General features: G+C 68.1%; 55 protein-coding genes and 2 pseudogenes (1 of these 57 running past the window's edge). 27 read left to right on the forward strand and 30 right to left on the reverse strand.

The genetic code is table 11. From position 1 onward, the window contains the following. Together ABZ909_RS29030 and ABZ909_RS29035 are read right to left on the reverse strand one after the other, a co-directional pair. Positions 1-397: sigma-70 family RNA polymerase sigma factor (locus ABZ909_RS29030; RefSeq protein ID WP_357005579.1), on the reverse strand; the 397-nt coding region annotated here is incomplete at its 3' end. Between the two features lie 442 nt (positions 398-839). Then, positions 840-1112 carry a MerR family transcriptional regulator gene (locus ABZ909_RS29035; protein WP_357005581.1) on the reverse strand — a complete coding sequence of 91 codons (273 nt, stop codon included), beginning with the start codon at positions 1110-1112 and terminating at the stop codon, positions 840-842. 130 nt (positions 1113-1242) lie between these two features. Between ABZ909_RS29035 and ABZ909_RS29040 the strand changes: the two genes are divergently transcribed. The 4 genes from ABZ909_RS29040 (at position 1243) to ABZ909_RS29055 (ending at position 4055) form a co-directional block, all read left to right on the forward strand. Continuing rightward, positions 1243-1584, forward strand: a complete 342-nt coding sequence (locus tag ABZ909_RS29040) for a PadR family transcriptional regulator (RefSeq protein WP_357005583.1) — start codon at positions 1243-1245, stop codon at positions 1582-1584. Further along, entirely contained in the window at positions 1581-1937 is a 357-nt protein-coding gene (locus ABZ909_RS29045; protein ID WP_357005586.1) for a DUF1048 domain-containing protein, read from the forward strand. Before ABZ909_RS29040 ends, ABZ909_RS29045 begins: the two co-directional genes overlap by 4 nt. A gap of 1 nt (position 1938) precedes the next feature. Next, the gene (locus ABZ909_RS29050) at positions 1939-2265 is read left to right on the forward strand and encodes a DUF1048 domain-containing protein (RefSeq protein WP_357005588.1); all 327 of its coding nucleotides are present in this window, start codon (positions 1939-1941) and stop codon (positions 2263-2265) included. A 353-nt stretch (positions 2266-2618) separates the two neighbouring features. After that, positions 2619-4055, forward strand: a complete 1437-nt coding sequence (locus ABZ909_RS29055; protein ID WP_357005590.1) for a sulfatase — start codon at positions 2619-2621, stop codon at positions 4053-4055. Between the two features lie 118 nt (positions 4056-4173). Here ABZ909_RS29055 and ABZ909_RS29060 read toward each other — a convergent pair. Continuing rightward, a pseudogene (locus tag ABZ909_RS29060) lies at positions 4174-4308 on the reverse strand (transposase); the annotation flags it as partial. On the opposite strand from ABZ909_RS29060, the gene ABZ909_RS29065 reads away from it, so the two are divergent. Together ABZ909_RS29065 and ABZ909_RS29070 are read left to right on the forward strand one after the other, a co-directional pair. Next, positions 4255-4548, forward strand: coding sequence for an agmatine deiminase family protein (locus ABZ909_RS29065; RefSeq protein WP_357005975.1), 294 nt, complete (start codon positions 4255-4257; stop codon positions 4546-4548). The pseudogene ABZ909_RS29060 and the gene ABZ909_RS29065 overlap by 54 nt on opposite strands. Before the next feature lie 146 nt (positions 4549-4694). Beyond that, positions 4695-6059, forward strand: coding sequence for an NAD(P)/FAD-dependent oxidoreductase (locus tag ABZ909_RS29070; RefSeq protein ID WP_357005592.1), 1365 nt, complete (start codon positions 4695-4697; stop codon positions 6057-6059). Between the two features lie 227 nt (positions 6060-6286). Here the strand turns inward: ABZ909_RS29070 and ABZ909_RS29075 are convergent, their stop codons facing one another. The 5 genes from ABZ909_RS29075 to ABZ909_RS29095 all read right to left on the reverse strand — a co-directional run bounded on the left by ABZ909_RS29075 (position 6287) and on the right by ABZ909_RS29095 (position 10939). After that, positions 6287-6649 (reverse strand): thiocyanate hydrolase, encoded by a 363-nt coding sequence (locus ABZ909_RS29075; RefSeq protein ID WP_357005594.1) that lies wholly within the window; start codon positions 6647-6649, stop codon positions 6287-6289. Between the two features lie 17 nt (positions 6650-6666). Further along, the gene (gene scnC / locus ABZ909_RS29080; protein ID WP_357005596.1) at positions 6667-7386 is read right to left on the reverse strand and encodes a thiocyanate hydrolase subunit gamma; all 720 of its coding nucleotides are present in this window, start codon (positions 7384-7386) and stop codon (positions 6667-6669) included. Then, complete coding sequence (locus tag ABZ909_RS29085) at positions 7383-8225, reverse strand: SH3-like domain-containing protein (protein ID WP_357005978.1); 843 nt, start codon at positions 8223-8225, stop codon at positions 7383-7385. Before ABZ909_RS29085 ends, scnC begins: the two co-directional genes overlap by 4 nt. A 156-nt stretch (positions 8226-8381) precedes the next feature. Continuing rightward, a complete protein-coding gene (locus tag ABZ909_RS29090) occupies positions 8382-9464 on the reverse strand; it encodes an NmrA family NAD(P)-binding protein (RefSeq protein WP_357005598.1) in 1083 nt (360 codons plus the stop codon). Positions 9465-10420: 956 nt separating this feature from the next. Beyond that, the gene (locus ABZ909_RS29095) at positions 10421-10939 is read right to left on the reverse strand and encodes a hypothetical protein (RefSeq protein WP_357005600.1); all 519 of its coding nucleotides are present in this window, start codon (positions 10937-10939) and stop codon (positions 10421-10423) included. Positions 10940-11201: 262 nt separating this feature from the next. On the opposite strand from ABZ909_RS29095, the gene ABZ909_RS29100 reads away from it, so the two are divergent. Then, positions 11202-11897: a TetR/AcrR family transcriptional regulator gene (locus ABZ909_RS29100; RefSeq protein WP_357005603.1), complete on the forward strand. Its 696-nt coding sequence runs from the start codon at positions 11202-11204 to the stop codon at positions 11895-11897. 45 nt (positions 11898-11942) lie between these two features. Here ABZ909_RS29100 and ABZ909_RS29105 read toward each other — a convergent pair whose 3' ends face one another. After that, complete coding sequence (locus ABZ909_RS29105; RefSeq protein ID WP_357005604.1) at positions 11943-12701, reverse strand: class I SAM-dependent methyltransferase; 759 nt, start codon at positions 12699-12701, stop codon at positions 11943-11945. Positions 12702-13375: 674 nt separating this feature from the next. Here ABZ909_RS29105 and ABZ909_RS29110 point away from each other — a divergent pair. After that, a complete protein-coding gene (locus tag ABZ909_RS29110) occupies positions 13376-14044 on the forward strand; it encodes a hypothetical protein (protein ID WP_357005607.1) in 669 nt (222 codons plus the stop codon). Between the two features lie 317 nt (positions 14045-14361). Here the strand turns inward: ABZ909_RS29110 and ABZ909_RS29115 are convergent, their stop codons facing one another. The 5 genes from ABZ909_RS29115 to ABZ909_RS29135 form a co-directional block, all read right to left on the reverse strand. Beyond that, positions 14362-15999 carry an FAD-binding oxidoreductase gene (locus ABZ909_RS29115; protein ID WP_357005609.1) on the reverse strand — a complete coding sequence of 546 codons (1638 nt, stop codon included), beginning with the start codon at positions 15997-15999 and terminating at the stop codon, positions 14362-14364. Between the two features lie 115 nt (positions 16000-16114). Beyond that, a complete protein-coding gene (locus tag ABZ909_RS29120; protein ID WP_357005612.1) occupies positions 16115-16708 on the reverse strand; it encodes a TetR/AcrR family transcriptional regulator in 594 nt (197 codons plus the stop codon). Between the two features lie 24 nt (positions 16709-16732). Further along, positions 16733-17323 (reverse strand): TetR/AcrR family transcriptional regulator, encoded by a 591-nt coding sequence (locus ABZ909_RS29125; RefSeq protein ID WP_357005614.1) that lies wholly within the window; start codon positions 17321-17323, stop codon positions 16733-16735. 385 nt (positions 17324-17708) lie between these two features. Beyond that, positions 17709-18734, reverse strand: coding sequence for a dihydrodipicolinate reductase (locus ABZ909_RS29130; protein ID WP_357005981.1), 1026 nt, complete (start codon positions 18732-18734; stop codon positions 17709-17711). 59 nt (positions 18735-18793) lie between these two features. Beyond that, positions 18794-19612 (reverse strand): SDR family oxidoreductase, encoded by an 819-nt coding sequence (locus tag ABZ909_RS29135; protein WP_357005617.1) that lies wholly within the window; start codon positions 19610-19612, stop codon positions 18794-18796. Between the two features lie 95 nt (positions 19613-19707). Between ABZ909_RS29135 and ABZ909_RS29140 the strand changes: the two genes are divergently transcribed. From ABZ909_RS29140 to ABZ909_RS29160, 5 genes are all read left to right on the forward strand, one after another. Then, a complete protein-coding gene (locus ABZ909_RS29140) occupies positions 19708-20289 on the forward strand; it encodes a TetR/AcrR family transcriptional regulator (RefSeq protein ID WP_357005620.1) in 582 nt (193 codons plus the stop codon). A 185-nt stretch (positions 20290-20474) separates the two neighbouring features. Next, positions 20475-21857 (forward strand): SPFH domain-containing protein, encoded by a 1383-nt coding sequence (locus ABZ909_RS29145; RefSeq protein WP_357005623.1) that lies wholly within the window; start codon positions 20475-20477, stop codon positions 21855-21857. An 82-nt stretch (positions 21858-21939) separates the two neighbouring features. Further along, positions 21940-23742 carry a fatty acid--CoA ligase FadD11 gene (gene fadD11 / locus ABZ909_RS29150; protein WP_357005626.1) on the forward strand — a complete coding sequence of 601 codons (1803 nt, stop codon included), beginning with the start codon at positions 21940-21942 and terminating at the stop codon, positions 23740-23742. A gap of 403 nt (positions 23743-24145) precedes the next feature. Continuing rightward, a complete protein-coding gene (locus tag ABZ909_RS29155) occupies positions 24146-24757 on the forward strand; it encodes a helix-turn-helix domain-containing protein (protein ID WP_357005629.1) in 612 nt (203 codons plus the stop codon). 14 nt (positions 24758-24771) lie between these two features. Further along, a complete protein-coding gene (locus ABZ909_RS29160; RefSeq protein WP_357005632.1) occupies positions 24772-25425 on the forward strand; it encodes an enoyl-CoA hydratase-related protein in 654 nt (217 codons plus the stop codon). 61 nt (positions 25426-25486) lie between these two features. On the opposite strand, the gene ABZ909_RS29165 is transcribed toward ABZ909_RS29160, so the two are convergent. The 3 genes and pseudogenes from ABZ909_RS29165 to ABZ909_RS29175 all read right to left on the reverse strand — a co-directional run. Beyond that, entirely contained in the window at positions 25487-26395 is a 909-nt protein-coding gene (locus ABZ909_RS29165) for an alpha/beta hydrolase (protein WP_357005635.1), read from the reverse strand. Between the two features lie 132 nt (positions 26396-26527). Beyond that, positions 26528-27280: a crotonase/enoyl-CoA hydratase family protein gene (locus ABZ909_RS29170; protein WP_357005984.1), complete on the reverse strand. Its 753-nt coding sequence runs from the start codon at positions 27278-27280 to the stop codon at positions 26528-26530. A 261-nt stretch (positions 27281-27541) separates the two neighbouring features. Continuing rightward, a pseudogene (locus ABZ909_RS29175) lies at positions 27542-29758 on the reverse strand (SRPBCC family protein); the annotation flags it as partial. 113 nt (positions 29759-29871) lie between these two features. Between ABZ909_RS29175 and ABZ909_RS29180 the strand changes: the two are divergent. Further along, the gene (locus ABZ909_RS29180) at positions 29872-30207 is read left to right on the forward strand and encodes a metalloregulator ArsR/SmtB family transcription factor (RefSeq protein WP_357005638.1); all 336 of its coding nucleotides are present in this window, start codon (positions 29872-29874) and stop codon (positions 30205-30207) included. Beyond that, on the forward strand, positions 30204-30677 hold the full coding sequence (locus ABZ909_RS29185; protein WP_357005641.1) for an SRPBCC family protein: 474 nt from the start codon (positions 30204-30206) through the stop codon (positions 30675-30677). Before ABZ909_RS29180 ends, ABZ909_RS29185 begins: the two co-directional genes overlap by 4 nt. A gap of 10 nt (positions 30678-30687) precedes the next feature. Here ABZ909_RS29185 and ABZ909_RS29190 read toward each other — a convergent pair whose 3' ends face one another. From ABZ909_RS29190 to ABZ909_RS29215, 6 genes are all read right to left on the reverse strand, one after another. Next, positions 30688-31569: a GNAT family N-acetyltransferase gene (locus tag ABZ909_RS29190; RefSeq protein ID WP_357005644.1), complete on the reverse strand. Its 882-nt coding sequence runs from the start codon at positions 31567-31569 to the stop codon at positions 30688-30690. Positions 31570-31752: 183 nt separating this feature from the next. Next, positions 31753-32991: a cysteine--1-D-myo-inosityl 2-amino-2-deoxy-alpha-D-glucopyranoside ligase gene (gene mshC, locus ABZ909_RS29195; RefSeq protein WP_357005647.1), complete on the reverse strand. Its 1239-nt coding sequence runs from the start codon at positions 32989-32991 to the stop codon at positions 31753-31755. 170 nt (positions 32992-33161) lie between these two features. Beyond that, complete coding sequence (locus ABZ909_RS29200; RefSeq protein ID WP_357005650.1) at positions 33162-33959, reverse strand: SCO1664 family protein; 798 nt, start codon at positions 33957-33959, stop codon at positions 33162-33164. After that, entirely contained in the window at positions 33943-34527 is a 585-nt protein-coding gene (locus ABZ909_RS29205; protein WP_357005653.1) for a DUF3090 domain-containing protein, read from the reverse strand. Before ABZ909_RS29205 ends, ABZ909_RS29200 begins: the two co-directional genes overlap by 17 nt. A 26-nt stretch (positions 34528-34553) precedes the next feature. Beyond that, positions 34554-35288 (reverse strand): histidine phosphatase family protein, encoded by a 735-nt coding sequence (locus ABZ909_RS29210; RefSeq protein ID WP_357005656.1) that lies wholly within the window; start codon positions 35286-35288, stop codon positions 34554-34556. 16 nt (positions 35289-35304) lie between these two features. After that, positions 35305-36402 (reverse strand): undecaprenyl-diphosphate phosphatase, encoded by a 1098-nt coding sequence (locus ABZ909_RS29215; RefSeq protein ID WP_357005659.1) that lies wholly within the window; start codon positions 36400-36402, stop codon positions 35305-35307. Positions 36403-36529: 127 nt separating this feature from the next. On the opposite strand from ABZ909_RS29215, the gene ABZ909_RS29220 reads away from it, so the two are divergent. The 4 genes from ABZ909_RS29220 to ABZ909_RS29235 are packed head-to-tail and all read left to right on the forward strand — an operon-like array spanning position 36530 to position 40540. Beyond that, on the forward strand, positions 36530-37489 hold the full coding sequence (locus tag ABZ909_RS29220; RefSeq protein ID WP_357005662.1) for an aldo/keto reductase: 960 nt from the start codon (positions 36530-36532) through the stop codon (positions 37487-37489). A 20-nt stretch (positions 37490-37509) separates the two neighbouring features. Next, positions 37510-38547: an ABC transporter substrate-binding protein gene (locus tag ABZ909_RS29225; RefSeq protein ID WP_357005665.1), complete on the forward strand. Its 1038-nt coding sequence runs from the start codon at positions 37510-37512 to the stop codon at positions 38545-38547. Then, positions 38544-39701 (forward strand): iron ABC transporter permease, encoded by a 1158-nt coding sequence (locus tag ABZ909_RS29230; protein WP_357005668.1) that lies wholly within the window; start codon positions 38544-38546, stop codon positions 39699-39701. Before ABZ909_RS29225 ends, ABZ909_RS29230 begins: the two co-directional genes overlap by 4 nt. Then, positions 39698-40540, forward strand: coding sequence for a heme ABC transporter ATP-binding protein (locus tag ABZ909_RS29235; protein ID WP_357005671.1), 843 nt, complete (start codon positions 39698-39700; stop codon positions 40538-40540). The genes ABZ909_RS29230 and ABZ909_RS29235 overlap by 4 nt, the downstream gene beginning before the upstream one ends. 52 nt (positions 40541-40592) lie before the next feature. Here ABZ909_RS29235 and ABZ909_RS29240 read toward each other — a convergent pair whose 3' ends face one another. From ABZ909_RS29240 to ABZ909_RS29255, 4 genes are all read right to left on the reverse strand, one after another. Beyond that, positions 40593-40943, reverse strand: a complete 351-nt coding sequence (locus ABZ909_RS29240) for a YrdB family protein (RefSeq protein ID WP_357005674.1) — start codon at positions 40941-40943, stop codon at positions 40593-40595. Beyond that, positions 40940-43042 (reverse strand): MMPL family transporter, encoded by a 2103-nt coding sequence (locus ABZ909_RS29245; RefSeq protein ID WP_357005677.1) that lies wholly within the window; start codon positions 43040-43042, stop codon positions 40940-40942. The genes ABZ909_RS29240 and ABZ909_RS29245 overlap by 4 nt, the downstream gene beginning before the upstream one ends. Next, positions 43042-43578: a hypothetical protein gene (locus tag ABZ909_RS29250; protein WP_357005680.1), complete on the reverse strand. Its 537-nt coding sequence runs from the start codon at positions 43576-43578 to the stop codon at positions 43042-43044. The genes ABZ909_RS29245 and ABZ909_RS29250 overlap by 1 nt, the downstream gene beginning before the upstream one ends. A gap of 105 nt (positions 43579-43683) precedes the next feature. Next, the gene (locus ABZ909_RS29255) at positions 43684-44076 is read right to left on the reverse strand and encodes a hypothetical protein (RefSeq protein ID WP_357005683.1); all 393 of its coding nucleotides are present in this window, start codon (positions 44074-44076) and stop codon (positions 43684-43686) included. 181 nt (positions 44077-44257) lie between these two features. On the opposite strand from ABZ909_RS29255, the gene ABZ909_RS29260 reads away from it, so the two are divergent. From ABZ909_RS29260 to ABZ909_RS29270, 3 genes are read left to right on the forward strand one after another with little or no spacing between them, the layout of a single operon-like run. Continuing rightward, positions 44258-45283: a hypothetical protein gene (locus tag ABZ909_RS29260; RefSeq protein ID WP_357005686.1), complete on the forward strand. Its 1026-nt coding sequence runs from the start codon at positions 44258-44260 to the stop codon at positions 45281-45283. Continuing rightward, positions 45283-45546 (forward strand): DUF5703 family protein, encoded by a 264-nt coding sequence (locus tag ABZ909_RS29265; protein WP_357005688.1) that lies wholly within the window; start codon positions 45283-45285, stop codon positions 45544-45546. Before ABZ909_RS29260 ends, ABZ909_RS29265 begins: the two co-directional genes overlap by 1 nt. An 18-nt stretch (positions 45547-45564) precedes the next feature. Further along, the gene (locus ABZ909_RS29270) at positions 45565-46644 is read left to right on the forward strand and encodes a quinone-dependent dihydroorotate dehydrogenase (protein WP_357005987.1); all 1080 of its coding nucleotides are present in this window, start codon (positions 45565-45567) and stop codon (positions 46642-46644) included. 126 nt (positions 46645-46770) lie between these two features. Here the strand turns inward: ABZ909_RS29270 and ABZ909_RS29275 are convergent, their stop codons facing one another. Further along, a complete protein-coding gene (locus ABZ909_RS29275) occupies positions 46771-47157 on the reverse strand; it encodes a hypothetical protein (protein WP_357005692.1) in 387 nt (128 codons plus the stop codon). Between the two features lie 1010 nt (positions 47158-48167). Between ABZ909_RS29275 and ABZ909_RS29280 the strand changes: the two genes are divergently transcribed. The 4 genes from ABZ909_RS29280 (at position 48168) to ABZ909_RS29295 (ending at position 53541) form a co-directional block, all read left to right on the forward strand. After that, positions 48168-49661 carry a carbohydrate kinase family protein gene (locus ABZ909_RS29280; protein ID WP_357005695.1) on the forward strand — a complete coding sequence of 498 codons (1494 nt, stop codon included), beginning with the start codon at positions 48168-48170 and terminating at the stop codon, positions 49659-49661. Between the two features lie 264 nt (positions 49662-49925). After that, positions 49926-50741, forward strand: a complete 816-nt coding sequence (locus tag ABZ909_RS29285) for a GTP cyclohydrolase II (RefSeq protein WP_357005698.1) — start codon at positions 49926-49928, stop codon at positions 50739-50741. A 155-nt stretch (positions 50742-50896) separates the two neighbouring features. After that, complete coding sequence (locus tag ABZ909_RS29290) at positions 50897-51523, forward strand: GTP cyclohydrolase II (protein WP_357005701.1); 627 nt, start codon at positions 50897-50899, stop codon at positions 51521-51523. 188 nt (positions 51524-51711) lie between these two features. Then, a complete protein-coding gene (locus ABZ909_RS29295) occupies positions 51712-53541 on the forward strand; it encodes a long-chain fatty acid--CoA ligase (RefSeq protein ID WP_357005704.1) in 1830 nt (609 codons plus the stop codon). A gap of 202 nt (positions 53542-53743) precedes the next feature. On the opposite strand, the gene ABZ909_RS29300 is transcribed toward ABZ909_RS29295, so the two are convergent. Then, the gene (locus ABZ909_RS29300; RefSeq protein ID WP_357005707.1) at positions 53744-55051 is read right to left on the reverse strand and encodes a hypothetical protein; all 1308 of its coding nucleotides are present in this window, start codon (positions 55049-55051) and stop codon (positions 53744-53746) included. A 133-nt stretch (positions 55052-55184) separates the two neighbouring features. On the opposite strand from ABZ909_RS29300, the gene ABZ909_RS29305 reads away from it, so the two are divergent. Beyond that, the gene (locus ABZ909_RS29305; protein WP_357005709.1) at positions 55185-55736 is read left to right on the forward strand and encodes a TetR/AcrR family transcriptional regulator; all 552 of its coding nucleotides are present in this window, start codon (positions 55185-55187) and stop codon (positions 55734-55736) included. Between the two features lie 132 nt (positions 55737-55868). Here the strand turns inward: ABZ909_RS29305 and ABZ909_RS29310 are convergent, their stop codons facing one another. Then, positions 55869-55958 carry the final stretch of a YbhB/YbcL family Raf kinase inhibitor-like protein gene (locus ABZ909_RS29310; RefSeq protein WP_357005712.1) on the reverse strand. 447 nt of this gene lie beyond the right edge of the window, so the window shows 90 of its 537 coding nt (coding positions 448-537); its start codon lies off the right edge, out of view; it ends in the stop codon at positions 55869-55871.

Genomic DNA, 55958 nt, shown 5'->3' on the forward strand with positions numbered 1-55958 from the left:
TGAGCATCCGCGAGTCCGGCATGGGCTCCACCCACCGATCAGCCGCAAGAGGCTCCCCGAGATCCAAGCCCGCCGCCGTGCCAGGCGCGGGCTCGGCCGGGATAGCGCGCCGCTTCGCTGCCCGGAGCATGTCCAGACACATGTTGGTGGCAATCCGGTACACCCATGTCTGTAAGGACGCCCGCCGCGGGTCGAAGGAACCACGGGAAGCCATAACCCGTATCAGCGTGTCTTGGACTGCGTCGTCGGTATCCGCCGCTGACCCCAACAACCGATAGCAGTACCCCGTCAGTGGCCCACGTAGTTTCTCGAGTTCCTCGTCCCAAAACCTGACGTCGGCATCCACGTGGGCATCCACTCCGGCATCGTTGCACATCGCGTTGTGTACCGCTCCCATGATTGCGCCGCCGAGGGCGCCACCGCGGTTCCGCAGAACAGCGCAGCGGGCAGGTCAGGCGGGATAGATCGGCGGCATCCGGGTGGAGTTTGCCGAGGGAGTTCATCGCCTCGGCAGTGTCGGCGGCGCCGAGTAGGAGCCGTGCTTTGTCGGCCATCCGCGGGTAGCGCGCCGGGAATTCGATGGGAGTGGTGGTTCCTCCGCGCGAGCGGTATTGGCGGCAATCCGTCGGACCCGGGCAACGTCAGCCTGAACACGATGCTCACCGAGATCTCCAAGGCTGGAGGTGGTCTGCGCAGTCGGGGTACCGGGTGATCTGTTCGCCGATCCTGCGCCTCGGGCGGTAGGTAGCCCAGCAGTCCTCTGGCCGACCTACCGGCCGCGTTGAACGACATGATCGCTGGGTTCGAGGCCGCCGGTATGGGCGCAACCGCGGATGCAATTACCGACGGACGTCGAGGATGTGCTCGACGTGAGCGAAATAGTCGAGTAGATCTCCGATTTCGGCCAACGGTACGCCCGCCCCGGCCAGGGCCCGGACCTGAACCAGCCGCAACAATTCTGCGGATCGGTATCGGCGAGAGCCGGAGCTGTCGAATTCGGGTTCGTCGACCAGCCCACGCTGATGGTAATGCCGCACCATCGTCACCGTGACGCCGGCGAATGCCGCCGCCTGGTCGATCGCGAACCCTTCCAGCGACGTTCCGCGGGACATGCCATCCCCTCTCATGCTACTCGGTCATACAGACTACCGGTATATAGTAGCACCGAGTAGTGGCCTCGCAAGGCCCACTACTGTGTGATACAGTCTAGTGGTAGTCAGTACCACTGACTAGCTTGGTCCGATGAAGGAGGCGGCGACGGACAACTTGACGGAGATGCTGAAGGGGACGCTCGAAGGGTGCGTCCTCGAGATCATCGATACCCAGGAGACATACGGATACGCCATCACACGGCGGCTGAATGAACTCGGTTTCGCGGACGTCATCGAAGGGACGGTCTACGCCATCCTGGTTCGGTTGGAGAAGAACGGTCTGGTCGATGTTTCGAAACGACCTTCCGAAGTCGGTCCGCCGCGCAAGTTCTACGCGCTCAACGATGCAGGACGCAAAGAACTCGCAACATTCTGGGAAAAATGGGGATACGTCTCAGCGCGCATCAATCAGCTCAAGGGAAGTGAGAAATGAACTTCTGGGAGACGATTACCGGCAGCGACCTCACCAGGGCATACAAATCCTTCGATGCTCGGGCCAAGACCCTGCGTGCCGAGTATCAAGTGGCGTGGGAGGAGATCAAGACCCATCTTTCGCCGTACTCGGGCTTCACGGGTCGCAACTTGATGCCGATTCTCGATGGCGCCCTGGGGCTGCTCGAGGAAACAGCGTCAGATGGTCAGAGTGTCCACGAAGCGCTGGGCGACGACCTGAAAGGTTTCTGTGCGGCGATCGCCGGCGAAGAAGGATCCAAACATTATCGGGACAAATGGCGCGAGCAGCTGAACGACAACGTCGCCAAGAAACTCGGTCGGCTAGGAGGATAGAGTGGGCATTCGCGACATCATCGAAGGCAAGCGGGAGTGGCGGGTACACATGGCGCGGGTCAAGGCGCTTCCACCCGATTATCAGATCGTCTACAAGGAGATTCAAAAATACTTCTTCAAAATCGGACCAGTCGAGCTGGTCGACGGAAACTTGCTCTCGGGAATTGTCGATTTCTTCGAGGAGGGAGTCGCGGCCGGCAAGGGAATTCTGGAACTCATCGGCAATGATGTCGCGGCTTTCTGCGACAGCCTGATAAAGAACTCACGCACCTACGCCGACATTTATCAGGAGTCCACCGGAAAGGACGTCGGCAGCGGAATAAAATGACCCCCTTTTCTCCGGTCGGGTTTCTGGCCGCCGGTACGCCCGCGGGCTCGGGCCGCGGCCAGGCCGTCGCGGGGTGCGTTCACTCATCAGCGCGTGCTCGAATTCGGCTATCGCGCCGAGGATCTGGAAGAACAGCTGATCGCGGGTCGAGACCCGCCCATGGCCGATTCGCATCGGATGCGACTTTCTCGCATCCGATGCTGAGCGGGCGGAGGGCTGGTGATCGAGTTGATAGTGCCTCCGCGTGCGGATCGGCGGCGTAGCGTCGATCACTGCGCCACAGCGGCAGCGGCCGGATCCGATGCGACGAGAAGGTGGTTTCAGAGCTTGAACTGACAGGACGGGAGTGTGTCATGCCAGACAAACCCAACATCGTGTTCATCATGTCCGACGATCTCGGGTCGGCATCGAGTTTCACCGGCACTCAGGGGGTCAACACTCCTCATTTCGACCGGGTGGCTCGTGAGGGAATGTTCTACTCCCGTTGCTACGCGACCGCGCCCACATGTGCTCCGTCGCGCACCGCGATTTTCACCGGGATGTACCCGACGGAACTCAATGCGCAGCACCACCACTCCGAGCCGGACTTTCCGGACTATGTCAAGCATTTGGCCGAGCATTTGCGTGCGGGCGCCGGCTACTACACCGCGAACGTCGTGAAGACGCCCGACAAGTACCCGTTCATCACCATCGGCAAGCGGGACTACTGCTGGTCGCGTCAGCACGACCCGTCGATCTACGACGGCGACGACTACGCCGAACTCAGCACGCATCAGCCGTTTTTCGCCGAATTTCAGATCTTCGAACCACACGTGCCACACCACTCGCTGCAGCGCTACGCCGCTGAAGGGCTCGGCGTGGACCCCGAACAGGTCGAGCTACCGCCCTACTACCCCGACACCACCGAGACGCGCCGGATCTGGGCCCGCTACCTGTGCGCGGTACAGGTATTCGACGCCAAGGTCGGCATGGTGCTCGACATGCTGGAGGGCGACGGCCTGCTCGACGACACCATCGTCGTCGTCCTCACCGACCACGGCCGCGACATGCCCCGCGCCAAGTGCTCGCTCTACGACGCGGGAATCCATGTGCCACTGGCGATCCGGATTCCTGCCAAATACCGGCCCGCCGATTATGCGCCCGGCACCATCTCCGATCGGCTGATCAGCGGAGTCGACATCGCGCCGACCATGCTGTCACTGGCCGGAATCGACCCACCGCCCTTCCTCGCCGGAGCACCCTTCCTGGGCTCCCGGGCCCAAGTCCGCCCACTGGCATTCGCCCACCGCGACCGAGTGCTCACCCACATCGACCGCATGCGAGCGGTCACCGATGGCCGCTACCACTACATCCGCAACTACATGCCGAATCAGCCGGCCATCCCCGCGGCGGTACTCCGCACCGATCTCGAGGTGATGACCGACGACATGGCGCTGGAAATGCTGCGGCTACGGGCCGAGGGCCAGCTCACTCCCGAGCAGGAGGATGTGCTCGCCGAAGTCCGTCCCGACGAGCAGCTGTTCGACAACGAGTCCGACCCGCACCAGCTCCACAACCTCGCCGATGACCCGCAATACCTGCCGATCCTGCGTCGCATGCGCACCGCTTTGCAGCTGTGGATCGCCCAGACCCAGGACAAAGGATTCCTGCCCGAGCCAGCGGAAGCCGCCCAGAAGGGCGCCTGGGCCGTGCCGCTGTGGCAGCAGGTGACCAAGGGTGAATACGACGTCGAGGACTACGGCGTCTACGATCTGCCCGCCAGCCCCGAGTTCGCCCAGATGTTCCAGTGACCCAGACCGCGCCGACCGGGCCGGCACTCATCGTCACCAGATGCCCGACCACAGCGTTCTCTGCGCTTTGCAAGTAGGGATCGCCGAAACCCATCGCCTGGTGGTGGGTCAGCCAGTGGCGACGCTGGCGTTCGCGCACGATCTGCGGCTCGAAACTGGCATCGCGATCACGCGGCACGTCGATTTCCACCGGCCCGATATGGCCGCCGAAACCGATTCGGCCGGAAAGCCTTTCGAGGTGGTGCCGGTGCCCGCTCCGCGAACGCCGCTGGGCGAGGACGGCTTCGTCGATGACGGCCATATCGACCACTACGTGTGCCATGGCGCGGCCATCCTGTGCGGATTCGACGACCGCAATGACGCCGAGGCCGCGGCCGTGCCGGCCGATGTCCATCCCGGCCGCGTCATCGTGACGGTCGACGCGCGGGAGATCTTCGCGCGCGGGGGCGGCATCCACTGCATCACCTGGAACGAGCCCTTGCCCGCGCGCTGACAACTCGGCTGGCGCGCCAGAATGGCGATCGCGGGGGCCCCGATTCGCCGGAGTGTAGCGAGCGGGACCGTGAACGTACCCACATACTAGAAACAGCAACCCTCAGGTTATCTCCAGGAATACTCGATGTTCAGCAAGGAGTTCTCGTGCCTGTCATCACTCGCGACGTCGTGATCGTCGGCGCCGGGCCGTCCGGCCTGACCGCCGCCACCGAACTACACAAGACCGGTCTGACCGTAGCCGTGCTGGAGGCTCGTGATCGAGTCGGCGGACGCACCTGGACCGGCGACATCGAGGACGCGATGATCGAGATCGGCGGTCAGTGGTTGTCCCCGCATCACACCGCCGCCCTGGAGCTGGTCGAGGAACTCGGCCTGAAGACCTTCTCCCGCTACCGCGACGGCGAATCGGTCTACCTGGCCGCTGACGGCACCCGGCAGCAGTTCACCGGCGATGTCTTCCCCGCGCCCGCCGACACCGCCGCCGAGATCGATCGCCTCATTCAGCTGCTGGACGGGCTAGCCGCCGAGGTCGGCGCGGAGCAGCCGTGGGCGCATCCGCTTGCGGCCGAACTGGATTCGATCCCGTTCAGCCTGTGGCTGGAGCGGCAGTCCGACAATGACCACGCCCGGGAGACGGTGGCTTTCTTCGTCTCCGGAGCCATGCTGACCAAGCCCGCACACACCTTCTCGACGCTGCAGGCGCTGCACATGGCCGCCGCGCAGGGGTCCTATACCGCGCTGGCCACCGACACCTTCATGCTGGACAAGCGGGTCATCGGTGGCATGCAACAGGTTTCGCAACGCCTGGCCGCCGCCATCGGCGACGATGTGCACCTGAATTCGCCGGTGCGGAAGGTGCAATGGTCCGAGACCGGCGTCAGCGTCTTCGCGGACGGCGATCTGGAGGTGCGCGCCGACCGGGTGGTGCTGGCGGTGCCGCCGAATCTGTACTCCTGCATCAGCTTCGATCCGCCCATGCCGCGTCGTCGCCAGCAGATGTACCAGCACATGTCGTTCGGTTTCGTGGTCAAGGTGCACGCGGTATACCCGACCCCGTTCTGGCGCGCGAAGGGCCTGTCCGGCACCGGTTTCAGTGATACCGACATCGTGTCGGAGATCTACGACAACACCAACCACGACGCCGCCAACGGCGCGATGGTCGGCTTCATCGCCCACGAGCAGGCCGACGCCGTGTTCGAGATGAGCCCCGCCGAGCGCCGGCAGGCCGTGCTCGACTGCCTGGTCCGCTACCTCGGCCCCGAGGCCGCCGACCCGGTCGTCTACTACGAATCCGACTGGGGCGCGGAGGAATGGACCCGCGGCGCCTACGGCGTCAGCTTCGACCTGGGCGGCATGACCCGCTACGGCCGCGACCACCGCGACCCGGTCGGCCCGATCCACTTCTGCTGTTCGGACCTGGCAGGGCACGGCTTCCAGCACGTGGACGGCGCGATCCGGATGGGCCGCCGCGCGGCCGCCGCCATCGTGGCCGAACGCAGCCTCGTGTAGCCGCACTGTCCCTCGTCACCGGTCTGTTCCTGGGTGTGCGGCGGCTCCGGGCCGGACGTCGCACACCGATATCGAACAACGCCGCCAATCACGTGGAGTTCGTGGCTCGATGCACCCGCCCTCGTCTTCTCCAGCGAGGAGTGGGACAGCTTCCTGCACAGCGAAATCCGGCGGTCCCGGCGCGCGTCACAAAACCAGTGTTCGCGTATGGATTCGATCGCGCAGGCTCACTCCTCGTCGCCCTCCAGCCTCGCCCGCACGGCTTCCATGCGTTCGGCCAGGGCAGCCTCATCGATGACATTTCTGGCGATCAGCGAGTGCGCCAGCGCGACGAGCTGATTCTCTGGGAACGGCAGTGTCTTGTACACCTCATTGGAGAGGCGGTCCTCCTCGAGGCGGCGCGTGAGAAGTGGCAGTACCGTACCTTCCCTGTCGAGTGCGTCGCACATCCCGTCGAGACTTGATCTCCATGGCGGCACAGGATTGGCGACGCCGTACTTATCGGCCATCCGCGACCACACCTGTCCGCGAGTGACGATCTGCTCCAGCGTCCGCACTCGGACATTTGTGACGTCGTCTTCGGTCGGCATTGCTCGGCCTCTCGGAGTCAGTGATTCTCGGCCGGGTGGGTTGCAGGGTGCACGGGGCGGTCGACATTCACTGTCACGCCGGGCTTGGGAAGGGCGACGCCGATCAAGCAGTCCCGCGTCGCGATCGCTGCGAGCTGCTCCTCGGTCCAGCCCTCCGTTCCATCCGGCCGGACCGGCAGCACCATGAACCTGTGCTTGGAATTGGAGTCCTCGACTCGGATCTCGATGTCTTCTGGAAGGAAGAGGCCGAACTCGGCGAGAACCTGGCGCGGCCAGCGCACCAAGCGGCGGCGATAGTTCGGCGTCCGATACCACTCGGGCGAGTTTCCGAGGATCGGACGCGGATAACACGAGCACAGGGTGCACACGATCACGTGATGCAGCGTGGGCGTGTCCTCCAGCACGTGCAATGCCGTGAAATCGCTGGGCGTCCCGAATCCGGTCGGTCGCAACCAGTCGATTCCCACCTCCAGACAGGCGGCGATGGGATCCTCGAGCATCAACCGCTTGAAATCGGGATCGATCCAGGCTTTGGCGACGAGCCGGGCGCCAGGCGCCGGGTCCAGCTGTTCGACGAACTCCGTATAGGTCCGGTGATCCTCGGCGGTGAACAGCCCTTTCTCGATCGCCAACTCGCGCAAGGCGATCTCCAGCACCTCGAAGTCGGTGACCTCCTCGACCATCGGCGCCGCGTGCTGTTCCGAACTGTCGTGACCCGTCTCGCCATTCGCCGTCATGCGGATTCCTCTCGATGATCGCGGGCCTCGGTTCGCTTCGGCTGCAGCCACGTTTCCGAGATCTCCGCCTGCAGCGTGTCGTTCGGACAGCCCGTATACGGCTCCCACAAATCGGTCATCTTGAACCGTACGATGTAGAACCACTCGGGCTTCTGATCCTCGCGGTCGAACGCCTCGTCTTCCAGTATCAGGCTCTCGTAGGACACTTTGACGACCGTGCAGGGCTTCCCCCGCAGGTACTCCTGGGTGCGTGTGTAGAAGATCGTCGGCAGATCCCGCACGCGCACCGCATCGCCCGCCGCGAACCGCGGGGCGCCGGCTGTGCCGGCGAAACACTGCGGATCGCCTTTGCCGGCCGCCTCCGTGTGATGGCGGTTCCGGGCCACGGCCTCCCCGTCGCCGGTGGTGCGAGGCACGGCTTCCAGCGGAGCGTTGTCGCCGCCGGCGCAGCGTTCCCGAACCTCGCTTACCCGCTCGATCAGCTCACCGAGCGTGATGTGACGCTTGTCGATGAGGCAACGGGCAGCCGCCAACACCCAGCGTCCGTAGTACGGAAACCCGAGATATGCCATGCGCCCGACGTCGACATTGCCGAGCCGTCGACGTTCTTCGGACGTCCAAATCCCCCGCCAGCCGAGAACCTCACACGTCACGAACGTGTTGAGTTCCCACTGCTCTTCCTCTTTCTCCTCGAACGTGGCCGGGGCATCCGGTTCACCGCCGACATCGTGCGGCGTCTTCATATAAGCCCTGAAGAGGGCGCTATCGATCTCATCCGGGTAAGCCCAGTCCTGAAGCCGATGAAACCCGAGCCGCAGCTGACTGACCAAGTCCCCCATGACTGAATTGGCCACGGCCTCACCTCCGCGTGGATCGGCAGCAAAATCACAGCAATCTGACTGTAGCGCCGATGGAACCTCGCCGGAACCGATCACCACCTCCGCCCCGCCCGGCCCCGGAACACGCACCGAACACCCCCGGGGGGTAGAGCTGGTCTAAGCCGGACTGGTCTCGGTTGATGGGGTGTGTTCGCTGCGCCAGATTGCGGATTGGCCCGAAAGCCTGGGGTGCGCGGGCTGCGGGTGCTGTTGGAGTCGATCGAAGCGGTCCAGGTCGTGCATCGGCACGAGGCCGGTCAGGGTGAAGTTCCAGATCTGGCCGATGAGATTCCCTGCGGTACGCCGGGTTTCCGAGCGGGTCGCGTAGCGGCGAGCGATGGTCAGGAAGTCTTCGGGTTCGACGCCGGCGACATCACGGACATGGGTGGTGGGGCCGCCCACCTCCCAGGTTCCCAGTGCGGCCTCGAGCGCGTAGTGGCGCAGGCCGGACTCCAAGTACAGGTCGAAGCCGAGTCGTTTCGCGTTCACGCGCACGGCCTTCATGAGCATCCGTGGGGGAACCTCGATGTGGCGTACCCGTCGGCCCAACGCCTCACCCACGGCGTCGCCGATCTCTGCTCCGGTTAGCAGCGTGGGCCCGGTCGGGCGGTAGGCCCGACTGTCGTGACGGTGCGGGTCGAGTAGCGCGCCCACCGCAACCCGGGCGATGTCTTCGTTGGAGGGGGGCGCGTTGCGTCCGCCCCCGGTCGGCGCGGGCAGCACGCCCAGCTGGGCAGCCACACCGATGAACTGCAGGTAGTTGTCGGCGAACCAGCCGGGGTCGACCGCGACGTGGGCGGTATCGGGTAGCAGCTCGAACAGCTTGTCGATCAACCAGTGCTGGCGGGTCATCAGCGAGGGATGCTCGGGGCTGGCCAGCCACTGCCCCAGCGCCACCACGGCCTCGACGCCCGAGCGCCGCGCGGCCACGGCGAAGGAGACCGCACTGTCGAGTGCATGGGGGTGGTACGGGGGGTTGAAGAACAGCCGGTCGACCCCGTCCATCACGGCCTGTACCCGCTGGATATCGAATATGTCGGCGACGACCGTTTCGGCGCCCAGGGCCCTCAGCCGTGCGCTGCGCGCATCGTCGCGATGCACCAAAGCCCTTGTCGGCACGCCCTTCTCCAATAATTGAGCGGCGACGGCGCCGCCGATCTTTCCGGTGGCGCCGGTTACCAGCACGCGAGTGGTCGTCATCGGAGTTCCTTTCCGGGTTTGTGTCTCGGTTCGTGGACCTTCGGCTGCAACAAAGTTGCCACTGGTCACATCCCTCAGTGTGGGGCGAGATGTGACCATTGTCAACATGGGGGTGGCGTGGCAGCCTGAAAGCCATGAGCGGCACCCACCAACGCCGAGCCGTGCGGGGGCGACAGCGAGCCGCCGCGGCGGAAGTCCTACCACCTGCGGCGCGCTCGCGGCCGGGGTGATGACAGTGGCGCTAGCGGCGAGGACGACGCCGGCGACCCATTCGAGATCCTGGGTCAGGTACTGGACCAAGCCCAAGCCGCCGGTGTCATGGGCTGAAATCTCAACGACGTTGCAAATCAACATTTTTGAAATAGGCGGAGCCGCAAGCCGCCGCCGAGTGTCTCGCGGCGAACATCGTCGTAGGACCAGATCAGGAATCGGACGCAACGGTCTTCTTCGGTCCACTCGAATCGGTAAACCGAAAGGTCTTGCGACGCACGGAATCCCCCTGATCAGCGGATTTCGATTCCTTACCGGTAGATCCACGTGCTGCTCCGCGACACGCGACCTTTTCCGGATCGGACAGCGGCATGCGTGCGCACGCGACGATACACTCCGGTTCGGCGCCGCTGCGAACGGCGACTTCACCGGGGTGTTGCCGTTCATTCCGTGCCAGGGTGCAGAATCGGTGAAACCGAAATATTTTGGCGCATTTGCCCTTTGACGGAAAAGTTCCTGATCGAGCCGAAACCTATAGCTGGGTATGCTGGTTCCAGCGACCGCTCCCCGACCCTGCCCCCGGCTCGCCAATTCGTCACAGTGGCGTATTAATCTGGACTGCCCGGATGGTGGAATGTGTTGCCATCAGGGCGAACTCGCTGCCGGATCGGGTCTTTCGGTGTTGCGAGACGGCAGGCGACTCGATGTATCCCGACCTCGCCTCGCAGCAAGCCCCGGGATGGGCCTTACCCCGGCGGTTCGGTGTGCCGGATGCCTCGCCAGCCCAGCGGGAGTTGGACGCGGCCTGCCCGGATATCACCGATGAGGTGCGCGTAGCCGTCACGAACTTCGCCGAGATGGACCCACGCGGAGTGCCGAAGCTCCTCGCAGTCGCTGTGCAGCACCGTCCACCATGCCTCGGCGTAGGTCTTCGCCACATGGCTGATCACCTCGCCGAAGGTGTGGGTGTGGCGGCGGGCGCACCGGCCGTGGCGCATAGTGGACGCGGCCCAGGAGTTGATCTTGTCGATGACCTTCGCGATATCCGCGCACAGCGCCGCCTCGGTGACCTCCGGTGCATTCCGCTGCGGATTCACAACCGCCGAAATCAGCGCGGCGTGCAGATCACCGAGTTCTCTCGCCCACGTGATGAGCGGGAACGGCTCGGCGAGCCGCCCGGCGATCGCGGCCAATAGCTGATCCGGCGACAGCAGAGATGCCGCGTCCGTCGCCTGATCCCCGCACGCCGCTACACCCGCATTCATGGGTGACCACACGTGGCGCTGCCAGAGAAGCCGGTCATGCGATGTGTTCTGAGGCTCGTCGCTCAATGACGGCCTCGGGGGGATGGGCGTGTTGATACATGGGCGGTAGGTCAACTTTTCGAGATGAATGGTTGATGCAGAGAACGCGCCGCTGCGACTCGGGGCATAATGCTAATAGTGACTGCGCGCTCAGTCAACGACTGATCGAGCAGGCGGTCGGTGCGAGGGTGTCCGGAAGATTGGACGAGGAGGGGCGGGATCAGTGAGTAGACGTGCGGCGGGACCGGGCAAGTCGGGCGCGATTCTCGATATTTTCACGCGCCATGTCGCCGAGAAGGGCTACGACGGAACGAGTTTCAGTGGCGTCGCAAGCGAGCTGGGCATCTCACAGGGCTTGATCGTGCACCATTACGGCACGAAGGCACGGTTGTTGGAAGCTCTGCATGTTTCCTACATGCGGCGCCGTATCGATGAGGCGGAGCGAATTGTGTCGACCTTCGCCACACCGCCCGAGCAGCTGTCCGGGCTGTTGCACGCGGCCATGCTGTATCAGGTGCACGACCGAAATGGGACCATCGCATTCCAGCGCGAGGTCGCGCGACTGGCGCAGGAGGATGAGGATTCCGAAGGGCGCAAGCTGCGGAGGCATTACATCGGAATCCTGCTCGGCGTGCTGGACGCGGGTATCGCATCCGGCGACTTCCGGCGCGTCGATACCAGCATCCGGAGCCTGCTCATTTTCGGTGCCGCGCAATGGGCGTGGACGTGGTTCGAGCCGGAAGGGCGCAGATCTGCCGAACAGGTCGGTGCCGAACTGGTAGATCTCACTCTCGGATCTCTGTTGGTGGACAGGGCATCGCTGCCGCGCCTCAGCGATCCCGAAGGCCAGATCGTCGCAACGGTGATCGGCATCATCTCCACTGCACCGGAGGCGTCTCGAGCAGCGTTGGAGGAATGACCAGGGTCGACCTGAACCATTCGGAGGTGGGGCGGCTCGGCAGGGCTAGTCGAGGCGCGTGGCGGTCACGGCCCACACGGGCAGGTGCACCCGATTGTCTTTCAGCAACGGCCCAATGACCTGGAGTTGTTCCAGCATCGGCTTCATCCGATCGGCCCATCCAGAGTCGTCGCTCATCTCCTTGGTCATATAGGTGAACGTCTCCGGGCTGAAGTTGCCCTGGTAGGTGGTGGTTCCCAGGTGGTCGAGGCGCCACCCGGCCGCGGGAAGCACGCGGTCGAAATTCTCGGCCGGCAAACCTTCGAGCTGCAGGCCGTTGACGTTGTGGCGGCCGAATTCGAACATGAACAGTCGCGCCCCGGGTCTGGTGGCCCGGTGCAGGGCCTGCAGGTACCGGGTCTGGGTTTCTTCGTCGTCGAGGAACACGTGGTAGAACGCGCTGTCGATGACGGTGTCGAACCGGTCCTCCAAGCCCTCGAGTTTGGTGGCGTCGGCCACCTCGAAGTCCACCGTCACCCCGGCGCGCTCGGCGTTGCGCTTGGCCCGCTCGATCGCCGACGGCGACGCATCGATACCGGTGGTCGGGTAGCCCTTGGATGCGTAGTAGATCGCGTGATGTCCCGGGCCGGTTCCGGGGTCGAGCACCTCGCCCCGCACGGCGCCGTAGGCCACCAACTGCTGCACCACCGGCTGTGGGCCGCCGATGTCCCAGGGGATCAACGCGGGAGCACCCGGTTCCGATGACGCGTCCCGGTACAGCGCTTCGAAGTCCGGCTGATCGTCGTGGTTCGCTTCCCTGCTCATGACTCCTCCTTCTATTGCGGACGGGCAACACCTGAAGGGTCGTGCTGGCGATGAGACCAATGGTTCCGATGGTGGCGGATAAGTTCTCGGATGCTCAGTTTAGTTGGTGGACCACCGACGCTTGCTCGGTGCTGTTGTTCGTTCCGCTCGGGTGCCGAACGTGCTGATCTGGCGAAATGAAATCTTTTGACGTATTTGGCTTTTGGCGGAACTTCCGGGTCGAGCCGAAGTCGCCGATCATGGCCCGGCTGTGTGCCGGTCGCCTCTCGCCCCTCCGGCTGCCGCCGGTCCCCCAACCCGCGGGTCCCGGACATTATTACGTCACAGTGACGCAATAGGGTGGACTGGCTGGATGGTGGAAACTGTTGCCGCCAGGGCGAACTGAGCCGATGTGGCCGTCCGGCACACGGGAGGCCACGTGACGGGCAGTCGGTCGAGCCGGTACCCGACGGCGGCCATGTTGTCGTGTGGTGTCGGCGATGTGGGTGGGGTGATCACGTGATCCGGTCGCCACTCCCCTGTGTTGATGGTCGGCCGACCAGGCATCCCTCCAGTCGGTTGGTTCGTGTTGCTGAGAGTTCCGCTCAGTGGGACACGGGCCGGTCGTGGGCCCGAGGACTGGGCTACTGTCCGGTTGGTTCGATGATCAGCATCACATTCCGGGTAGCAGGGCTATGAAACTGACGTATTTGCTGTGGGGGGCCGAATTGAAGACAAGCCTGCATGATGGCGAACTGCGGCAGGCCCTGGCCTACTGCGGCGTCAGCGAACTGCAGGTGAATATCCGTGACGAGTATGTCGCCGCGGCCGAGCTGTGGATGTGCACCTATGACACGCCCGTCGACGCCGTGGTGACGCTGCGTGGGGTCGAGGATCCCGATCAGATCACCGCTCTGCTTCGGCCCCTGGCCGATCGGCTCGACGGATTCGTCGTCGACGAGCTCACCCCATTGCGCCCGCCCCGCACCGACAGCGGTGTCCGCGCCGACGCATTGGCGCGCATTGCGGTGATGAGGATTCCGCCGGGGATGACTCGCGCGCAGTGGCTGGAGAACTGGATCGGCGACCACACCCAGGTCGCGCTGGACAACCAGGCCAGTCTGGGCTACATCCAGAATCCGGTGCTGGGCTCGATCACCCCCGACGGGCGGGTCGACGCCGTTGTCGAGGAACTGTTCCCGATGGCCGCGATGTCGGATCCACACGCCTACTGGGGAAGTGGTGGTGACGACGCCGAACTCGAGCGCCGCTGCACCCGCATGCTCGACAGCATCGCGCGCTTCGGCGCCGACCGCGACCTCGACGTCATCCCGACCAGCCGCTACGTCTACTCCCTGCGCTGACCGGTCCGCCACCGGCGCGGGATGCCCTGGCCGGCAAGCGATTCCGGTGCGGAGCGGTATCAGAGGGGCGTGGTGAGGATGGTGTAGGCCAGGGCCGTGAGTACCGCGCCACCCCAGCAGGCGCACAGGAGTTTCAGCCACAGTGGCGCGCGGGCGATCTCCATGTAGGAGCCGTACCGTGAGGTCGCCCAGGATGAACCGCCGGCTCGCCGGGCACGTGCGGCGCGGGCCGTGCGCGTGGGGCGGGTGCCTCGGTGGTCACGGTCACGCGGGTTGCCCGATCGCGGTGGGTGCGGGGCCGGCGGTGAGGCGGTTCTTCACGATGGGCCGCAGGATGAACGGGGTGGCGGCGAGGAACACGACAGCTCCTCGCGGTCGATGAGGACGCCCGGGTTGAGGATCCATGCGGGGTCGAGGGCGTGTTTGGTGGCGCGCAGGGCGGTGGCGAACGGGCCGGGTCGTTCCCGGTCGTACCAGGGCCGGTGGTCGCGGCCGACGGCGTGATGGTGGGTGATGGTGCCGGAGTTGGCGGAAATGGCTTCGGAGACAGCGGTTTTGATCTCATCCCACTGTTCGACGGTGCTTCCCCACCGGCCGGCGGCGTACACGCCGAAGTAGGGTGCGGGCCCGTCGGGATAGACGTGGGTGAACCGGCAGGTCAGCACGCCGGTGACGCCGGTGGCCCGGAACGCGTTGGCGGCCGCGGTCTCGATGGCGGCGCGCAGCTGCTCGAATCGGTCCCAGGTGCAGGCGGTTTCGAAGGTTTCGGTGATCATCGACTGAGCGGCGAGGGCATCACGCTGGTAGGGCATGCGCAGGAACGACGAGCGCCAGGTGTCGGAGGGGTCGGCATCGGATGCCGTGGTAGGTGCCTCGTCGCGGGTGCGGCCGCCGAACCCGGCGCAGATCTCGACGGCGCGGCGTCGGGCATCGTCGACGGGGTGGTCGGCGGATTCGAATCCGAGGACCAGGACTCCCCCGGCGGCGAGGACTCCGGCGTTGAGGAATGCTTCGGCGGGGTCGAGCAGCCGGCAGTTGGCCGGGTTCAGCCCGGATTGCGCCAGGGTGCGGGTGGCGTCGACGGCGGCGCGGTAGTCGTCGAACAGGACCGAGGCTTTCGCACGCCAGCGGGGCCGATCCTGCAGCCGCATCCACGCTTCGGTGATGACGCCGAGGGTGCCCTCCGAGCCGAGGAACAGGCGGTCGGGGGCGGGTCCGGCGCCGGAGGCGGGTAGCCGCCGCGATTCGCTGACCCCGACGGGGGTGACGACGCGCATCGATTCGAGCAGGTCGTCGATGTGGGTGTAGAGGGTGGCGTAGTGTCCGCCGGCGCGGGTGGCGAGCCAGCCGCCGAGGGTGGAGAACTCGAACGATTGCGGGAAGTGTCGCAGGGTCAGGTCGTGGGGTCGCAGCGCGGATTCCAGTGCGGGCCCGAGGATTCCGGCCTGGATGCGGGCGGCGCGGCTGGTGCGGTCGATCTCGAGGACCTGGTCGAGCGCGGTGAGGTCGAGTGCGACGCTGCCGGGATAGTCGTGGCAGTCGCGGGGTTCGACGCCGCCGACGACCGAGGTGCCGCCGCCGAAGGGGATGACGGCGAGTCCCGCGGCGGCGCACCAGTCGAGGACGTCGACGACGTCCTGGTCGGTGCGCGGCCGCACGACCAGGTCGGGGACGTCGCCGATGCGGCCGAGCAGGTTGCGCACGATGTCGCGGAAGGCCTGGCCGTGGCCGTGCAGGACACGGTCGGCGGTGTCGTAGGAGGCGAGCCCGGCCAGCGCGCGCGGGGCGCGGGTGCGGGGTTGCGGGATCGGGAGTGCGGTGAGCTCGGGTGGCTGGTGGATGGTGAGGTCGGCGTCGGGCAGCAGGGTCGCTATCCGCCGGGTGAGTGCGGTGCGTTCGGCGCCGGTGACGGCGTCCTCGACGGTGCCCCATCCCCACCACGATCTGGTTGTCATGGTCGTATCCTCCACTCGCCACATTAATGACTGATGGGTAAATTACTACCTGGTCAATAATGGTGGCGGCAAGAGGCAACATCGCGGACACCGCTGCGCGGCCACCGGATTCGGGTCAGGCGAACGCGGCGATGAGCCGGCGGGTCCGGGCCGCCATCTCCGCCCCCGGCACCTGCGGATGCCGCTGCCACCAGTGGATCAACGCGGTCACCGCGCCGATCCACACCTCGGTGAACGCCGCGAGATCCACCGGATCGGTGATCTCACGCGCCGCCATGAACGCCGACATGCCACGCGCGGCCTGCCCCTCGATCCGCGCACGCGCCGCGTTCGCGGCCTCCGCGGCCGGACCGTCGGCGGGATGACTGCGATCCAGCAGCACATTCCAATCGTGCGGGTGGTGCTCGAGCGCGCCGAAGATCGCCAGCAGCGTCTGCTCGGCCATGCTCAGATCCGCGGTCCCCGACAGCACCGGCTCGATCGCCTCGGTGACCGCCCGGGCGGCCCGGTCCACGCAGGCGGCATAGAGTCCGTCCCTGGTGTCGAAACAGGTGTGCACCAACGTCTTCGACACCCCCGCCTGCTTGGCGACGGCCGCCATCGACAGACCCGCGTAGCCGACCCGCGCGATCTGTGCGGCGGTGGCGTCGAGGATCTGCTCCTCGCGTTCGGCGCGCGGCACATTCTTGCTGCCCGCGGTGCGTGCCATGTCAGCCCTTCCCGGATGCGGCGGTCACGACAGTGCCGTGATCAGGCGGCGGCTGCGCGCGATCATCGCCGCGGCGGATTGTTCGGGATGGCGGATCCACCACGACACCAGCGCGGTGACCGAGCCCATCCAGATATCGGTGAACACCGACAGATCCTGTGGATCGCCGACCCCGCGCGCCCGCATGACCGCGCCCGCCCCGTGCGCGGCCTGCGCGGCGATCCGCCGGCGCGCCACCCGGGCGGCGTCCGCGGCCGGACCGTCGGCGGGATGACTGCGATCGAAGAGCACATTCCAGTAGTACGGGCGATCCTCGAGGACACCGAAGATCGCAGCGAGGGTGTTCGCCGCCATCTCCAGCTCGGCCGGACCGGCGATGACGGTGTCGATCGCGTCACCGATCGCCGCGGCGGCCCGCTCGACACATGCCGCGTACAACTGGTCCTTGGTGCCGAAGTAGGTGTACACCAACGGTTTCGACACTCCAGCCTGGGCGGCGACCTCACCGGGATTCAACCCGGCATACCCGACCACGGCGATACGTTCGGCGGCGATGTCCAGGATCTGGTTCTCCCGCTCGGCGCGCGGCACACCCTTGGTTCCCGCCGTACCCATTCCACCGTCCTCGGTTACACACCCTGTCGTCAGCAACTTACCGAACCGGCGAACACGCCCGGCCCACCCGCTGCGCGCGCCGGGAACCGGGCGGACCTGCCGGGGCCGGCCCGCGACGTGGTCTGCCTCGCCGGCTCTCACGCGTGCCGTGATGGACGCCGGGTGGCGGCCGATGAGTGGAAGCTGTTGCCGCCGAGGAGAATCGGTGGTTGCGGAGCCGGCGGCGCACGGGCTCGGGACGCGAGGACCGGCACACCGCTGCCGACCTCCGCGCGCCCGCCCTGCGCGGCGATCCGCCGACGCGCCACCCGAGTGGCGCTCCAGCGCGACCCGGACATGAGCGAGCCCCCTCCTGTCCGGAGGGGGGTTCACTCACGCCGTCCTGTCAGCGGATGGTGCCCGCGCCCGGGATCAGCGGCAGGTCCAGTGGCGTGACCCAGCCCGGCGGCAGGGCGTTGACCGCGGGCACGGCGTTGAGGGCGCGCATGCCGGTCGCCAGGCACCCGGCCACGGCGGGGGTGCGGCCGGAACCGTCGGTGAAGCGGAACGAGGTCTCCTGCGAGATCGACGGGCTGCCGAGGATGTCGACCCGGTAGACGTCGTCCTTGGTACCCGCGGGCCAGTCCGGGGCGGCGTCGAGGCCGATGCGGTTGACGTGTTCGAGGGTGATGACCTCACGGCCGCGATACACGCCGTTGATGGTGAAGCGGATCGCGGCGACCGTACCGGCCTTGATGATGCCCTTGGCCGAGGGCCGGTCCTCGGGCGTCACCCACTTGTCCCAGGTGGTGGTGATGGCGTCGAGTTCGATCCCGGCGGCGGTGGCGATCATGGGAACCGTTGCGCCCCAAGCCATCACAAGCATATCGGGGTGCTCGAGCAGGGCGGTGAACTCGGGCGGGTGGCCGATCCCCATCTCGAATTCGTAATCGCCCTCGTAGTCGGTGTAGTCGAGCAGCTCGGAGGCGCGTACGGATTCGACCTCACCGCACAGGCCCATCAGGGTCATGGGGAACAGATCGTTCGCGAAGCCCGGGTCGATGCCGGTGGTGAAACACGACGCCCCGCCGGCCGCACACGCCTCGGTGATGGGGTCGCGCCAGACCGCGGGCAGCTTGTCCATGTGCGGCCACACCCACGGGGTCATGGCGGTCGAGCACACGTCGATGCCCGCGCGCAGGAACGACCCGATGACGCGCATGTTCTCCTCGGCGAACGCCGCCGTCGGCCCGTAGTGCACGACCGCGTCCGGGCGCAGCGCGATCAGCTCCTCGACCGAATCGGTCGCGAGCACACCGGTTTTCGCGGCCCCGCACAGGTCCCCCGCGTCCTTGCCGACCTTGTCCGGATTGCTCACGCCGACCCCGACCAGGTCGAACAGCGGGTGGCGCAGGATCTCGGCCAGCACCATGGACCCGACCACGCCGGTCCCCCACAGCACGATGCGCTTGTTCACGGTTGCTCCTGTACTCATCGGTGGAACTCGCCGCAGTCGACGGTGAGCATCTGGCCGGTGACAGCGGTGGCGAGATCACTGGCCAGGAACAGGGCCGCGCGCGCGACCTCCTCGGGTCCGGCGAGGCGGCCCAGATCGGTGGGTGCGGCCTTCTGCCGGTAGATGTCGTCGTGAGTGACCCCGGCCTGGCTCGCCAGCCAATCGAAGTAGGCCTTGTTGATGTCCTCGTACACATACGACGGTGCGACGGAATTGACGCGGATGCCGCGCGGCCCGAGCTCGGTGGCCAGCGACGAAGCCAGGTGCGCGAGTGCGCCTTTGGACAGTTTGTAACCCGAGTACTCCGGTTGCGAGCTGTAGGACACGCACGAGTTGAGCATGATGACCGACCCGCGCGAGCGCTCCAGCGCGTCGGCGAAGAGCGCCGACAGTCGCAGCGGCGCGAACACATTCGTCTCGTTGGCGTGGCGCAGCGCCTCCACCTCGATCTGGGTGATCGGGTACATGGGCGGGATGGCGAAGGCATTGTTGATCAGGCAGTCGACCCGGCCCAGTTCGGCCAGTGTGGTCTCGACGAGCGCGGCGCGCTGGGACTCGTCGGTGATATCGGTCCTGGCGACCACGGCGGCGCGGCCCAGGGCGCGGACCTCGTCGGCGTATTCGTGCAGGCGTTTCTCGGTGCGTCCGGCCAGCACCAGATCCGCGCCCACGGCTTCGATGCTGAGCGAATGGCCCAGGCCCGGTCCGACGCCGGAGACCACGATGACCTTGCCGGCCAGCAGCGGCACCGGCTGATAGGTGTCGGCGGGGGTGACCTGCGGGGCAGCTGACACGACTCCTCCTCGAGTCCTCAGCGGTTACAGAATGTAACGACTTTGATGTGACAGACTGTATCGACTCCTGCCCGCAGCGACAAGGACGGATTTCCGTGACCACACGCCACCGGCTGGGCCCGCACCGCGACCCCGCGGTGGACGCCGCTGTCCTCGACGCCACCCGCGCCCTCGTCGTCGAACAGGGCTACGGCGCCACCTCCATCGACGCCATCGCCGCTCGCGCCGGCGTCAGCCGCCCCGCCATCTACCGGCGCTGGCCCTCCAAGGCCCACCTCATCGCCCAGGCCGTGTTCCCCGACGTCGGATCCGCGGTCGTCGCACCCGATCTGCTCGCCGAGATCCGCAAGGTCATCGGCGGCACCATCCAGCTGTTCGGATCTGCCGAAACCCGCGCCGCCATGCCCGGACTCATGGCCGAGATGCGCCAGGACTCGGGCCTGTACGAGAAGCTGTCCGCCCGTCTGGACACCCCCACCCGCGACGAGCTCGCCGACTACCTGCCCGGCGACGCCGAACGCCCGGGCCTGGATCCGAACACGGTGCTCGACACCATCGCCGGAGCCGCCCTGTTCGCCATGTGCATCCGCGACATCGACGATCTCGACGGATTCGCCGCCTCCCTCGAGGACCTGCTGCTCTACGGCATCCTGGGGACCCGTCCCGCCGCCGAATGAGCCGGTGCCGCCTCACGTCTCGGCGAGACCGACACCGAGCATCGGGGCCAGGGAGTCGAGCAGTGCCCGGCGTTCGACCACTTTGCCCTCGGCCACCCGCAGGAAACTCGTGAACCTGCCCCTACGCCGCCCGTCGGAGCGAATTTCGGTGGGCGGAACGGTCTTTCGGCGGTAGCGTGCCCGCCATGGCGGCGAAGAGCAACAGCTATCTGGATCAGGTCGTGGCACAGCAGGCCGAGCTGGAGGAGGATCTGCAACCTGCCTCCATGCGGCGGATGCGGCGGAGCGCCCCGCCGGCGGCGAGCGCGCCGAGCCCGTCGGGTGCGCCGGCCAAACCCGCGGGACGGGTCGGCCCCACCCGCGAGCACACCCCGCAGGGCCCGGTGGAGGTGCGGGTCACCGGATTCTGGCGCTGGCGGACCGTGCTCGTGCCACCCAACGCGTTCGTGGTCCACACCCGCCGCGGCGCGGCCGAGCCGCGGCACATCGGGCTCGGGGTGTCGTTCCGGTTCAACCCGGCCACCGACTCGTATCTGGTGGTGCCGGGAGCGATCCAGACGATCCTCATCAACGCCTACTGCATCTGCCGCGAACTGCAGGGCGTCCTCGTGCAGGGCTACGTGCAGTGGATCATCGACGATTTCGCCACCGCCTACCGCAAACTCGACTTCTCCGACCCGCAGGACCCGATGCGGCTGGTCAATGTGCAGCTGCGCGAACAGGCCGAGGCCGCGATCAAGGACAAGGTGTCCACCATGGCGGTGCGCGATGTGCTCTCCGACAAGCAGCCCATCATCGAGGAACTCACCGCCCGCCTGCGCACCGTCGCCGAAGGCGCGGGCGAGGCCGGGGCGCGCGGCGGCCACGGGCTCGGCCTGTCCATCGTGACCGTCCAGATCAAGGAGGCGGTCGTCTCCTCCAACACGCTGTGGGAGAACCTGCAGAAGCCCTACCGCAGCGAACAGAACCGGGTCGCGCGCCTGGCCGAACTCGATGCCCAGGAAGCGGTTTCGACCCGCGAGGCCGCCGCCGTCCGCGCCGGGGAGGAACGCCGTATCGAGAACGAACGCGAACTGGCCGAACTGCGCGCCCGCAACGACGCCGCCCGCTTCGACCGCGAATCCACCGAACGACTGCGCCGCACCGCCCGCGAGCACGACGTCGACCGCGAGGTCGCCGACCTGGCCCAGCAGACCGCCCTGCACGCGCTGCGCCTGGAACGCGACAAGCACGCCGAACAACTCGAGAACGCCCGCCTGCAGCAGGAGCTGCGCCGCCTGCAGCTCGAGGCGGAACTGGCGCTGGCGCAGGCCAAGACACGCGCCGCGCACGAGGCGGCGCTGCTCGACCTCGACCGCGAACGCGTCGGCATCGACAACGCCAACGCGCGCACCGACACCACCGTGCACGCGCAGCTGATCGAGACCCTGCCCGCCATCGTCACGGGCCTGCCCGCTCCCGCCGAGCTGAAATCGGTGCAGATCGGCGGCGATACCACCGGATTGGCGGGCGTGGTCGCGCAGGTCAGCGAGATCGTGGCCGCGCTGCGGCCCACCCGGGACTCGTGAGCTGCCGCATTCGGGCCCGCGACACCCACTCCGCGCCTTACCGTCTGAGAAGGCTTCGATGGTGAGTGGATCGAGAATTGTGATGAGCGAACCGAATACGTCCCCTGCCGCATTCCAGGCGACCGCCGCGATCGACCCCGGCGCGGTCGCGGTCCGCGATATCGGCGGCACCCAGACCCTGACCTGGGCCGACTACGCCACGCAGGTGCGCGAGGTCGCCGCGGGCCTGGCCGCGCTGGGGGTGGGGCGCGGGGACACCGTGGCGTTCATGATGGCCAACCGCGTCGAGTTCTACCCCCTCGAGGTCGGCGCCCAGCACACCGGCGCCACCTCGTTCTCGGTGTACAACACGCTCTCGGCCGAACAGCTGCACTACGTGTTCAGCAACGCCGGCAACCGGGTCGTGCTGTGCGAGGCCCAATACGTCGACCGCATCCGCGCCTGCGGGGTGCCCATACAGACCATCGTGTGCGTCGACGCGCCCGCCCCCGGAACGCTGACCGTCGCGCAGCTCAAACAGTTGGGGCGCAACGATTTCGACTTCGACGCCACCTGGCGGGCGATCCGGCCCGACGACATCGTCACCCTCTGCTACACCTCCGGCACCACCGGCAACCCCAAGGGCGTGGAGATCTCCCACGCCAACCTCGCCTTCGAATGCCGCGCCTACGCCTCGGTCATGCCCGTCGAGTTCGGCGACCGCATCACCTCGTTCCTGCCGACCGCGCACATGGCCGACCGGGTCACCAACCTGTACCTGCACGAATACTTCGGCACCCAGATCACCGTCGTCCCCGACCGCACCCAGTTGGCCGCCGCCCTGGCCGACGTGCACCCCACCATCTGGGGCGCGGTCCCGCGCGTGTGGGAGAAACTCAAAGCGGCCGTGGAATATTCGGTCACCGCCGAAACCGACCCCACCCGCCGCGCCGCGCTCACCTGGGGGCTCGAAGTCGCCGCCCGCAAAGCCGACGCCCAGCTGGCCGCGCAGCCGATCGACGCGGCCCTGGCCGCTGAATGGGACAAAGCCGACGCTGCGGTACTGGGGCCGTTGCGCGCCGAACTCGGCCTGGACCAACTCAAATGGGCGCTGTCGGGGGCCGCGCCGATCCCGCCGGAAACCCTCGGATTCTTCTTCGGCCTGGGCATCCCCATCTCCGAAGTGTGGGGCATGTCCGAACTGACCTGCATCGTCAGCGTCTCCCCGCCCGCCGAAGCCCGCCTCGGCACCGTCGGGCGGCTGCTGCCCGGACTGGAATCCAAGATCGCCGACGACGGCGAGTTCCTGGTCCGCGGGCCCCTGGTCATGCGCGAATACCGGCACGAACCCCAGAAGACCGCCGACGCCCTCGACCCGGACGGGTGGCTGGCCACCGGCGACATCATCACCTGCGACGCCGACGGCTACCTGCGCGTGGTCGACCGCAAGAAGGAACTCATCATCAACTCCGCCGGAAAGAACATGTCCCCGGCCAACATCGAGAACACCGTCAAAGCCGCCACCCCGCTCATCGGCGCCCTGGCCGCCATCGGCGACAACCGCGCCTACAACACCGCTCTCATCGTCCTCGACGCCGAATCCGCCGCACCCTACGCCGCCCAGCACCGGCTGCCCGACGCCTCGGCGGCCGCCCTGGCCGCCGACCCGGGCGTGATCGCCGAGATCGCGCGCGGCGTCGCGGCCGGCAACGCCAAACTCTCGCGCGTCGAACAGATCAAACGCTTCACCATCCTGCCCACCTTCTGGGAACCCGGCGGCGACGAGATCACCCTCACCATGAAACTGCGCCGCACACCTATCGCCCGCAAATACGCCACCGACATCGACCGCATGTACACGCCCGCCCTCACCGACGGCGTTCACCAACCCGCCACCACACCCTGACCCACACCGGTATCCGATCCGGCCGTCTCCGCACCCCGTCGCGGAGGCGGCCGGATCGTGTTCGCACCGGGCCTGATTCGTGACCGGTCCGGATCCCGCCCGCGCGGAGGGGGATTCGGGCCGGCGCATGCGTATAACCGGGATATCGGTACCGAGCGCCCACGAGCGCGGCGCGACCCGGACACCCCGCGGGTGGTGTGTGTGCCGATCGGGCTCGGCGTCCCCGCCGGACAGGCGACTGCGGCCAGCGTGGCCGTGGTGGCGGGGATCGTGGCGTGCGCAGTACCGGGGCGGGAGGGGAGTCTCGGGCGGCGCCTCGCTCGCGCTCGGGTCGCGTTGCCGGACGGGCGGGCAGAGAACTGACCCCTTCATAACAGAGCACTTGCTCTGTTATGGTCGGTGCATGCCCCGCCCCCGGACCCACGCCCCCGACCTCGTGCTCGACGCCGCCGAGGCCCTGGCCGTGCGGTCCGGGCCCACCGCGGTCACCATCCGCGCGGTCGCCGCCGCCACCGGCGTCTCCAACGGAGCGCTGTACCACACCTTCGGGTCACGGGCGGAACTGGTGGGGCGCACCTGGATTCGGGCCGCCCACCGGTTTCTCGCACTCCAGGCCGCCATGGTCGCCGAGGCCGGGGACGGTGTGGAAGCCGTCATCGCCGCCGCCGAGGCGCCCGCGGAATTCGCCGCCCGCCACCCGATGTCGACCCGGCTGTTCTTCATCGTCCGCCGCGACGACCTGCTCGGCGACGACCTGCCCGAACCCGTCCGCGCCGAACTCGCCGCCACCCAGGCCACCCTCGTCGACCTGATGAAAACCCTCGCCCGCCGACTCTGGGACCGCGCCGACGCCGCCGCCGTGGACACCCTCACCCTGTGCCTGGTCGACCTGCCGACAGCGATCCTGCTCGACCGCGACCGCCTCGCCAATCCCCTTGCCCGCGATCAGCTCCGGGCCGCCGTCCGCGCGGTCCTCGACCTCGGGCCCGCACCCGCACGACCGAGAACATCCTGAGGAAGGACACCCCCATGCCCACACTCACCTACCACGACAAGATCGCCGTCCTGGATCTCGGCGCCGACGAGAACCGCTTCTCACCCGAGTTCCTCGACCAGATCGGTGCGCACCTCGACACCGCCGTCGCCGACGGCGCGCACGCGCTGGTCACCACCGCCTCCGGCAAGTTCTACTCCAACGGCCTGGACCTGGACTGGCTCTCGGCCAACGGTGAACGCGCCGAATGGTATGTGGCGCAGGTGCAGTCGCTACTGGCCCGCGTGCTCACCTTCGAGCTGCCCACCGCCGCCGCCCTGCCCGGGCACGCCTTCGGCGCCGGAGCCATGCTCGCCCTCGCCCACGACTTCCGGGTCATGCGCGCCGACCGCGGCTACTTCTGCTTCCCCGAAGCCGACATCCGCATCCCGTTCACCCGCGGCATGGCCGCGCTCATCCAAGCCAAACTCACCCCCAAGACGGCGGTCGCGTCCATGACCACCGGACGCCGCTTCGGCGGCCCCGACGCCCTCGCCCACGACCTCGTCGACGCCACCACAGACCTCGCCACCCTCACCGACACCGCACTCGGGATGCTCGCCCCGCTCGGGGCCAAGGACCCGGCCACCCTCGGTGCCATCAAGGCCACCATGTTCGCCGACGCCGTCGCCGCCCTGAACAACGCCTGACCCGGCTCACCGGGTGCGGCCGACCGTCGACACCGCCGGCCGCACCCGGTAGCGGGTTTCCTCAGCCGGCGTTCCCGTGCGCCGCATGCAGATGCGGTAACAGCAGTTCCGCCACGGCCTCCGGACGTTCGGCCTGCAGGAAATGCCCGCAGCCGGGTAGCTGCGCGTGCTGCACACGTGCATGCTCTGCCAGCACACGCTGCAGATCCGGCGACATACAGCCATCGCGCAGCCCGGCCAGCGCCAGCGTCGGCAATGGCGCGGCCTCGGCCATCAGGATGTCGCTGAACTCGCGAGTCGCCCTGCGCTGCACCGCGAACAGCGACCGGTAATACCGTGTCGCCGCCCACGCCATCACCGGATCGGTGAAAACGGCCGCTACAGGGGCGAATTCGTCCTCGCTGAAATCCCATCCTGGCGACCATCGCCGCCACAGCGCTCGCACGAACCCCGCACCCCGGCGCGTCAGCAGCCGCGGCGACCACCCCGACTGCATCACCGGGATGTACGACGACAACACCAGCTGCCGCGGCAGATACCGCCACATCCCCGCCGCCACCCCGCCCCCGAACGGCGGAATCGCCAGCAACGTCAACGACTCCCATCGCTGCGGCTCCTGCTTCGCCAGAATCGTCGCCACGAACGCACCCCAGTCGTGCCCCACCAGGTGCGCGCGCGGCCCACCCAGCTCCGCATGCCAGGCCGCCACATCCGCACTCACCGCCATCAGGTCATAGCGCGCCGCCCTCGACGCCGACCCCGGCGTATACCCGCGCAACCACGGCGCCAGCACCTGATACCCGGCCTCGACCAGCAGCGGGATCAATCCGTCCCACGTGTGCGGCGTATCCGGAAACCCGTGCAGCAGGATCACCAGCGGCGCGTCGGCCGGACCGACCTGACGAGCGGACAGTTCCAGGCCATCACGGCGCAACGTCAGCGTGCGCGCAACAGGATGATCGATCGGCATGCACACACCCTCTCATTCGTGTCGACGGTCGAATTCCTCGACACCTGAACAACCTTCGGCCACCACGGCACGAATCCCCGACCCGGTGGCGGGTTCACCGGCGGTCACCCGCCGAACCCGCCACCGCCGCGGTCAGCGGCCCTGCCAGACGGGGGGACGCTTCTCCACGAAAGCGCGCATACCCTCCCCGGCGTCCTGCGACGACAGGGCGGCCGCGGCGACCTGACCCTGCTTGCCGAACGCCTCGGCCACCGACCAGTCCGGGGCTTGCTCGATGATCTGCTTGCTCGCATCGATACTCAGCGGAGCATTCACCGCGATCCGCTCGGCCAGCGCCAGCGCCGCCTCGAGAGCCTTACCCGGCTCGGCGACCTCGTTGATCAACCCGATCTCGGCGGCCCGGGTCGCGGTGATCGGGTCACCGGTCAGCGCCAGTTCCATGGCGATCGCTCGGGGTAGGCGCTGCGACAGGCGCAGCACGCCACCGCCGACGGCGACCAGGCCGCGTTTGACCTCCGGGATGCCGAACGTCGAATCGGCCGCCGCGACAATGAGATCGGCGGCCAGCGCCAATTCGCAGCCCCCGGCCAGCGCGGGCCCCTCCACGGCCGCGATGAGAGGCTTGCGCGGCGGCTGGGAGACGATGCCCAGGATGCCGCGCTTCTCGGTGACCGGCACCTCGCCGCGGGCTGCCGCCTTCAGATCCATACCGGCACTGAAATATCCGCCCGCACCGGTGAGAATCGCGATGCGTGCATGCGAATCGCCCTCGTAGGCGTCGATCGCGCGTTCCAATCCCAGCGCGGTGGCCAGGTTGATCGCATTGCGGACCTGGGGCCGGTTGATGGTGATGATCATGATGTGGCCGCGGCGCTCGATGAGCACCGGTGCGGGCGGCGGTGGCGGCAATGCGACCCGGGGCAGACCCGCCGTGCTCAACCCGTGACCGGGCGTCTCCGCCACCGTCGTATCCGGAGCCGTGTCGGTGGATACTCCGGTATCGGTATCGGTATCGGTATCGGTGGCGATGGCATCAGATTCCGCCGCGCCCGACTCGGCGGCCGCCGGGCCGGTATCGGATTCCCCTGTGCTGGGCTCGGATTCGGTGAGCGGCGCGGGCGCCGGGACGATCGCGTCGCCGTCCACGATCACCGGCAGGCCCAGCCAGTCGTCCTCGGTGAGAGCGGTGAGCAGGGCGGAATCGGTGGAGCGCACCAGGACTCGCTCACCCGTAGGGGTCAGCACGCTCACGATCGCGGCTTCGGGACCGCCGTTGCGGCCATACGGCAGGGTGTAGGCCTCCACCACGGCCTCGCCGGTGTAGCCGGTGCGGGCCGGGCGCGCCGGGGGATGCTCGATGACCGGGGTCAGATGCCGGTAGCCCTGCCGCGGCGGGGTGGCCGAGTACACCCCGAGGGCGTGCTTGGTCAGATACCAGCCCAGAGACGTTGCCAGACCGAAGGATTCCGGTTCGGCGCGCAACCGCTGCACCAGCGTCGCCACCGCGTGACCGCCGTAGTTGTTGCCCGGCCCGCCACCGAAGGTCAGGCCCCCCGTCACCGACAGCGGCCGCTTCGGATCCTCCACCGGCAGCCCCAGCTCACGGGCCGCGATCTGCACCGCCACCGGGAAACACGCATACAGATCGATATGGGCCAGCGCGTCAGCGGTGATGCCCGCATGGTCGAGCACCGCCGCACCCAGCGTGCGGATCGCGGGAGACGCCGCCAATTCGCTGCGTTCACTGACGAACCACTCGTCGGTACCCGAGGCGCCCGCGTGCAGGAACACCCACTTGTCCTGCGGAATACCCGCGGCCTCGGCGGCCGCCGCGCTGGCCACGATGATGCCCGAGGCCATGTCCACCGAAAGGTTCGCGCACTCGAGTTTGGTGTAGGGCGCGGAGATCATGCGATTGGCCTCGGTCACCGTCGCGATCTCGGAGGCCGGGAACTCCTGCGGCTGCCAGGCATTCGGATTGGCCGCCGCGACCGCCGAGAACCGCGACCACAATTCGGCCACCGCCGCCGCATGCTCGGCCGGGGTGCGACCCAGCCGGCCCCGATTGGCCGACTCCAGCAGCGCGTACATATTGATCGGCGCCTGCAGCCCGGCCGCCGACTCGGCCGCATTGTTGGCCGCCTTGTCGATCCCCACCGTGCGCGTCGGCGTCACCGCCGGATCCTGCACCGGCCAATCCAATTCGATCCCGGCGCGCTGCGCCGCCGCCTGCGTGGCCCCGGCCTCGGCGCCGGTCACCAGCACCAGGTCGTAGTCGCCGGCCGCGATCGCCGCGGCCGCCTCATTGAGCACCAGCTGCCCGCCGTCACCCCCGAACGGGCTCGACTGCGCCGTCTCCGCCCCGCCCGCGCCCACCGCCCGCGCCACCAGCGCACCCAGATCCCGGTACTGCCACGACGTCGGCGACACCGCGAACACCGCATTCGCCTGCGCCAGTAGCGCCTCCCCCGCCCCGGCATCGGCGGCCGCCGCGCGCAGCGCCCGCACCGCCAGCTGCGCGGGATCACCGTAGGACGGGTCGGGGGTGCGCTGCACCACCTGCCCGACGCCCACCAGCACCGGCGTGCCCGGCGCCAGCAGCGTCCCGGAAGCCCGGTGCCGCACCGCCTTGTGCGCCGTCCGCCCCGTCGAGCCCGACTTGGCCGCCGCCACGGCCGCGGGCAGCGCGGCCAGGGAATCACGCAGCGCGTCACCGAGCGCCCGCGCCACCGTCGCGCCCAGCGGCCCGTCGATCGGCTGCCCCGACAGGCCCGCGTCGAGGTACACGCTCGACCCGGACCCGTTGGGCGCCACCGTGATCCACAACCCCAGACCCAGCCCCTGCGGCCCGCGGCCGCGCATCGCCAGCCCGGTGTCGCCGACCTCGGTCACCGTCCACGCCACATCCGCCGGGATCCCCATGAACTTGGCCACCTGCGTGTACTCCATGCCCACCGCCGCCGCCCCCGGCGCCTCCCCACGCCAGCCCGCATGGAACACCACCCACTCCGGAAGCCGTTGCAGCTGCGCCAGATACGCCAGCGTTGCCGCCGGGCCGGTCTCGAGATCGTGATGGGCGTGCGCGGTGCGCGGGTAGTCCGCCAGCCCCGCCGGCACCGCGTGCCCGACCGGGACCGCCGCCTCGCCGGTACCGCCGTGACCGGTCAGCCCGGCGATCAGCTCGCGTACGAGGCGCGGATCGCGGCGCACGCTGTCGACCAGCTGCCCGCCTGCGCGCAACTGTTTGCGCACCGACGCACTCCGATCGAGTCCCTGCCCGACCACCGCACGCAAACGCTCGAAACCCGGCACCGCACTCACGGCCCACCTCCTCACCGAGGGTCCACACCATCCGGCCCTCACGGTATCGGCCGCTCACCGGCCGCGGGAAGGGCAACGGCGACTTCGCACCCCCGCCAACCGGATTCGCCACCACCCCTTCCGCCTATGTTTGTGTAAGCGTAGACTTACGGTTCGTGGGTACTTACCAAAGCGCCGCTCTCGACGCCCTCGGTGACCCGACCCGGCGAGCCATCTTCGAACGCCTCGGCCAAGGCCCGTGCGCGGTCGGCGAACTCGCCCGAGAACTTCCCGTGTCCCGGCCCGCCGTCTCCCAGCACCTCAAGGTGCTCAAACAGGCGGGACTGGTCCGCGACGAAGCCGTCGGCACCCGACGCGTCTACCGGCTCGACCCCAGCGGCATCGACGCGCTGCGCGCGTACTTCACCCACTTCTGGTCGACCGCGCTGTCGGCCTTTCGCGACGAAGTGAACCGCCAAGCCCAGCAGGACAACACCCGGGAGCAGTCATGACCCAGCACACCGACACCGTCACCGTCGAACTCACCGTCGAAGCCCCCCTCGACAAGGCCTACCGCGTCTTCACCACCGGCATGGACAGCTGGTGGCCGCGGGAGCACCACATCGGCTCCGGCCCGCTGGCCGAAGTCGTCGTCGAACCCCACGTCGGCGGCCGCCTCTACGGCCGCGAGGCCGACGGCACCGAATGTCCGTGGGGCCGGGTGCTGGTGTGGTCACCCGACACCCACTTCGCGTTCTCCTGGGACATCGACCTGAGCTGGAAACCCGAATCCGACCCGGCCCGCACCAGCCGCGTCGATGTCACCTTCACCGCCCTCGACCCCGGCCACACCGCCGTCACCCTGGTGCACTCCGGCTTCGAGAACCACGGTCCCGGCTGGGAATCCATGCGCGACGCCGTCGGCTCCCCGGACGGCTGGCCCGGGCTGCGCGACAACTACGCCAAGGTCGTGGCCGCCTGAGCGGGCACTCTCACAGCAGGCGGGTGAACCACACCTGATCGCGCAACCGGATCCCGTCCACCAGGATCTCCTCCGCATACCCGGCCGCGGGGGTGAACACATCGGGCACCACCCGCGTCATCCGGAAACCGCACCGCTGATAGAACCGCAGATTCCCCACATCGGCGGTGGCGGTGGCCACCTCCAGCCGGCGCACCCCGGCGTCGGTGGCCGCCGCCACCACCCGATCGATCAACCGCCTGCCCACCCCGGTACCCCGCACCGGTTGCGCCACAGCGGTATTGACGATCTCCCAGGTCGACTCCCCGGCCCCCGGCGCGGCCTGGACATGGCCGACCACCACACCGGAGTCGTTGCGCGCCACCCACACCCGCCCCCGGCCGATATACCCGGCCAGCAACTGCTCGGAATCCTCGGCCATCCGGAACGACCAAGCGATCTCGGCGCGATCACCGAGGAACTCCTCGATCCGCACCGCCCCCGCCGCCGGCGGCACCACGATCAGCATCCACTTCTCCGGATCCAGCACCGCGAACGCCCCCGCCGCCACCCAATACGGATTGTCCGGAACCACCTCGGCCACACCATGATCGGCCAGCCGCGCCCGCAACCGCGCGAACCCCGACCGCGGATACAACACCACCGCATGCTCGGGGCCACGCGGTGCGGGCGGCGGCGCGCCCTCGCGGCGCACCAGCTCCAGCTGCGCCGACGCGTCCGGCATCCCGAACACGAACCCGCTGTAACCGGCATGATCCTCGAACGCGGCAAGTTCGGTCAGCCCGACGATCTCCCGATAGAACGCCGCACACTCCACCAGCCGATCGGTCTCCCGCGCGAAACGCGCCGCGGCCAGCGACCACTCGCCGCGACCGGACTCCGAGGCAACCACAGGCAATCCTCCTCACCGACAACGACACCCGCAGGCCAGCATCCTCGGACCGGCAGCGAGCAGTCGACCCATTTCTCTCGAACCACCGGCCCGCCCGGCCCGTCGCCGAACGCCGACCGGCCGAAACACGAACGCGCGAGCCCGGATCCGGGCTCGCGCGTTCGATTCAGGCTCTCGGACGGCTCAGAGCGCCACACCCAGCAGGGCGTCGACGGTGTCCTTGATCAGCCCCGGCGCCGCGGTATCGGGCCCGCCGTAGGCCAGCGCCTGCTGCGCCCACGCATCGATCGCCGCGATCGCCTTCGGCGTGTCCAGATCGTCGGCCAGATGCCGCCGCACCCGCGCCACGGTGTCACCGGACTCGGGACCCGACTCCAGCGCCACCGCCGCCCGCCACCGCTCCAGCCGCGAAACCGCCTCGGCCAGTACCGCATCCGACCACTCCCGGTCGGCGCGATAGTGGCCCGCGAACAGCCCCAGCCGGATCGCGGCCGGGTCGGTGCCCGCGCGGCGCAGCTTCGACACGAACACCAGATTGCCGCGCGACTTCGACATCTTCTCGCCGTCGAGCCCGATCAGGCCCGCGTGCACGTAGTGGCGGGCGAAGCGGCGTCCCTTCACCAGCGCCTCGGCGTGCGCGGCCGAATACTCGTGGTGCGGATAGATCAGATCGCTGCCGCCGCCCTGCACGTCGAACTCGGTGCCGATGCGGTTGAGCGCGATCGCCGCGCACTCGATGTGCCAGCCGGGACGGCCCGCCCCGAACGGCGCCGGCCACGACGGCTCACCCGGGCGCTCCGCGCGCCACAGCAGCGCGTCGATCGGATCCCGCTTGCCCGGCCGCTGCGGATCCCCGCCGCGCTCGGCGAACAGTCGCTCCATCGTCGCCCGGTCGTAGCCGGACTCGTACCCGAACTGCTCGGTCGCGTCGTGACGGAAGTAGATGTCGGCGTACTCCGGATCGTCGACTACGTACGCCGCCCCCGAGGCGAGCAGCTTGTCGACCAGCTCCACCACCTCCTGCACCGACTCGATCGCGCCGATGTAGTCGCGCGGTGGGATCACCCGCAAGGCGGCCATGTCCTCACGGAACAGGTTGATCTCCCGGGTGCCCAGCTCCCGCCAGTCGATGCCGTCGCGCTGCGCGCGCTCGAACAGCGGATCGTCGACATCGGTGGTGTTCTGCACGTAGTGCACCTCGTGCCCGCCGTCGTGCCACAACCGGTTGACCAGATCGAAGGTCAGGTAGGTGGCCGCGTGCCCGAGATGGGTCGCGTCATAGGGGGTGATGCCGCACACGTACATCGTCGCGGTGGCACCGGGGGTCACCGGGCGCACCTGCTTGTCGGCGGTGTCGAACAACCGCAACGCCGGTCCGGATCCGGGGACGGTCGGGACAGCGATATCGGACCAGGACTGCATGAATCGAGGTTATCGCTGTGATCGCACCCCATCGCCGCCGCCCCCGCACCGGTGTGCCGCGCGACACCCGCCCGCCGTGGCCGACCAGCACCCTAGTCGCGGGCGCGAGGGTGTCAAGAGTTGCAATCACGACGATGCGAACGTCGCCGCCGACCGCGCGGCCGGCCGGGTCAGAACGCGGGCCAGGGAATCGGGCGCTGACTCACCGGCCTCGGCATCACCGGTTCCTCCAGCAGTGCCCGCCCGCGCGTCTCGAGCGCGTCGATCTCGGTGTCGGTGAGGAACTCCGCCAGCCGATCGCCCAGCTCACCGGGCAGTGCCTTGACGAAAACCGTGATGTCGGTGAGCAATTCGTCCCCGATCGGCTCACCGGCCCAGCCCCACAACACCGTGCGCAACTTCGGCTCACTGTGCAGGCAGATGCCGTGATCGACACCGTAGACCCGCCCGTCGAGCCCCTCGAGGGCGTGCCCGCCCTTGCGGTCGGCATTGTTGAGCAGCACATCCAGCACCGCCATTCGATGCAGTCGCGGATCATCGGCGTGTACCAGCGACACCGGATGCCCACCCGGATCCAGCGCCCGCAACACCTCCCGATACCCCTCGGGCACCGCATCCACCGGGACCAGATCCACCAGATCCGGGCCCGGGGCATCCTCGGCGGTGTCGATCCAGCGCTGCACCATGCCCGGCCCGAAGGGCCCCTCCCGCAACACGGTTTCGGGGATCACGCCCCAGCCGATCGCCTCCGACACCAGATACGAGGCCACCTCCCGCCCGGCCAGGGTGCCGTCGGGGAAATCCCACAGCGGCCGCTCCCCGCGCACCGGCTTGTACACCACACGCAGCCCCGCACCGTCGGCCTCGCAGACGAGCGTGACATTGCTGGCGGTGGTGACCTGCCCGATCACCGTCAGCTCGGCGGTGTGCAGCCCGTCGTCGCTCACGCCGTCATTCCTCGACTTCATCGGAGCCGAAGATGTCACCGCGCTTGTAGCCGTTGGTGCGCACGCACATGTGCCCCTTGGACGACAGCGGTTCCCCGCACAGCGGGCACGGCGGGCGCCCCGCGGCGATCACGCGCGCCGACCGTAGCGCGAACTCGCGTGCCTGTACCGGGGTCAGGAACACCCGCACCGCGTCGGGGCCCTCCTCGGTGTCGTCGAGCACCACCGATTCGTCCACCTCGGTCTCGGTGATCGCCAGCAGTTCCACCACCACCGCGCCCGCGTCGGCGTCCCAGCCCAAACCCATGGTGCCGACCCGGAATTCGGCATCGATCGGGGTGATCAACGGCGCGGTGTCGGCCACATCGGCGGCCTGCGGCGGCACGGTGGTGCCGAAGCGTCGTTGCACCTCGTCCAGCAGCAGACCCATCCGATCGGCCAGCACCTTCACCTGCTGCTTCTCCAGCAGCACGCTGATCACCCGCGGGTCCTGCACGGCCTGCAGGTAGAACGCGCGGTCGCCCGGCTCGCCGACGGTGCCGGCGACGAAACGATCGGGGGTGCGGAAGATATGGATTGCTCGGCCCATTGCACCTCCATTCGGTTCACTCACACTTATGAATCGGGGCGTTCCGCTACCCCATTATCCGTACTGTCGGTGGTACCCGTTTCTCCGCCGGGAACCGGCCCCGAGCGCGATTCGCCGCCGGTTCGCGGTGAAATCGCCGCCAACCCGGACAGGTCCGTCCCGGTGTCGTTGACCCGCCACACGTACGGGGCGGTCGGGGTGTAGCGGATGACACTGATCGACGCCGGCTCCACCACGATGCGCTGGAACCCGTCGAGGTGAATGCCGAACGCGTCGGCCAGCACCGATTTGATGACGTCGCCGTGCGTGCACGCAATCCACAACACATCGCTACCATGCCGGGCCGCGAACTGCCGATCCCGTTCGCGGACAGCGGACACGGCCCGAAACTGCACCTGTGCCAAGGACTCTCCGGAGGGGAAGGTCGCGGCCGAGGCGTGGCGTTGCACCACCTTCCACAACGGCTCGCCCATCAGGTCCGCGAGGGCCTTACCGGTCCAGTCGCCGTAGTCGACCTCGAGCAGGCGTTCGTCGGGTTCGGGTTCGAGTCCGAGCTTGTCGGCCAGGGGTGCGACGGTGCGCTGGCAGCGCAGCAGCGGCGAGCACACGATGTGTTCGACGGGCAGTGATCCCAGCCGCTCCATCAGGCTCTGCGCCTGTTCGCGTCCACGGTCGGTCAGATCGACGCCCGCACTGCGGCCGGCCAGGGTGCGGGCGGTATTCGACGTGGACACGCCGTGCCGCAACAGGATCACCGTCACCGGGACAGCCTACTGGCTACGTCGCCGACACGACGCCGGTCGCCAGCAGCGCCATCACCGTCGACCCCAGCAGGATGCGGTAACCGACGAACCAGTCCAGCGAGTGCCGCGCCACGAATTTCAGCAGCCACGCCACCGACGCATACCCCACCGCGAAGGACACGATGGTCGCCACGAGCAGCTGCGGACCCGACGCATTGAGGCCCTCACCAGCGGGTTCGAACGCATCGGGGAGGCTGAACAGGCCCGAGGCCACCACCGCCGGGATCGCCAGCAGGAACGAGAACCGCACCGACGCCTCCCGGGTCAGCCCGCAGAACAGGCCCGCCGACGAGGTTGCGCCCGAACGCGACACGCCCGGAATGAGGGCCAGGCACTGCGCCAGTCCCATGATCAGACCGTCCCGGGTGGTCAGCAGCTCGATCGGACGGCGCCGGCGACCGTAGGTCTTGCCCGAGTAGTACTCCGCGGCCGCGATCACCAGAGCGAACACGATCAGCATGACCGACACCAGCCACAGATTCCGTGCGCCGGTACGGATCTGGTCCTTCAGCAGCAGGCCCAGCACCCCGATCGGGACGGTGGCGATGATCACATACCAGCCGATCCGATAGTCCAGCTCGCGCTGCATGTCGGGATCGGGGCCGAAGGAGAAGCGCCCGTCCTCGGTCAGTACCGGCAGCCGGGTGGTCGCACGCTCGGGCACCGGCACCGAAACCCGTTGCGGCGCGGCCACCTTCGACCACATCGTGGTGCACCAGGCGACCAGGATGCGCCAGATGTCCTTGGCGAAGTACACCAGCACCGCCGCCTCGGTGCCCAGCTGGGTGACCGCGGTGAACGACGCGCCCGCATCGTCGCCGAAGAACACCGCCGACGTGATGCGCAGATGCGCCGAGGAGGAGATCGGCAGGAATTCCGTCACACCCTGTACCAGGCCCAGCACCAGCGCCTGCACCCACGTCATCGACCCGCCCACACACCCTCCAGTCCCGAATCGTCGGCTCCCGGTGCGGATTTCGGCGCTACACCGCGCCCGAATCGCTACCGCCCCGGCGCGTCCGCGCCGCAACACCGCAGCGACCCTACCGGGCGGATGTCCGAATTCGGACATGCATGCGGGAAATCCGAGGTATCGCCACGGCCCGGCACCGACCCGCCGCGCTCGCCGCGGGCCGTAGCCCAGCAGATGCGACAGGTGGGCCTAGGCTGACGCGTGTGACGAAAGTGCAAGCGCGGTGATGGAACAACGGACGGTCGGCCGCAGTGGACTGCGGGTCTCGAGGCTCGGGCTGGCCACCCACACCTGGGGCAGGGAAACCGACGCCGAGGACGCGGCCGCCCAGCTGATGGCGTTCGTCGAAGCGGGCGGCACCCTGGTCGACACCTCCCCGGCCTACGGGGACGGCGCCGCGCAACACATTCTCGGCGAACTTCTCTCCGAGGTCGGGCGTGAGGACCTCGTGCTGTCCGGAAGTGCCGGATACACACCGATACTCAGCGACGCCGCCGCCGAAGCGCCCGCCGCCGTGCGCTGGACCGTCGACGCCTCCCGGCGCACCATGATGCGCCAGCTCGACCACACCCTGCGCCAGCTCGGCACCGACCACCTCGACCTGTGGACCGTCGCCGCCTGGGACCCGCACACCCCCCTCGAGGAGATCGCCGACACCCTGTCGTGGGCGGTGCGCTCGGGGCGGGTGCGCTACGCGGGCGCGCGCGGCTACGACGGCTGGCAGCTGGCCACCCTGGCGGCCGCGGCGCCCATCACCGCCGCGACCACTCAATACTCGCTGCTCGCGCGCGGGGTCGAACACGAATTCGTGCCCGCCGCACAGCATCACGGCATCGGCCTGATCGCCACCGCGCCACTGGCCGGGGGCATCCTGACCGGCAAATACCGCGACGGCGTGCCCGCCGACTCGCGCGGCGCCGACGAGGCCACCGCCGCCGAGATCACCGCCCATCTCGACGATCGCGCGGTGCGGGTGGTCGACGCGGTGGTCACCGCCGCCGACGGGCTGGGCACCTCACCGCTGGCGGTGGCGCTGGCCTGGATCCGCGATCAGCCCGCGGTGGCGACGATGCTGGTGGGGGCGCGGGATATCGGGCAGCTCACCGGGATTCTGGCCGCCGAAACCCTCGAGCTGCCGCGCGCCATCACCGCCGCACTGGGAGACGTGAGCGCACGCACAGAATGAGCAAGGCTAACCTTACCTGCATGAGGTGTCTCGTGAATGCCCGCTCGGCCGCCCGCACGCTGCTGATCATGCTGCTCGGCATCGGCCTGGTCGCGGGCGTCACCGCCTGCAGCAGCGGCACCCCCGGCACCGGCGGCACCCGCGGCCCGGTGACGGCCAGTGTCGGCGACCTCGACCCGGTGGCGATCGGACCCGAACCCACCCCGGTGCTTCCCGTGACCGTGAAGTCCTTCGACGGCAGCGACGTCACCGTCACTGACACCAGCCGCATCATCGCCGCCGACCGCTACGGCACCCTCGCCCAGACCGTCGTCGCGCTCGGCCTCCGGTCAAAACTGGTCGGCCGCTCCAACTCTGCGGCGTTCCCCGCCGTCCAGGACCTGCCCACCGTCTCCAGCGGCGCGGGCACCCTGAGCGTGGAATCGGTTGCGGCACTGCGGCCCACGGTGTTCCTCACCGACACCACCGCCGTCACCCCCGCCCTGCGCGAGCAGCTCAAGGCGCTGGGCATCACCGTGGTCTACTTCGACCCGCAGCGCACCATGGACGGCGTCGTCCCCCAGATCCAGGCCGTCGCCACCGCGCTCGGCGTCCCCGACGCCGGCAAGGCCCTGGCCCAGCGCACCCGCGACGAGATCTCCGCGGCCACCGCCTCGGTGCCGCACCAGGATTCGAAGCCCAAGATCGCGTTCCTGTACCTGCGCAGCACCGCCATCACCATGATCGCCGGACGCGGCTCGGGCGCCGACTCGCTCATCACCGCCCTCGGCGGCATCGACGCCGGCACCGCCTCGGGCATCACCCAGGACTTCCTGCCCATCACCAGCGAAGCCATGATCGCCGCCGCCCCGGACGTCTTCCTGCTCATGAGCGACGGCCTGGCCTCCGTCGGCGGCATCGCCGGCCTCGAGAAGATCCCCGGCGTCGCCCAGACCCCCGCCGGACGTGACCGCCGCGTCGTCGACATGTCCGACGCCGTGCTGCTGTCCTTCGGCCCCGACACCGGCCGCGTCCTGGCCGCCCTCGTCAAGGCCGTCTACGGTACCGCCAACGCATGACCGACCCGCAAGCCTCGCAACCGGATTCGGCCACCGCGCCCGGCGCCGCAGCGGATCCGGAATCGGTTGCCGCGCACGAATTCCCGGCCAGTGTCGATCCGGCACCGGCCGGTCGGCGCGGCCGTGCCCGCACCACGCTGATCTTCGCCGCGGCCCTGGCCGCGCTGGTGGTGCTGGCGCTGATCTCCGCGGCCATCGGGCAGGTGCCGACCAGCCCCGCCGAAGTCGCGGGCAGCGTCTTCCACCGCATCGGCCTGAACTGGGGGCCGATGCCCAGACATCCCGCCGGATACGTGACCCTGTGGGAGGTGCGGTTCCCGCGCGTCGTGCTGGCCGTGTTCGTCGGCGCCGCCCTGGCCACCGCGGGCGCGCTGCTGCAGGGCGTGTTCGCCAACCCGCTCGCCGAACCCGGTGTCATCGGCGTGTCCGCGGGTGCGGCGGTCGGGGCGGGCACCGTCATCGTGATCGGTGGCGCATTCGCGGCCGCCTGGTCGGTAGCGGCGGGCGCGTTCGTCGCCGGCCTCGGCACCACGCTGCTGGTGTATCTGCTGTCGCGGTCCAACGGGCGCACCGAGGTCGTGACGTTGATCCTCACCGGCGTCGCCATCAACGCCTTCGCCGGTGGCGTGATCTCGTTCCTGCTGTTCAAGGCGTCCCCGGTGGCGCGCGATCAGCTGGTGTTCTGGCAGATGGGCAGCCTCAACGGCGCCACCTGGCAGGCGGTGAACGTGGTGTGGCCGCTGACCCTGCTGGGGATCGCAGCTGCGGTCTGGATGGCGCCGCGCCTGGACCTGCTGTCGCTCGGCGAATCCGCCGCCCGCCACCTCGGCGTCGACGTGGAACGGTTGCGGCGCAACATCATCGTGGTCGTCGCCGTACTCGCCACTGCGGGTGTCGCCTTCACCGGCATCATCCTGTTCGTCGGATTGATCGTGCCGCACCTGGTGCGCATGCTCGTCGGACCCGGGCATCGCGTGCTCATTCCACTGTCGGCCATCGTCGGCGCGGTCGTGCTGGTCGCCGCCGACATCGGCGCCCGCGCCCTGGTCCACAATGCGGACCTGCCGCTGGGCATGATCACCTCACTGGTCGGCGGGCCGTTCTTCTTCTGGCTGCTGCGCCGCACCCGCTCACGATCGGGAGGCTGGGCATGAGCGGCCTGCGCGACCTGGCCACGGTCTTCACCCGCACCCGGGACCTGCCCGAACCACCCGAACCGGGCGCGGTCACGCTGCGCGCCCGCAATGTCAGCGTCAAGCGCGGTGACCGCACCGTCCTCACCGGCATCGACTTCCCCGTCGTCGCCGGACAGATCGTCGCCCTGGTCGGACCCAACGGCGCGGGCAAATCCACCCTGCTCGCCGCGCTCGCCGGGGAACTCGAACTCACCGGCGGCAGCGTCGAACTCGACGGGCACGCCCTCACCCACTGGACCCACCTCGACATGGCCCGCCGCCGCGCGGTGCTGCCGCAATCACACACCGTCGGATTCCCGTTCAGCGCACGCGAGGTCGTCGCCATGGGCCGCTCACCGTGGGCGCGCACCCCGCGCCAGGACGAGGACGACGCCCGCATCGCCGCCGCCATGGCCGCCACCGACGTCGAACGCTTCGCCGCCCGACCCTTCCCGGCCCTGTCCGGCGGTGAACGCGCCCGTGTCGCCCTGGCCCGGGTACTGGCCCAGGACACCGCGACCCTGCTGCTCGACGAGCCCACCGCCGCACTCGACCTCGGCCACCAGGAGCAGGTGCTGCACCTGGCGCGCGAGCGCGCCGCCGCGGGCGCGGCCGTCGTGGTCGTGCTGCACGACCTCGGTGTGGCCGCCGCCTACGCCGACCGGGTCGCCGTCCTGGAAGCCGGGCGCATCGCCGCCGACGGCCCGCCCCGCCAGATCCTCACCCCGGGACTGCTCACCCGCGTCTACCAGCACCCGGTCGACGTCTTCGACCACCCGGTGACCGGCGCGCAACTGGTGCTGCCCGTCCGCGGCTGACCCGCCGAAACCCGTGCGGGCCACGCACATTCGGCCCGCACGGCGGCAGGGATCAGAGCTGCTGCTGACCCCACAGCAGCCGCAGCACGCCGTTGCCCAGCCACACCGCGAACATCACCACACCCGCCACCGGAGTCCACGCCAGGCCCAGCAGCACCGATGCCGCGCCGAACCACACGACCTCCAAAACCACGCGCCGCCAACCGGTTTGCGGGAACCGGGCATCCTTGGCCGCACCGAACAGCGCCCACACCACGATGAACACCGCCGGGGCCGCCAGCCCCAGCAGCACCCGCACCACGATCGGGGCCGACACGGTGAAACCCCACCCCGCCGCCGCACCCAGCACCAACAGTTCCAGCAGGAACATCACCAACAGGTTCGCGCCTTTGAGCACGCTCATCGCCAGACCAACTTCAACACCGCAGGAGTCAACAACATGCGGATCACGGTGGCGTCCAACACCAGTGCCGCGATCATGCCGTAGGCAATGTATTTCATCAGCACCAGATCCGAGAACCCGAACGCCCCGGTCACCACGATCAGAATCGCCGCTGCCGAGGTGATCACGCCGCCGGTGTGTGCGATGCCGTAGCGGATCGCCTCGGGCGCACCGGCTCCCGCCGCGCGCGCCTCCGCCATCCGCGACTGCAGGAACACCTCATAGTCGGTCGACAGGCCGAACAGCACCGTCACGATCAGCACCAGCACCGCGAACATGAGCGGGCCCGGCGTGAAATCGAACAGGCCCGCGCCGTGGCCCTCCACGAAGATCCAGGTCAGCACCCCCAGGGTGGCGCCGAGGCTGAGCGCGCTCATCACCACCGCCTTGATCGCCAGCACCAGCGACCGGAACGCCGCGTACATCAACGCGATCGCCGCGACGACCAGGATCGCCGCCAGCAGCGGCAGCCCCCTGATGAGCCCCTGGATCGAATCGCGTTCCAGCGCGGGCACACCCGCGACCATCACCTGCACCCCGTCCGGTTGCGGGATCGAGCGCAGCACCGCGATCACACTGTCGGCGTCGCGTTTGTCGCGCAGCCCGCTGGCCAGCACCGTCACCCGATCCTTGGTCGGCGCGGCCGGATCGAACGGCCCCGTCATCTCCGGGCCGACCATCTGATCGGCCGCGTAGCGGATATCCGACAGCTGCTGCGGATTCGCGCCCACCACCACCAGCTTCAACGGCTCGGTGCGGAACTGCGGGAACACGCGGTCGAAGTCCTGCTGCGCCACCCGGGCCGGATTGTCCGACGCCAGATACCGCTCGCTCAGACCCCCGAACTCGATACTGCGGAACGGCAGGATCAGCACCAGCAGTGTCAGCACCACCGGCACGATCACCAGCCACGGCTTGCGCATCGCGAAGAGCGCCAGCCGCGAGAAGAATCCGGCATCGATCTGCTCGGCGGTGCGAACACTGGCCAGCCCGTGCCGGCCCCACAGATCGATACGCCGCCCCACGATCGACAACACCGCCGGCAGCGCCGTCACCGACAGCACCGCCGCCAGCAGCACCGAGGAGATACCGCCCAGCGGCACCGACCGCAGCACACCATTGGGGTAGATGAACAACGCGCCCAGGCTCACCGCGATGATCGCCGCCGAGAACAACACCGTCCGCCCGGCCGTCGCCACCGTCCGCGCGGTCGCCTCCTCGACACTGCGGCCCGCCGCCAGTTCCTCCCGGAACCGGGTCACCGCGAACAGCCCGTAGTCGATCGCCAGCCCCAGGCTCACGAGCGTGACCACCGCCGAGGCGAACACATTGACCTGCAGATGATTCGTCAGCAGCCGCATGATGCCCTGACTGCCCAGGATCGTCATGCCGCCGATCAACACCGGCAGCAGCGCCCCCACCACGCCGCCGAACACGAAATACAGCAGGATCGCCACCAGCGGCAGCGCGATCAGCTCCGCCCGGTGGATGTCGTCCTGCATGCCGGTGTTGATGCCCTCCACCACCGGCTGCAATCCGGCCAGCTGCACCGTCGTCCCGCCCGGCCCGGAACCGGTTGCGCCCGCGTGGAATTCGCTCTTGATGGCCAGATAGTTGTCGACCGTGTCGGTGCCGCCGCGCCCGCGCAGCCCGATGCTGGCGAAGGCGTGTGTGCGCGACGCGTCGGCGAACTGCCCCATCAGCGCGCCGTCCCAATACGAGTCGATCTTCAGGATCCGATCGGGATGCTCGGTGCGCAGCCGGGTCAACTCCGCCGCCACCGCCGAGCGCACCGGCTCGTCGTCGACGGTCAGCCCGGGCGGGGCGGTGTAGATGGCGATCAGATCCGCGTCGGTGTCGCGCCCGAACGTGGCATCGGCCAGCTTCGACGCCGCCACCGACTGACTCGATTCGTCGAACCAGCCCTCCTGGGTGAGGTGATCGCCGAGGTCCCGCCCGTAGAACCCCGACACCAGCACCACCAGCCCGAACACGGCGAACACCGCGAACCGGAAACGGTGGATCAGCCGCCCCCACCGCAGGGATCCGGCCTCGAGCATCAGCCGCAGGCCGCGGTCTTGTAGTCGGCCGACCGCAGAATGCCGCACAGGTCGGTGCGCGAGATCTTCCAGCGCCCGTCCTTGTACACGAAATGCACCACCGTGGTGCGCACATCGGTGCCGGTGCCGTCCTTGTCCAGGCTCAGCGTCGCGGTCAGGGTGCCGTCGTGATTGTCGAACACCGGATCCTTGACCCCGTACACCGCGCGCGGATGATCGGCCAGCGCCTTGTACATGTCCGGGATGGCGTCCTTGAACGCCTGACCGTCCTCGATCAGCGCGGTCCGGTCACTGTCGGGCAGATTTGGATCCAGCGCGCTCTTGATCTGCGCGTCCAGCTCCGCGGCGGTCGGGATCGACGGCTTGTTCGCGCTGCTCTGCGCGGCAGCGGCCTGCGAGGACGAGCTCAGCGCCGCATAGGCCGAGGACCGTGCCTGGGCCACCTTGGACTCGTCGTCGGAGCCGCCGCACGCGGCGATCGACGCGCCGAGCACGATCAGCAGGAGCGCGGCGGCGGCCGGTCGTCGAAGTCGCATCAACATCCTCGTCAGCTCGAACTGCGGTTGTGTGCCGCTAGTTTGTCACGCGCTGCGTCCGAGGATGATTCCTGTGTCACAGACATCGCTATCCGCGCGGCCGGCTCACCTGCCGTCGATGACCGCGCTGAGCCGGCCCAGCAGCGCCCGCACCGTGATGGCCTCCCGCGGCTGCGCGGCCGGCACCGGCGTGGCCTGCGGAATCAGATCGCGTACCAGCGCCACCACGCTGCGCTCGTCGTCGAGATCGATATCGGTCACCGGCGCCAGCGCCACCGCTTCGACGTCCTCCGGGCCCGGTACGGCGGTGGTCAGCCCGGGCCGGTAGATCTCGAGGGTGAGGGTCGCGCGGTGGGTGCGGAACGCGAAGGACCGCCCGTCCGCGGTGACCCCGTACCCGTGTGCGTAACGACCCACGGTTACGTCTTCGACGGTGAAGCCCGAGGTGTGGTCGGCTACCAACAGATCTCCCTGATACAGCACGCTTTTGCCATCCACGGTAACCGCACCGGCCGACAGCGCCACCGAAAGCCCATGTCACATCATGCAAATCGGCCCGGGAGGCGCGCGCCACGCCGCCGCGAAGACCCCCGCTTGTGGGGTGTGGTGACGGATCATGGTCAGATAAGAGAGCACGCATGATTTCGTCGGTCAGTTCGGTCAGTAAGGAGTTCGCTGCATGCGCCGTCGCGGCTGGATCGGTTCAGCCCTCGCGGGTGTGACCGTGGTGACCCTGCTGGCGGGCTGTTCCTCCCAGGAGAACAACGCCGACAACGCCACTCGCGACCCAGCCACCCCCGCCGCCGCGCCCGCGGCCACCGCGGCGCCCGCCGGGGAGGTGACCCCCAGCACCCCGATCTCGCTGCTGGTCTCCGAACCGGCAACCGGAATCCTGGCCGCGGCGACCATCGTCGGCGACGCGCCCGTACTGCGGCTCACCGACAACGCCACGCCCGGCAACCACAAGACCACCGATGTCCCGCTGCCGGGCAAGGCCGCCTCGCTGGCCCTCGGCAAGCCCGGCGAGATCCTGGTCGCGGTGCCCGGCAAGATCCTTCGGGTCGACGCCGCCTCGGCCAAGGTCAGCGAGATCACGATCGACGGCGACGTGCACGCGGTGGCACTGCGCTCCGACGGCTCGCTGGTGGCGGGCCTGGCCAACGGCAAGGTGCTGCTGCTGGACGCGGACGGCACTGTGCGCCACAGCATTTCGGGTCTGTCCTCCGCTGATGCTGTCGAGGCCGGTGACGGCGCGGTGGTCGTGCTCGATCGCCGCCAGACCGCCATCGTCCAGCTCGACGGCACCAGCAAGCTCGGGCTGTCGCTGCGCGCGGGCGACGGGGCATCGAACATGATCGGCGACCACTTCGGGCGCCGCATCGTCACCGATACCGCCGGGCAGGAACTGCTGGTCTACACCGCCGATCCCTTGGTCCTGCACCAGCGTTTCCCGGTAGGCTCTTCGCCCTACGCACTCGCCTACGATCAGCGGTCCGAGACCGTGTGGGTGACGCTGACAGGCAGCAATGAAGTCGTCGGCTACGACCTGTCGACGGGTATACCGGTAGAGGTGGGGCGCTACCCGACGGTGCGCCAGCCCAACGCGGTGACCATCGACGGTCGCACCGGTGACATGTTCGTGGGATCCGCGACCGGTGACGGTCTGCAACGGATCGGCGCGAACCAGCGGAAGAGAGGGCAGTGATGGCTCGGGCCTCACGATCGGCGCACCAATCGCGCACATTACCGGAGGGCTGGGAGGAATCCAGCGACGAGTGGGAATACGTGCCCCTGCGGCTGCCGCCCGGCATCAGCAGGGTCACCGCCTCCATGCGGCTGTCCATTCACGCCGAATACGGCGGCTGGGAGTTGTCGCGGGTGCGCGCCTACACCGACGGCAGCCGTCGCGTGTTACTGCGCCGCCGCAAGACCCCCCTGCTATCCCCGACACCCGAGGCGGTGATGTAACCCCCTATGTATGAGCGCCTGTACAGCCTGTTGCTGAAGGTGATGTTCCTGCTGCCGCCGGAACGCATCCACCACCTGGCCTTCGCTGCCATGCGGCTCGCGACCCGTTTCGCCCCGGGCCGCGCGCTGACCGGCAGGCTGCTGGTGGCCGACGATCCGATCCTGCGCACCCGCGTGTTCGGCGTGGACTTCCCCGCGCCCCTGGGTCTGGCCGCCGGCTTCGACAAGAACGCCTACGGCGTCGACGCGTGGGGCCCGCTCGGTTTCGGCTACGCCGAGATCGGCACCGTCACCGCCCAGGCCCAGCCCGGCAACCCGACCCCTCGGCTGTTCCGCCTGCCCGCGGACCGGGCGCTCATCAACCGCATGGGTTTCAACAACTTCGGTGCGGCCGCCGCCGCCGAACACCTGGCGGCGCGGCTGCCCGGCGGCGTCCCCATCGGCGCCAACATCGGCAAGACCAAGGTCGTCGAACCCGAGGACGCCGCAAGCGACTACGCCATCAGCGCGAAGCTGCTGGGCCCGCTCGCCGACTTCATGGTCGTCAACGTCAGCTCCCCCAACACCCCCGGCCTGCGCGACCTGCAGGCGGTGACCTCCCTTCGCCCGATCCTGCAGGCGGTCCTCGACACCGTCTCGGTCCCCGTCCTGGTCAAGATCGCTCCCGATCTGTCCGACGAGGACATCGACGCCGTCGCCGACCTCGCCGTCGAACTCGGCCTGGCCGGCATCGTCGCCACCAACACCACCATCCGCCGCGACGGCCTGCGCACCCCCGCCTCCGAAGTGGACCCGATCGGTGCGGGCGGCCTCTCGGGCGCCCCCGTCGCCGACCGCTCCCTCGAAGTCCTGCGCCGCCTCTACGCCCGAGTCGGTGACAAACTCGCCCTGATCTCGGTCGGCGGCATCGAAACCGCCGATCAAGCCTGGGAACGTATCCTGGCGGGTGCATCCCTCCTCCAGGGCTACACCGGTTTCATCTACGGCGGCCCCTGCTGGGCCAAGCGAATCCACCGCGGCCTCGCCGCCAAACTCCGCACCCACGGCTACACGAACCTCTCCGAAGCCGTCGGCGCTGAACACAAAACCAGCGCCTGACCGTACAGTTCCGCTCGCCTGGCCGCGACGTTCCGTCCGGCCGGGTGCAGTGGGCGGTGATCCCTACCCGCCGACCATGATTCCCGGTCAGCGCGGCGGTCGAGCCTCGGCGGCAACGCTTTTCGATCAGCCCCACAGATGCCGTGAGCGAGCACCGGCGTGCGCGGGTGACCGCGAGCCGGGAGAAGAATCGATCAGAATCGGTATCGGCGCCTCGACGTCCGTGGTACGGCCCGGCTCCTGATCGAGCTGCAGGCGCTCGGCCAGACGCTGCGCCAACAGCATCACCACCCGATCCACCCCGATCCCCAACCGGGCCGCGTGCTCCGCGGCCGCCAGATGCGCCTGCTCGTTGTTTACAACCGCAGGATCTGACAACAACTCATCCAGTTCCATCCCCGCCTGTGCCTGCTCCCGAGACAACCGCTGCTGCGGCAACCAACTCAACCGCCACTCGCGTTCCCGGCGTCCCACCACCCGAAACGCGTACTCGGGACTGAGATCGCTGGTCATGGCCCGCGCGGTGATATCCAGAGTCACAAGGTCCTCCCAAGGCCGTGGACGCGAGCCACGGGATCTCCGCCCCCGCGCCATCTTCCGCCCGCCGCGGTCGATAACCGCACCGGGCCTTGCCATCCCCTCATCGAATGTCCTCCCCGCATCGCATTCCAATCAGTCGGTATTTCATCGGTGTCACGAATTCCTCCCCGCCCGAAAAGACTTCGAGATGTCGCTTCCCATCGCCACCCATCTCGTCGAAGTAATAGATCATGAAGTAATAGATCATCGCGAAGGTTCCCCCCTCTGTCGCCGACGCTGCTGCAATATGGTCATCACATGTCGCACCGTGGTCCCGAGCTCGGCGGCGAGCACATCGGCATGCTCATCGGGTTCGGCACTGCCGCTGCATATCTCGGTCAGTTCGAGGGCTGCTCGGGCCTGTTCCCTGGTCAACAGTGGCTCAGGTCGCCAGCTCAGCTCCCATGCCGGCTCCGGGCACCTCGCCAGGCGCCGGGCCCATTCCGGGCTGTCGCTGCATGTGATCGATGAGTTGCTCTCGTAAATCACGACGGACTCCGATTCCGTGAGGGTCGTCGCCGAGAGGGCCGGCGGTTTCCGGAACGCCCCGAACCGGCCGATCGACTGGCGATGATCGGCCGGTGAAAGTCGCTGCCGAGGAGTGGTGAACGCGATTCCAGCGGACGACAACGTAGACGAATGTGGTTGTGCTGAAACGAAAAGAACCAATCAGCCGGCCTGGATACCCGCGACTTCGCCGTCGTGCTCCGTCTCGGGCTCGCCCGCCGCCGCGCGTACCCCGCGGTGAAAGCGACGAATCAGGAGAATCGCTCCCAGCATCAGGACCTCCGAACCAGCTGGAGGGGGACGACTTTCGTCTAGTCCAGTATGGCATTTGCCGTCATGGTTCGGCATTTGCCGTTGCGACAAGGGAATTGACGTTTTCCCTGTTCGTTAAACCTGTCCGGCGGTACCGTTGAGTCGAACGGCGAGTGTTGAGACGGATGGCGAGCGACGAGACCCCTCGAAATGCCGGTCCGGCCAAGGTGCCTCAGGATCCCGGCATGGCCGCCGTGCGCGGCATCCTCATCGGCCTGCGCAAGCGCTCGGGACTCAGCCTGGTCCGGCTGGACAATACCGAGATCGACACCACCGCGCTCCTACAACTCAGCATCGTGCGGCGCTATGCGCACCGGCTCCGGACGACACCCCAGGCAGCAGCGTCGGCGGTCATTTCCCAGGCGGCCGGTCAATTGCCCGCCACCCTTCGACTGATCATCGATGCCGAGCTCTGCCTCGGTCTGCTTCGTGAAACATCCCCCGCCGGAATCGATCTCGAGCATCTGTATGCTCCCGACCTCGGTGAGCGGCGTCGATTCCTCACCCTGCGTTGGCGCGAATTGCATGAGGCGTGGCAGACCGACGATATTCCTCCGGCGCCGACGGTGCGGAGTCTGCGAGGGGCACCGGAGACGCAGGCGTTCACCGCACTGGCAACGCTGCTGGTTTCGGGCTCGGTCCCGATCACCCCCGGAAGCGGCACTGTGATGATCGTCGGGGACGCCGTCATCGACGACATCTATGTCGTGGAGGAGATCCCACAGGTAGGTAGGTCGGTGTGGGGTGACCACCGTCGCCACCCTGGCGGAAAGGGCTTGAATCGCGCGGTGGCGCTGGCCAGGTTCGGGCTCGACGTCAGGCTCATGACCGCGGTCGGAGACGATGCAGAAGGTCGCTGGGTCCAGGACTACCTGACGGAGAACGATGTCGATACGAGCCTGATTCGGGTCAAGTTGCGTGCTCGCACGCCGGTGACCGCCGTACTCATGACGTTGAGCGGACAGTACGGGGCAATCGCATTCAAGGAGAGTCGTCTCCGGCTGGATGAGGACGACCTGAATGCCTTGCCGACCCGTCAAGTCATCAGCCAATCGAAGGCAGTGGTGATCACCTTCGAACAATCGGTGGACGTCGTGGAACAGGTGCTACGCGTGGTGGACGCACTCAAGGCCGGCCGTCGCGGGGCTGCGAAGGCTCCGTGGCTGATCGTGAATGTGTCACCGGCGCAGGTCCTTCCGATGGCCATCCACCGTTACCTGCGCGCGATCGACTACTTGATCGGTACCCCGGCCGAGCTGGAGAGCCTCTGGCCGGGCGAATCGTCCGATGAAGCAGTAAAGCGGATACTCTGCTTCGGCACCGATGCCGTATGTGTTCTCGACGGCTCGCGTTGCGCGGTGTATCGCAGCCGTCATGCCCCGCTCGAGATCTCGCGGACCCCGGTGGTGTTGCCGGGCGCCGCCGGTGCGGCATCAGCCTTCGCCTCGGCCTTGACCTACCGATTGGTGACATCTGGCCGAAGGGCCGACCGTGAGGACTTCGAATGGGCGATGGCGGCAATGGCTGCGACCGAACCCGTCTTCAACGCAGACGCTATGCCATCGATGGAGCGCGTCGAGGATTTCGCTGCCCGTGATGGCAGCGATCCTAGCGATTAGGCTAACTTTCAGTAACCAAACTCTGTGTCGAAGGCGAGCCCGGCGGGTTCCGTCGCGCTAGACTGCGCCGGGCCCATGTCCGTGCCGCGAATTCCGCGCGGTCACACGGGCCTTTTTGCCTATCCGAAGGAACGCTCGAGGACAGCAGGGGATCGCGTGGACACAGCAGGTACACAGGAGTGCCGCCCGTCGACCTGGCGCACCCCTGCTCGGGCGCCGGAATTGGTTGAGCCGCAACACCGTTTCACGCGTCGCGGACATGATGTGGAGGTCCGGATCGTCGAAGTCAACCACAATGCGATCTATGGTCATGCGCTAATCTTCGGCAATCCTCGGAACGGCTGCCTGGTCCGTGTCCACTCACGCTGTCTGTACGGCGATGCCCTCGCGTCGGAAGACTGTGATTGCGGGCCGGAGCTGATGGAGGCTTTGGACCAGATCCAATGCGAAGGTCACGGAGTCCTCGTCTACCTCGAGCAGGAGGGCAGAGGCGCTGGATTGCTCAACAAGGCGCGCGGCTATCGCCTCAGCCAAGAACGCGGCATCGACACGTTCGCCAGCTACCGGGCGCTGGGGTTGCCGCCCGACTCGCGCACGTACGCCCACGCTGCAGAAACCCTCCTGCAGTTGGGCTTGCAGTCGATTCGGCTGCTGACCAACAATCCGGACAAAGCAGAGGCTCTGCGCGAGGAAGGTCTGGTCATCACCACGGTGCCTCTCGTCACCGAGCCACGCAACCAATCTGTACGCGACTACTTGGCCGCGAAACGAGTTCACCGTGGGCACCGCATTCCGCGGTGGTGGTGGCTTCATCGATGGAGCAACCGTGTGTGCAGCGCCGCGGCGTTGCTCCTTTTCGGGCTGGCCTCGGCCGCACTGGCCATTGCGGCGCGCCCGGCGGCGATTGCGGTCTGGGAACGCGCCGTTCCGTCTGCGGTGCTCCCCGCTGGTGGATTCGCTGCTTGCGCGGTCGGATTCGCTGCCGCCGCCGGCCTGGTTGCGGGACGGTACCTGTCGCCGCGACGTCGTTTGCTGGCAGCCCGAGTCCGCACGTTGAACACCCGTAATCGATTGCGGTAGAGCGATCTTCGGAGTTCGAAGCTGCGTCGATTTTCTAGAGGCGGCGGCGGATCTCCGGATGGTTCGTCCATAATTACTCGAGGCGAACTATCGACGGGGATGCGGTGGAAGACCTTCAGCTGACCGAGCATTCACTCTCTCGTAAGGGGCGGGAGATGCCGGTGCGGGTGGTGGAACTGCGCGACGATCCCGATGGTGCCGCCGGACAGATCCTCGGCCACGTTTTGGTCTTCGGCCACCCGGGTGATGGGTGCCTGGTTCGCATCCACTCACGGTGCCTCTACGGAGATGCCCTCCAGTCCGTCGATTGTGACTGCGGACCGGAATTGGAGCTGGCCATGGACCTGATCCAGGACGAGGACGGCCAGGGCGTGCTCATTTACCTGGAACAGGAAGGCCGGGGCGAAGGCCTGGTGGTCAAGGCGATGGGGCTGCGAACCGGCGAACAGACGGGGGCGGACACCTTCGACGCGTACCGAATGCTGGGCCATCCCATCGACTCTCGCTCCTACGGCCATGCGGCGGATGCACTGTCCGATCTTGGTCTGCGGGAGGTGCGTTTGATGACCAACAATCCGGACAAAGTGCAGGCCGTACAGGATGCAGGGCTGAAGGTCGAAGCGGTACCGCTGGTGACCGAGCCGCGTAGCGAGCGGGCGGCACTGTACATGGAGGCCAAACGGCGAACCACCAACCACAGCTATCCGCGCCCGGCGGGAGAAGGATCGGCGGGATTTCGTTCGCGGACCAGAGATTCCGCCGGGCATCGCCCCGATCGATAATTCCGGCCACCGGTGTGGCCGATGTAGCCCGCGACACAACCGTGATGGTCTGGTTACGATGAGTGAGCCGCGCCACAGACGGCGCGTGGCCATCGCGTGATCGGGTTGGTCGTTCTCTCGGACGTCGGGGTTCGCGCAGGTGGGTGCGCGTGTGGCGGGTGAAGCGAGAGGCAATCGGGAAAAGGGTTATGACGACTGACATCGGGTATGCGCACGCAACTGGGAAGACCGTTCACACGATTCCGCAGGCGTTCCAGGAGACATTGACGCTGCGGCCGGGGCAGGTGGCGTTGCGGACGGTCGGGGGGACGCAGCAGATCACCTGGCGCGAGTACGGGGAGCGGGTGCGCGCCATCGCGGCGGGGCTGGCCGGGCTGGGGGTGGGGCGCGGTGACACCGTGGGGATCATGTTGACCAACCGGCCGGAATTCAATCTGGTCGATACCGCGGCGTTGCACGTTGGGGCGACGCCGTTCTCGATCTACAACACCAGCTCCGCCGAGCAGATCGCGCACCTGTTCACCAATGCCGAGAACAAGGTCGTGATCACCGAGCCAGCGTTCCTGGACGTGGTGCGCGCGGCGGGCGTCGAGATGGAACACATTGTGCTGGTGGAGGGTTCGGCGGCGGGCACGCTGACCCTGGCCGAGGTGGAGGCCGCGCCGAAGGAGGACTTCGACTTCGATGCCGCCTGGCAGGCCGTACAGCCCGACGATGTCGCGACGTTGATCTACACCTCGGGCACCACCGGCCCCTCCAAGGGTGTGGAACTCACCCACGCCAATGTGGTGGCCCAGATCGTGGGCCTGGTCGAGGGCCCGCTGACCGTGGGCCTCGACGACCGCTCGGTGTCCTACCTGCCGGCCGCCCATGTGGCCGACCGGATTTCGGGCCACTGCGCCAACCTGTTCACCGGTGTGCAGATGACCTGCGTGCCCGACCCGCGCGAGATCGCCGCCGCCCTGCCCGACGCCCGCCCGACCGCGTTCTTCGGCGTGCCGCGCGTGTGGCAGAAGATCAAGGCCGGGATCGACGCCAAGCTCGCCACCGAGGCCAGCCCCGTGAAGAAGGCCCTGGCCAACTGGGCGCTCGGGGTCGGCGCGCAGGCCGCCCGCGCGGACCTGGCCGGTACCGGCCGTGGCCCGCTGCTGGATGTGCAGCACAAGCTGGCCGATGCGCTGGTGCTGTCCAAGCTGCGCCACGCCCTGGGCTTCGACGAGTTGCGCGTCGCCGCCTCCGGCGCGGCCGCGATCCCGCCGGAGACCCTGGAATACCTGCTGGGCCTGGGCTTCACGGTGACCGAGGTGTGGGGAATGTCGGAGACCTCCGGCGTCGGCACCTACACCCCGCTGGCCAAGCCGAAGCCGGGCACCGTCGGTGTCCCACTGCGCGGGGTGGAGATTCGCCTGGGCGAGGACGGGGAACTGCTCGTCCGCGGCGGCATCGTCACCCACGGCTACCGCAAGATGCCCGACAAGACCGCCGATGCCATCGACGGCGACGGCTGGCTGCACACCGGTGACGTCGCCACCATCGACGGCGACGGCTACGTCAGCATCGTGGACCGCAAGAAGGAACTCATCATCAACGAGGCGGGAAAGAACCTGTCTCCCACCAATATCGAGAACACCGTCAAGGCGGTGTCCTCGCTGGTCGGCCAGGTGGTGGCGATCGGTGACGCCAAGCCGTTCATCTCCGCGCTCATCGTGCTCGACCCCGACACCGCGGTGGTGCGGGCCAAGACCCTGGGCACCCCCGACGCCGAGCCGAAGACCCTGGCCGCGCACCCGGAGATCGTCGCCGAGATCAAGGCCGCGGTCGCCGAGGCCAATGCCAAGCTCTCGCGGGTGGAGCAGATCAAGCGCTTCACCATCCTGGATCTGGGCTGGGAACCCGGTGGTGACGAACTCACCCCGACCCTCAAGCTCAAGCGCAACCCGATCGCGGCCAAGTACGCCACCGAGATCGCCGCGCTGTACCTGACCCCGGCCCCCGACGGCGTGGTCGACATGAAATAGCCCGCCATCCAGGCGTGCTCACCGCACGCCGGGTAGCGAGAGCGGGACACCGAGCCGACTGTGCGCCCGGACATCCGGGCCCACAGTCGGCTCGCGCTCTGCGGGGAGATCACCCCGGGCATGCTTGCCGGCCGGAATCCACTGAGCCGGAACGGATCCCGGCAACCAGGGTCTCGACGACCACGGCTGTGCGGCTGGACGCTCAGCCGCGCAGCGCCGCCGCCCGCGTCACCCACGCGAGCTGATCGCTCATCGCCTCGGCGACCCGCCCCATCTGGGTGTGGCTGTGCTCGGCGGTGTCGTATTCGACCTGGATCGTCAGCCGATCCCCGACGGTGAAGACGGTCATCTTCGGCGGCATGCCCGCCGCCATCGCGAACACCTCGTCCCGCACGAACGCCAGACTCTCCGGTACCGGATGTGCGGGCAGCCGGCCCATATTCGACAGTGCGATCGCCGGCGCACCCGACAGTATCGCCGCCACCTCCGGCGTCAGCGTCCGCTGCGAGGCCCGCATGAACAGAGCCGGGAACCGCGTGTCCAGCATCTGCCGCATGGTCGCGTCGACCACCGCGCCCAGCGCCCGCGGATCGGATTCCCGATCCACCAGCGCCGGGGTTCCCGCCCCGGACGCGCAATTGAGCATCGTCGAGACCGGGAGTCGCGGTGACAGTTCCGGCCGCAGATCCGCGGCATGCCCACACATCAATGGCAATGGCCCGTCGCCGCCGATCTCCGCGCGCACCGCCACCAGCGCCGCGCCCGCCAGCAGACTGTTGACCGAGATCCCCTGCCCGCGCGCCACCGCCACCAGCTCGGCGGTCTGCCGGGACGGCAACTCGATACGCCGCAACGCCAGACGCCCACCGGGATCGCCGGTCCCGTCACCGTCGTGCGGGAGGGTCCGCGGCGCGGCCTCGGGCCCGAAGCTCGCCGCCATGTCCAGGACCTGCGCCAGGAACCCGTCCACCTCGGCGTCGGTCGTCACCTGTGCCAGCAGCTCGTCGACCCCGGCGAGCAGCTCCCGATCCGAATCCTCCAGCGGCAGCGCCGTTCCCGCGACCTGCGCGCGGTAGCGCCGCCACATCTCGTCCAGTAGCGCGAAAGCCGAACGCCCATCGCTGATCCCGTGATGGATGACCAGCACGATGCGGCTCTCGACGGTCCCGCGCAGCAGCACCGCCCGGAACAACCCCGCACTCCAGTCCGGCCGGGTGTTGACCAGCTCCCAGTAATCGTCGATCTGGCCGTCGCGCACCTCCAACGGCGGCGCATATCCCTCGTCCGCCTGGAATCGCGGTACTCCGTCTGTGGCCGCGACCCGGCTGCGCAGCAGCACATGGCCGGCCGCGAGCTCGCGCAACACCCGCCGCAGCACGGCGGCGTCGACCGCCCCGTGCACGGTGGTGCCGATGAACAGTGGCATTCCGCCGATCGGCACGCTGCCGAGCAGGGTGTCAGTGGCGAAATAGTTGGTTTCGAAGGGGGACAACAGTCGCTGCTGAGTCATGTCCGGGCTCGTACTTCCGTGTGATGGATCGTGCCGAACTCGACCATACACACGTTTCACACGAGTGTACAAAACAGACGTTTGAAACAACTGTTACAAACGGCTGTTTCACCCGGTGCTAGGCTCTACGGTCGTGGGAACTCGAGAAGACCTGCTCGCCGCCGCCAAGCAGTGCCTGGCCGAACGCGGCTATGCCCGCACCACCGTGCGTGACATCGTGGCCGCCTCCGGCGCGAACCTGGCCGCCATCAACTACCACTTCGGCACCCGCGACAAACTCATGAATCAGGCCATGCTGGAGTCGACCGCCGCCGCGGTCACCCGCATACTCGACTCCCTGTCCGGCGACGACTCCGTCGACCCTGCCGCACGCCTGAACACCTTCTGGCACAAGCTGATCGACTCGTTCACCAGCGACCGAGCCCTGTGGGTGGCGAATGTCGAATCCATGGCCCAGGCGCTGCACTCCCCCGACCTGCGCGCCGAAACCGGTGCCGCCCAGGAACAAGCCCGCGCCGGCCTCTCCCACGACCTCGGCGAGGGTGACCCCACCGTCGGCGCGGTCCTGCAAACCCTCATCGGCGGCCTGCTGGTCCAATACCTGATCGACCCCGACCACGCCCCCTCCGCCGAAGACCTCGCCGCCGGTTTGCGCGGCCTGGCCACCCTCTCGTTTCCCGACTGACGCTGGGATGCCGCCGGTGCATCCAGCGCCGGCGATCGCGGCCGCAGTCGTGGGCGGCGATCGCGTGCCTACAGGAACGACTGTGGCCCCGAGCGAGTTGCTCGGGGCCACAGTGATTTTCGGCGTGGACGCCTACTTCTGCTCGTGCGTGCCGATGATGGTGGCGCGCCCGATGGCGTTCATGAACAGGTTGAAGCCCAGGTAGGCGGGCGAGGCGTTCTC

It is taken from the genome of Nocardia sp. NPDC046763, assembly GCF_040645495.1.
GTDB lineage: Bacteria > Actinomycetota > Actinomycetes > Mycobacteriales > Mycobacteriaceae > Nocardia.

What these genes read in the sequence shown, in the direction of transcription:
- ABZ909_RS29250 (WP_357005680.1), bottom strand. Translation starts at nt 43,578, where the DNA reads ATGCGACTTCGACGACCGGCCGCCGCCGCGCTCCTGCTGATCGTGCTC.
- ABZ909_RS29160 (WP_357005632.1), top strand. Translation starts at nt 24,772, where the DNA reads ATGCCCACACTCACCTACCACGACAAGATCGCCGTCCTGGATCTCGGC.
- ABZ909_RS29105 (WP_357005604.1), bottom strand. Translation starts at nt 12,701, where the DNA reads ATGAGCAGGGAAGCGAACCACGACGATCAGCCGGACTTCGAAGCGCTG.
- ABZ909_RS29130 (WP_357005981.1), bottom strand. Translation starts at nt 18,734, where the DNA reads ATGGTGCTGGCCGAGATCCTGCGCCACCCGCTGTTCGACCTGGTCGGG.
- ABZ909_RS29245 (WP_357005677.1), bottom strand. Translation starts at nt 43,042, where the DNA reads ATGCTCGAGGCCGGATCCCTGCGGTGGGGGCGGCTGATCCACCGTTTC.
- fadD11 (WP_357005626.1), top strand. Translation starts at nt 21,940, where the DNA reads ATGAGCGAACCGAATACGTCCCCTGCCGCATTCCAGGCGACCGCCGCG.
- ABZ909_RS29295 (WP_357005704.1), top strand. Translation starts at nt 51,712, where the DNA reads ATGACGACTGACATCGGGTATGCGCACGCAACTGGGAAGACCGTTCAC.
- mshC (WP_357005647.1), bottom strand. Translation starts at nt 32,991, where the DNA reads ATGCAGTCCTGGTCCGATATCGCTGTCCCGACCGTCCCCGGATCCGGA.
- ABZ909_RS29185 (WP_357005641.1), top strand. Translation starts at nt 30,204, where the DNA reads ATGACCCAGCACACCGACACCGTCACCGTCGAACTCACCGTCGAAGCC.
- ABZ909_RS29265 (WP_357005688.1), top strand. Translation starts at nt 45,283, where the DNA reads ATGGCTCGGGCCTCACGATCGGCGCACCAATCGCGCACATTACCGGAG.
- ABZ909_RS29275 (WP_357005692.1), bottom strand. Translation starts at nt 47,157, where the DNA reads ATGACCAGCGATCTCAGTCCCGAGTACGCGTTTCGGGTGGTGGGACGC.
- ABZ909_RS29215 (WP_357005659.1), bottom strand. Translation starts at nt 36,402, where the DNA reads ATGTCCGAATTCGGACATCCGCCCGGTAGGGTCGCTGCGGTGTTGCGG.
- ABZ909_RS29220 (WP_357005662.1), top strand. Translation starts at nt 36,530, where the DNA reads ATGGAACAACGGACGGTCGGCCGCAGTGGACTGCGGGTCTCGAGGCTC.
- ABZ909_RS29045 (WP_357005586.1), top strand. Translation starts at nt 1,581, where the DNA reads ATGAACTTCTGGGAGACGATTACCGGCAGCGACCTCACCAGGGCATAC.
- ABZ909_RS29155 (WP_357005629.1), top strand. Translation starts at nt 24,146, where the DNA reads ATGCCCCGCCCCCGGACCCACGCCCCCGACCTCGTGCTCGACGCCGCC.
- ABZ909_RS29125 (WP_357005614.1), bottom strand. Translation starts at nt 17,323, where the DNA reads ATGGGTACGGCGGGAACCAAGGGTGTGCCGCGCGCCGAGCGGGAGAAC.
- ABZ909_RS29110 (WP_357005607.1), top strand. Translation starts at nt 13,376, where the DNA reads ATGAAACTGACGTATTTGCTGTGGGGGGCCGAATTGAAGACAAGCCTG.
- ABZ909_RS29290 (WP_357005701.1), top strand. Translation starts at nt 50,897, where the DNA reads ATGCCGGTGCGGGTGGTGGAACTGCGCGACGATCCCGATGGTGCCGCC.
- ABZ909_RS29300 (WP_357005707.1), bottom strand. Translation starts at nt 55,051, where the DNA reads ATGACTCAGCAGCGACTGTTGTCCCCCTTCGAAACCAACTATTTCGCC.
- ABZ909_RS29090 (WP_357005598.1), bottom strand. Translation starts at nt 9,464, where the DNA reads ATGACGACCACTCGCGTGCTGGTAACCGGCGCCACCGGAAAGATCGGC.
- ABZ909_RS29260 (WP_357005686.1), top strand. Translation starts at nt 44,258, where the DNA reads ATGCGCCGTCGCGGCTGGATCGGTTCAGCCCTCGCGGGTGTGACCGTG.
- ABZ909_RS29225 (WP_357005665.1), top strand. Translation starts at nt 37,510, where the DNA reads ATGAGGTGTCTCGTGAATGCCCGCTCGGCCGCCCGCACGCTGCTGATC.
- ABZ909_RS29115 (WP_357005609.1), bottom strand. Translation starts at nt 15,999, where the DNA reads ATGACAACCAGATCGTGGTGGGGATGGGGCACCGTCGAGGACGCCGTC.
- ABZ909_RS29065 (WP_357005975.1), top strand. Translation starts at nt 4,255, where the DNA reads ATGGCCGCCGAAACCGATTCGGCCGGAAAGCCTTTCGAGGTGGTGCCG.
- scnC (WP_357005596.1), bottom strand. Translation starts at nt 7,386, where the DNA reads ATGACGGCGAATGGCGAGACGGGTCACGACAGTTCGGAACAGCACGCG.
- ABZ909_RS29200 (WP_357005650.1), bottom strand. Translation starts at nt 33,959, where the DNA reads ATGAAGTCGAGGAATGACGGCGTGAGCGACGACGGGCTGCACACCGCC.
- ABZ909_RS29230 (WP_357005668.1), top strand. Translation starts at nt 38,544, where the DNA reads ATGACCGACCCGCAAGCCTCGCAACCGGATTCGGCCACCGCGCCCGGC.
- ABZ909_RS29235 (WP_357005671.1), top strand. Translation starts at nt 39,698, where the DNA reads ATGAGCGGCCTGCGCGACCTGGCCACGGTCTTCACCCGCACCCGGGAC.
- ABZ909_RS29205 (WP_357005653.1), bottom strand. Translation starts at nt 34,527, where the DNA reads ATGGGCCGAGCAATCCATATCTTCCGCACCCCCGATCGTTTCGTCGCC.
- ABZ909_RS29040 (WP_357005583.1), top strand. Translation starts at nt 1,243, where the DNA reads ATGAAGGAGGCGGCGACGGACAACTTGACGGAGATGCTGAAGGGGACG.
- ABZ909_RS29240 (WP_357005674.1), bottom strand. Translation starts at nt 40,943, where the DNA reads ATGAGCGTGCTCAAAGGCGCGAACCTGTTGGTGATGTTCCTGCTGGAA.
- ABZ909_RS29055 (WP_357005590.1), top strand. Translation starts at nt 2,619, where the DNA reads ATGCCAGACAAACCCAACATCGTGTTCATCATGTCCGACGATCTCGGG.
- ABZ909_RS29165 (WP_357005635.1), bottom strand. Translation starts at nt 26,395, where the DNA reads ATGCCGATCGATCATCCTGTTGCGCGCACGCTGACGTTGCGCCGTGAT.
- ABZ909_RS29035 (WP_357005581.1), bottom strand. Translation starts at nt 1,112, where the DNA reads ATGTCCCGCGGAACGTCGCTGGAAGGGTTCGCGATCGACCAGGCGGCG.
- ABZ909_RS29095 (WP_357005600.1), bottom strand. Translation starts at nt 10,939, where the DNA reads ATGAATGCGGGTGTAGCGGCGTGCGGGGATCAGGCGACGGACGCGGCA.
- ABZ909_RS29120 (WP_357005612.1), bottom strand. Translation starts at nt 16,708, where the DNA reads ATGGCACGCACCGCGGGCAGCAAGAATGTGCCGCGCGCCGAACGCGAG.
- ABZ909_RS29075 (WP_357005594.1), bottom strand. Translation starts at nt 6,649, where the DNA reads ATGCCGACCGAAGACGACGTCACAAATGTCCGAGTGCGGACGCTGGAG.
- ABZ909_RS29280 (WP_357005695.1), top strand. Translation starts at nt 48,168, where the DNA reads ATGGCGAGCGACGAGACCCCTCGAAATGCCGGTCCGGCCAAGGTGCCT.
- ABZ909_RS29145 (WP_357005623.1), top strand. Translation starts at nt 20,475, where the DNA reads ATGGCGGCGAAGAGCAACAGCTATCTGGATCAGGTCGTGGCACAGCAG.
- ABZ909_RS29085 (WP_357005978.1), bottom strand. Translation starts at nt 8,225, where the DNA reads ATGGGGGACTTGGTCAGTCAGCTGCGGCTCGGGTTTCATCGGCTTCAG.